We start from the raw sequence: 57,671 nt of genomic DNA, 5'->3' as shown, positions 1-57,671 counted from the left end.
CAGGGGTTTGGAAATGTCGGTTCAAACACAGCAAAGCTTCTATCCAAGGAAGGATGTAAAATAATTACAATTTCTGACATAAACGGAGCTTTTTACAATGAGAATGGATTGGATATAGAGGCTGTAGTGAAGTATGCAGTAGAGAAAGGTTCTTTAAAAGATCTGGAGAAATTTTTAAAGGTAAAAAAATTGAAAAATCCCATGGATCTTTTAGAGCTTAAAGTTGATATCCTCATTCCAGCGGCCCTGGAGAATCAGATAACAGAAAAAAATGCAGAAAGAATCAAAGCAAAAATTATTGCCGAAGGAGCCAATGGACCAACAACCGTAGAAGCAGATGATATTCTAAGCAGGAAAGGAATTTTTATCATACCAGATATATTATGCAACGCAGGCGGCGTGACGGTATCCTATCTTGAATGGGTTCAGAATAGAATGGGATATTACTGGTCAGAAGAAAAAGTTATTGAAGATTTAAAAAGAATAATGGATCAGGCGTTTAATAATGTCCTAAAAACATCTTTAGATTTAAAAGTCAGCATGAGAGTAGCCGCATACATAGTGGCAATAAAAAGAGTGATAAAGACATCGGAAATAAGAGGCTTATATGCCTAAAATTAAATTTTTATATACAAGGAGGATTTATTATGAATAAAAACAAAGAGTCTCTTAATCCATTTGCGGTGGCTCAAGCCCAATTGGATGAGGCTGCAAAAATCATTAAGTTGGATCCTGGGGTGCATGCGATGCTACGCGAACCTATGCGAGAACTTCATGTTTCCATCCCCATTAAGATGGATGATGGAACAGTAAAAGTTTTCAGAGGATTCCGAGTCCAATACAATGATGCCAAAGGACCAACTAAAGGTGGAATTCGATTCCATCCTGATGAAACCATCGATACAGTTAAGGCTTTGGCTGCATGGATGACCTGGAAAACAGCCATGGTAGACCTCCCTTATGGAGGAGGAAAAGGAGGGGTTATTTGTAATCCAAAAGAAATGTCAGAAGGCGAATTGGAAAGATTAAGTCGGGGTTATATTCGTGCCATTGGAACATTTATTGGTCCAGAAAAAGATATACCTGCACCTGATGTTTATACTAATCCTCAAATTATGGCTTGGATGATGGATGAATACAGCAAAATTGTTGGACATAGTGCTCCTGGAGTAATTACAGGAAAACCTGTTGCTTTAGGAGGATCAGCTGGAAGAGGCGATGCTACTGCAAGAGGAGGAATGTATACTGTTAGAGAGGCTGCCAAAGTTTTAGGTCTTGATTTAAAAAAAGCAACTGTTGCGATTCAAGGATATGGTAATGCTGGATATTATGCAGCAAAATTAGTAGAAGAAATGTTCGGTTCTAAAGTAGTCGCTGTAAGTGATTCAAAAGGGGGAATCTTCAATCCAGATGGTCTTGATCCCGAAGAAGTAAATAACTTTAAGAAAAAAACAGGCTCAGTTATCAATTTCCCAAAAACAAAACCAATATCAAATGAAGCGATTCTTGAATTAGATGTGGATATACTCTTCCCTGCAGCGCTTGAAAATCAAATAACAGGGGGAAATGCTCCTAATGTAAAAGCCAAAATTTCTGCTGAATTAGCAAATGGCCCTACAACTCCTGATGCTGATGAAATTCTATATAAAAAAGGTGTATTTGTAATTCCTGACTTTCTATGTAATGCTGGAGGAGTAACAGTTTCTTACTTTGAATGGGTTCAAAATTTATACGGATATTATTGGACTGAGGAAGAAGTTCACGAGAAATTAGACAAAAAAATGACAAAAGCCTTCCATGATACTCTCGAAACATCTAAAAAATATAAAGTGCACCATAGAATGGCAGCATATGTAGTGGCAATAGAAAGAGTTGCAGAGGCAATGAAGTTAAGAGGCTGGGTCTAAAAAATAGATTAATACAAACGCAAAAAGTTTTATTACATTCTCAGTATGATCCCTCACCCCCGTATCAAGTATGGGGCAAGCTTTAATCCTCTCCCCAACTTCATAAATTTCCGCTTAAGAGAATTCTTTTAGAAAAAGAGGAAACTTATAGAATTTTGTTGCCCCGAATAATATGGTTTAAATTTATTAAATTGACAATTTACTGAAATCAGCGAATAATTATAGTGTATAAATATTAAACAATAATTAATGAAATGAGAACAGAAAAGGATAGATATAGAGCTCTTGAAAAGTCTTTCATTATTCTATTTCTATTTCTATCTCTAACTCCATTACTTACGATTTCTTTAGTTTCCTACTACAGTTTTAGAAATTCTCTCCATAATATTATTTCCACTCATCTTTTTGAAATAGCTAAAAATAAAGGTATCGCAATACAGAAATGGCTGTTCGAACGCCATGCTGATGCTGAAGTCTTTGCCCGCTCATCTGAAGTAATAAAATTTTTTAATGATATAAAAAATCCATATCCCAACATAGATATTAACCAAAAAAACTATGTTAATCTAAAAGCACATCTTCAATTTGTAAAAAACAAATATGGTTGTTACAATGAAATTTTTATATTAAATAGAAAGGGGCAGATGCTTATCACTACTGGAAAAACTAAAGATATTATTGGAGAAATAAATTATTTTCATGAAGTCTTAAATGGAAAAACTTTCAATACAAATGTTTACTCATCCCCAAGCATTAATAAACCAACTATGATTGTTGCAACACCGATTAGAAATTTTAAAAATGAAATAATGGGTGTATTAGCTGAAAGAATCAAATTAGAGTCTATTCACAAATTAATGCAAGACATTGAAATAGGTAAAACTGGTGAGAGTTATTTGGTTAACAAAGATGGATTTTTTCTTACCGAATCAAAATTTGAACCAGGCTATATTTTAAAAAAGAAAATATCAACTAAAGGAACCCAAGAATGCAAAAAAGGTAGATCCGGTGTGGGTGAGTATGTTGATTATAGAAATAAAATTGTTTTAGGAGCTTACTACTGGATACCTAACATGGAATGGTGTCTGATGGTTGAGCAGGATAGATCAGAAGCATTCAAGACAATTTACCACTTAAGAAATATATTTTTACTAATTAATTTTATAACAATTGTGGCTATTATTAACTTTACCATATTTGTTTCAAAAAGAATTGTTAAGATGTTGAGGCGACATGATCAGGAGATCAAAAAGCAACAGGAAAAGCTTATAAGGTCAGAGAAATTAGCGGCAGTGGGACAATTGGCTGCAGGGGTAGCCCATGAAATAAATAATCCCCTCAGCGGAATCTCAAATTGTTTGAAATTGATTTCCACAAAGATTAACAAGTCTAACCCCAAACCAAAAGATTATATTGATTCGATTAAGTATTTGAAAGCTTCTGAGCAAGAATTAAATCGATGCATAAAAATTGTCCGTGATTTTCTCGCATTTTCAAGACCTCCCAAGATTAATCCTGCCCTAATGGATGTTAATACAGTTATACAAGAATTAATCGCTCTTATTGAACCTCAGGCTTCGATTCAGAATATCATTATATTTAAAGAATTAGAACATAATCTACCTCAAATATTTGCTGATGCTCATCAAATTCATCAAGCTTTAATGAATATAATTTTAAACTCTATGGAAGCTATGCCGAAAGGAGGAGAATTAAAGATTTTTTCTAAGTATAATCAAAAAAGAAATACCATTGAAATTGGAATTGTTGATACAGGATATGGAATCCCCCAAGAGAATTTACCCTACCTTTTTGACCCCTTTTTCAGTTCTAAGCCCCAAGGAAAAGGAACAGGTTTAGGATTATCGGTTGTCTACGGAATCATAGATGAGCACGATGGGAGTATTGAAGTCCAGAGTGAAGTAAATAAAGGAACAACCTTTATTATTAAACTACCTCTCAAGAGAGAAAATATAAATGAATAAAAAGGTTAATATATTAATTGCAGATGATGAAGCTATCATGCGAAACACCATGTCAGATTGGTTAAAAGAAAAGGGATACAATGTTATTGTTGCAGCAAATGGAAAAGATGCCATTGAAAAAATCAGATTAGAATCCTTCAATGTAGCCTTTATAGACCTTAAGATGCCTGGAAAAGATGGCCTTGAAGTTCTCCAGGCTATCAAAAAAATAAATCCAGGGGTGGCAGTAATAATTATGACAGCCTATGCCACAATAGAAACAGCCATAAAAGCTATGAGGGAAGGAGCATATAATTATTTAATTAAACCATTTTCCTTAGACGAAATTGAGTTGACAGTAAAAACAATAGTTAAATATCAACAATTAGAAGCTGAAAATATTCAGTTACGACAACAGTTAGAAGATAGGTATAGTCTAAAAAATATTGTTGGAAAAAGTCATCAGATGAAGAAAATTTTAGAGTTAGTTGAAAATATAGCTGATAGCAACGCTACTGTGCTGATTCAAGGAGCGAGTGGCACTGGGAAAGAGGTAATTGCAAGAGCAATTCACCAAAAAAGCCAGCGCTGGAATAAACCTTTTATCGCAGCCAATTGTGCAGCTATCCCAAGAGAACTCCTGGAAAGTGAATTGTTTGGCCATGAGAAAGGGGCTTTTACAGGGGCTATTTATACAAAAAAAGGACGTTTTGAGCTCGCCAATGGTGGAACATTATTTCTTGACGAAATAGGTGATATGAGTCTTGAGACACAAATACATCTGTTAAGGGTTCTACAAGAAAGAGAATTTAGAAGAGTTGGTGGCTCAGAATTAATAAAAATAGATATTCGCATTATTACCTCGAGTAATAAAAATTTAGAAGAAGCAGTAAAAAATGGCACTTTCAGAGAAGATTTATTTTATCGTTTAAATGTTATTCCCATATACCTCCCTGAATTGAAAGAAAGAAAAGAAGATATACCTCTTCTTGTCGATCATTTCTTGACTAAATATAGTCTTGAATCGGGTAGAGATAAAAAGTCGATATCTCCTGCTGCAATGAATTTACTAATGGAATATGAATGGCCAGGGAATATCCGAGAATTAGAAAATATGATTGAGAGATTGGTTATCTTATGCAAGGATAAAATTATTAAACCCGAAGATCTTCCTCCGACAATAATTGAAAAAACAAAAATGGAATCTAATATGCCCTCTTTAAAAAAATCATTAAACGAAATTGAAAAAGATTATATATCCAATATTTTAAATGAAAATAACTGGAATATCAGCAAAAGTGCGAGGATTTTAGGGGTAGAAAGATTAACTCTTTACAATAAAATTAAAAAATATAAATTAAAAAAATAAAATATGTATAATAATTATACAGTTATTATCAGAACAACTAATCTTTAAAGATCCACACCTTTACTCATTCCACTTCTACTAATTCAAACGCATTTAATTCTGATGCATTCCCGTCCCCTTAGAGCCTTAGTCAATTTGAAACAGACTCTTCTTTTTCCATAATTTGTACTCTTCTTTTTAGAAGAATAGATTTAATGTATAAATATTAAACATATTTAATACAAATCAACTTCTCTTAATAATTCTATAAATCCCTATCAAAAAATTTTATTAATTACAAATCCTTAAAATTCAATCAATTACAATATTTTAATTTAACTTATTTTGTCAAAATAATGATTGGCACTAAATTTGCTTTAAAAATAATGGATGGAAATAAAAATGAAGTGCCCTTTCTATGAAGAAACAGTGATGAGATATTGCAAGGTATTTGAGAAAAAAATAATTGTTCCCAGTCGATCAGAAAAAGAGAGATATTGCACCTGTAAAGATTATCTTAAATGTGAAGTTTATCAAGAACATATTCAAATAAAAAAAGAGGAATTGAGAAATAAAAAATGAATATATGCCCCCTTGATGCCAAAATTTCTCTGATAAGAAAAGGCGTCTTTCAATGGCTGTTTTCCAGGTCATCTAAGCAGCTAAAGATCCTTTTAATCAGGAAGGCACTGAGGGGGCTTTCTTTTTTAATAATACAAACACATTTAATTCTGATGCATTACTGGCCCCTTACCATCCCTCTCCCCTCTGGGAAGAGGATTGAGGTGAGAGCAAATCAAGTAAGATGTAACAAAGATTCATGCGTTAAATTATTTAAATGAGTATGACTATAAAAATGATGTTTGATAATGCCTTGAGTTTCTGTGTGGAAAAGACAAAGCAGGGCAGAAATCTGATTCTGACGTCACTTCACCAGGGAGATAAAAAAACTCATAGTTCATTCAGATATGCTTTAGCCAAACAAATAGTTTCCTATTTGAATAATACTGTTAACAGTTGTATTAAGGCTGCTTATATTTATGGCACTGTTTTAGAGGACAGAGCATCATTTACATCAGATATTGACATGATAATCCATATAAATAATGGAAAAGAAAAACTCCAGCAAGCCATAAAAAAATTGGATAAAAAAATGTTAGAGCACTATAAAAATTTCATGGGCGATAGATGCGAAGAAATGGGCCACTTTTTAGATATTCATATTGTTAATGACAGAGAGATTATAGAAAGGAAAGGCTATGGAGCAATGGTAACTTCTATAGAAACTCCTCCTATAAAAATTTGGACTCGGGAAGGATAATTAAATGCAAATCAAAATAAAAAAAGAGGAGAAAGACTATCTTTTTTATTTAATATTTCAGGATTAATAACTTTACAAATATTTTTAGGAGGCACTCATAATGGAAGTTAATTTAAAAGAATGTAAATCGATTCTAAAAAAATATAAAAATGAAAAAAGTCTTTTAATTGCGATATTGCAGGATGTTCAAGACCAATATAAATATCTCCCCCAAGAAGCTTTGATTGAGATTTCAAACCAACTCAAAATCCCACTCATAAATATATACCAAATTGCTACATTTTATCGCTGGTTCAGACTTCATCCGATTGGGAAATATCATGTTACAGTGTGTCTTGGCACAGCCTGTCACGTTCGAGGAGCCCTTGGAGTATTAGAGGAATTTGAAAGAAGACTGCAGATAAAATCAGGTGAAATAGCAAATGATATGATGTTCTCTCTTGAATCTGTTAACTGTGTTGGCGCATGTGCATTGGGTCCCATTGTTATTGTAAACAATGATTACCATGGACAGATGACCAAATCGAAGGTCAATCCTTTGATTAAAAAATTGAGGGGAGCTTGAAAATGAGGAAGATAAAAAATTTTGAAGATCTTGAGAAATTAAGAAAAAGAATAATGAATAAAAGAAATTCACTCAAACAGACTATTACTATATGCAATGGAACTGGCTGTCACGCTTATGGCTGTGAAAAAGTTACAGAAGCTTTTAAAGAGAGGGCAAAGGAGATGAATCTTGATGTTGACATAAGAGCCACTGGATGTCATGGATTTTGTGAAAGAGGTCCAATATTAGTAATTCAGCCAGATGGAGTATTCTACCAAAGAGTTAAAAGTGAAGATGTAGATGAAATACTCTCAAAAACAATTAAAAATAAAGAAATTGTAGAGCATTTATTGTATGAAGATCCTTTAACAAAAGAAAAAATAATCTATGATGACAAAGTTCCCTTCTATCAAAAACAGAAAAGAATCATTTTTGGAAACAACGGATTTATTGATCCAACTAAGATCGAAGACTACATCGCAATCAACGGTTATGAAGCATTTAAGAAAGCTTTGCAAATGATGAATCAGGATGAAATCATAGAAGAAATTAAGAAGTCAGGATTAAGAGGAAGGGGCGGAGCTGGGTTTTTAACAGGGAAAAAATGGGAGATTTGCAAAAAAAACAGCAATGGCAATACCAAATACCTGATCTGCAATTGTGATGAAGGAGACCCTGGGGCTTATATGGACCGAAGTCTTTTAGAAGGCAACCCTCATAGTGTAATTGAAGGAATGTTGATAGGAGCTTATGCAATCGGAGCAAAAGAAGGATTCATTTATGTAAGACATGAATATCCTTTAGCAGTAAAAAACGCCACTCTTGCAATTGCTCAGGCTAAAAAATATGGCTTTTTGGGCGAAAGTATTATGGGAACGGGTTTTAATTTCGACATAAAAATAGTAAGAGGAGCTGGCGCTTTTGTAAGTGGAGAAGAAACTGCTCTCATTTCCTCTATTGAAGGAAGAATAGGAGAGCCGAGACAAAGACCTCCGTATCCGGCAATAAAGGGATTATGGGGGAAACCTACAAATATAAACAATGTTGAAACCTGGGCAAATGTTCCGTTCATTATAATTAACGGCTCAAACTGGTATTCCAAAATAGGCACAGAAACCTCTAAGGGCACTAAAATATTTTCCTTAGTTGGGAAGATAAATAATACAGGGTTAGTGGAAGTTCCAATGGGAATCACATTACAAGAAATAATATATGACATTGGAGGAGGAATTCCAGGTGGGAAAAAATTTAAAGCAGTCCAAACAGGAGGACCTTCTGGAGGATGCATACCCAGTGAATTGCTCAATCTTCCAATTGACTTTGAAAAATTAACCGAAGCAGGTTCAATGATGGGTTCGGGTGGAATGATTGTAATGGATGAGAATACATGTATGGTTGATGTTGCTAAATATTTCATGAATTTTCTTCGAGATGAATCTTGCGGAAAATGTCTTTCCTGTAGAGAAGGAACTCAGAGAATGTGGGAAATTTTGGATAAAATAACGGAAGGGAAAGGAACCGAAGAGGATTTGGAATTATTGGAGGAATTGTCAGAGATAGTAAAAGATGCTTCCATGTGTGGGCTTGGTCAAACAGCTCCAAATCCTGTACTGAGTACACTTCGTTATTTCAGAGAAGAATACCAAGCTCATATTATAGATAAAAAATGTCCTGCGGGTGTTTGTAAACCTTTGATTCGTTATTACATAGATAAAGATATTTGTGTTTTGCAAGGTCATGGATGTGGAGTATGCCAAAGAAACTGCCCTGAAGAGGCAATCTCTGGAGAGAAAAAGGTTGCCCATGAGATTGACCGATTAAAGTGCATAAAATGTGGAATCTGTATGGAAGTATGTAAATTTGATGCCGTATACATTGAGTAAGAGGGAGAAATGCCATTAATTAGAATAGATGGAATTGATCAGGAAGTAGATAAAGGAGCAACAATTTTAGAGGCAGCAAATTTCTTAGGAATTGAAATTCCTACCTTATGTTATTATGAAGGACTCACGCCTTATGGTGGATGTAGACTATGTCTTGTTGAAATTCAAGAAAACAATAAATCAAAACTTGTTTCCTCATGCACTTACCCAGCTGAAGATGGATTGAACATAAGAACTAATTCAAAAAGAGTTATTAGAGCACGAAAAATGATGATTGAATTGTTACTTTCAATCTGTTCCACTTCAAAAACAATACAGGATTTAGCCTCTAAATTTGGAGTTACAAAAGTCAGATTTAAGATTCGCAATGATGATTGTACTCTCTGCGGACTGTGCGTAAGAATATGCGCTGAACAGATGGATGCAAAGGCAATCGGCTTTGTTCAGAGAGGGTATAATCGTAGAATAACAACTCCTTTTGACATGAAATCTGAAGTTTGCAGAAGATGTGGCGCCTGCATGTATATCTGTCCTGCATGTCAGATGAGATGCTTAGGAACCGAACTTGAAGAGGATGTCTGTGGTTCATGTTTAACTATATCCCCAACCTGCACTGACTATTATGAAGATTTGATGTGTTTCATGGGTCCTACTGGAGATTGCGGAACCTGTGTAAGGGAAACACCTGAAAAGTTAAGAAAATGAGTTTTTTAAAAGGACTTACATTCTATACATAGATTTTATTAAAAATTTAAAAATGAAAATTAATTAGGAGGAAAAATGTCATTATCAAGAATTAATGCTACAGCAGCAACATTAACAAAGAATAGAACAGAAGGTTCTATAGTATCTATAAGCGGAATGTGCGTTACCTGTGTCGATGGATGCATCGGAATGTGCGAAATTGGAAAATCAGCTTACAGAGGTCCTGAAGTAATATACCCTCAGCCATTCGGTATAATTACAACAGCATCAGAAAAAATTTATCCTGTTGATTACTCTCATTTTACAATTCTGGGGACTGTTATTGGTGCCCATGGAATCGAAGCTGACAGTGATAGAGCAATTTTTCCGAACGTAAACCTGGAAAGGAAAATTGGAAAAGATAAAAAAATAAAGGTTAAGCTTCCTGTAATTATTCCTGGCCTTGGCTCAACTGCAGTGGCCAAAAACAACTGGGAAGGACTTGCCATAGGAGCAGCATTAGCGGGAATTCCTCTTACTATTGGCGAAAACGTTACAGGAATGGATGATAATTCAAAGATTGAGAATGGAAAAGTAGTAGAAGCGCCAGAGCTTTCATGGAGAATTAAATTATATAAAGAGTGGCAGCAAAACGGATATGGAGCAATAATTGTTCAGGCAAATGTTGAGGATACTCGGCTTGGAGTTCATGAATATGTAATTCAGAAACTTGGGGTCGAGGCAGTGGAATTAAAATGGGGCCAGGGTGCGAAAGATATCGGAGGAGAAGTAAAGATAAAAAACCTTCAAAAAGCCCAGCTTCTTAAAAAAAGAGGATATGTTGTTCTCCCTGACCCTGAAGACCCAACAGTTATAGAAGCATTTAACAAGGGGGTTTTTAAAGAATTTGAAAGACATTCAAGGGTTGGTATGGTTACTGAAGAGGGATTTCTTTCAAGAGTAGAGGAATTGAGAAAAGCAGGAGCAAAATATGTATTTCTTAAGACAGGAGCATACCGCCCTTCTGATTTAGCAAGAGCTATAAAATTTGCATCAAAAGCAAAAGTTGACCTTCTAACCGTGGATGGAGCTGGTGGCGGGACAGGAATGAGCCCATGGAGGATGATGAACGAATGGGGAGTTCCAGTTGTTGAATTGCATTCATTACTCTATTCATATGCAGATAAGCTTGCTAAAAAAGGAGAGTATGTTCCTGATTTAGGGGTTGCTGGAGGATTTATTCTCGAAGACCAAATTTATAAAGGATTGGCTCTTGGAGCTCCTTATTTTAAATTAGTTGGTATGGCAAGAGGACCTTTGGCAGCAGCAATGGTTGGAAAGACAATAGGAAAGAGAATCATTGAGGGAGATATTCCAGTTTATGTAGAAAGATTTGGAGAAACTGCAGAAGAAATATTTGTAACTGCTCCTGAACTTAAAAAAGAACTGGGAAAGGATTTTGATAAGGTCCCGACTGGAGCATTAGGTCTCTACACTTATTTAAAAAGAATAGAACAGGGACTAAAACAGCTTATGGCAGGAAACAGAAAATTCTCTCTGAATTACATAACAAGAGATGACATAGCAGCTATAACAAAGGAAGCAGCAGAGATAAGTGGAATTTCTTATATAATGGATACAGACAAAGAAGAAGTAGAAAAAATCCTCAACAGTTGATGCTACCTCAATTTAAATTTAGTCATATTAAAAAAAGCAATATTTCTGAAAAATGAATTGACGAATTTGATGATTTGCTTTAATATTTGAGTTTCATAATGAATGCATATTTTATTTTCTTTTCAGGATGGCTTGTTCCAGGATTGGGGCATTTAATCCAGAAAAAATATGTAAGAGCAGTTATTTTCTTTTTATGTATAGTTTCTATGTTCTTACTCGGCCTCACAATGGAAGGTAAATTTTTTAAATCAAAAGTTGAGAATTTGTTAGGTCTTCTTGCTTTTTTTTCTGATTTAGGGAACGGAATTTTATACATAATCTTCAGCGCAATGGGAACCGGCGAAGGAAACCAAAGGGCTGTAACATTCGATTATGGAACTGCTTACATAGCTGGTTCAGGTCTTCTAAATTACCTTGTTGCATTGAATGCATATGATATAGCAAAAGGAAAGAAAAAATGATTCTTAAAAGTCATCTTTTTACAATGATTATATACGCTGCCCTAACCTCAATAGTTCTTTCTTTAATTAGAAAAGAAGGAAGAGAACGAATAAAATTCGGAATAATCCTTTTTCTCTCTTTAATTTTAGGAGGGATAATTTTTGCCTGGATAATGTATCCATTCCCTTTTTAATGTTCCAATCAAAATTAATATACATAAGACTTATAACTGCTCTTTATGCTTCTTTAATTATTTATTCTTCTACAAAAACAAAGGCTCCGCTTGATATAACAAGATACTTCCCTGATTATCTTCTTCATTTCATTGAATACGGGATTTTGGGAGTCCTTTTATTTCTTTCTATCTCAAGAAATCCTAAGGAAAGTCTGAAAAGAAACGCTGCTGTGACAATTTTTATTTCATTTTTATTTGGAATTCTTAATGAAATCATTCAAAGTTTTGTTCCAGGCCGTGAAGCCTCAATTAAAGATATAGTATTTAATCTATTCGGATCCATTATATTTTTAAGTGCTTTATCCTATTTTCACAAAAATAAATTGTAATTAAATTAAGAGGGCAACCATCTTCTGAGCGATATATCGACGATTATTTAATTAAAAAGTAAGCTACAATAATAAATACATAAGAGTGAGCAGGAAGGGTGGCGGAGAAACCGAAGGTTCCTGAAAACCGTCACGAATAAAATTATTCTCATTTGACAATTTTTTTGTTATATTAAACTCCTTAAGTTCATGTCTCAAAAAAATTATAAAAGGTATTTAACTTACCCAACATTAATCTTATTTTTTTTGTTGTCTACTTTTCCAGTTTATTCTTTAAAAGATATCGCAATCGTTCACAACATAAGATATTTTTCAAGTGAGGACTACACAAGAGTGGTCGTGGATGTGAATAAGCCAGTAAAATTCAATGAACAGAAACTCATTGAAAAAGGTAGAACAAGAATTTATTTTGATATCCTGAATTCCAGATTGGCAAATATACCAGATAGGTTCATAATAAACAAAGGTTATCTTAAGGAAATAAGAATAGCCCAATTTAGAAGAAACATAGTAAGAGTTGTATTAGAATTCAAAGAAATCCAGAAATATAATATCTTTTCTCTTCAAAATCCATTTCGAATCATTATCGACATATTTGGAGAAGAATTTACAAGGCCATCAATTCCTTCCATCCCTTCTCCTACAGAAAAAAAAGAGTATTCCATGGCAAGACAGCTTGGCTTAGGAGTTAAAAAAATAGTTATCGATCCAGGGCATGGTGGACACGACCCTGGTGCTATTGGCTTATTTGGATTGAAAGAAAAAGAGATTGTCCTTGATATAGCACTAAAAATCAAAAAATTAATCGAAAAAAATCTTGACATTGATGTAATAATCACAAGAAACAAAGATAATTTCATTCCGCTGGAGGAAAGAACTGCAAAAGCAAACTCAGAAAAGGCGGATTTATTTATTTCAATCCATGCTAATTCCTCAAGAAATAAAAATAGAAATGGGTTTGAAATTTACACATTAAATTTTACAACTGACCCTGATGCCATAGATGTGGCTGCGAGAGAAAATGCAGTTTCAACAAAATCCATAGGAGAACTGGAAAACATCCTGAAAAAAATCATCCTTAACAGTAAACTGAGCGAATCTCAGGGATTAGCAAAAATGATACATAAAAGTATGGAGAATAACGCATTTCCTGTTCCAAAAGGATTAAAACAGGCTCCATTCTATGTGTTGATTGGAGCTGAAATGCCTTCAATTCTCGTTGAAGTTGCTTATTTAAGTAATGCAAGAGATGCAGCCCTTCTAAGAAAGCCTTCTGAAAGAGAAAAAATAGCTTCAGGAATCTATAACGGCATATTAGAATATTTAAAATCCCTCGGAAAGGTTTAAAAAATGGAAAGGAGAAAATTTTTAAACTCTATTATTGCTGGTGGGGTTGTTCTAAAATTTTTCCCCGAAATTATTCATTCTCAAACTTTGCCTGACTTGGCAGTGGTACAATCAGAATCTCCTTATATAGGAACAAAAAAAGCAATAGAAAAGATAGGGGGGATGAAGAAATTTATATCTCGAGGAGATAAGGTAATAGTAAAACCAAACATCGGATGGGATAGAATTCCTGAACAGGGAGCAAACACAAATCCAGAGGTTGTAAAAGCATTGGTTGAAATGGCATATGAAGCAGGAGCAAGAAAAGTCATGGTTCTTGACAATCCGTGCGATAACGCAAAGAAAACATACATAAGGTCAGGGATTGAGAAAGCAGCAAAAGAAGCAGGAGCTGAGGTTCCTCTTCCAAATTTGAGAAGAATAAAAAGAGTCTCAATTAATGGAGAATATTTGAAAGAATGGGATGTTCTCGTAAATTTTGTTGAAGTAGATAAAATCATTAATGTCCCTGTAGCAAAACATCACAGCTTAGCTGTTCTCACGCTCGGAATGAAAAACTGGCTCGGAGCTATCGGTGGCGAGAGGAATAGACTCCATCAACAGATTGATGGAGTAGTTAATGACCTTGCAGATTTCTTTAAGCCCAGCCTTTCAGTTATCGATGCCTGGAGAATTATGGTAAGAAATGGTCCAACTGGTGGGAGCCTTTCTGATGTCCAGATAAAGAAGACAATCATAGCAGGCAGGGATTATGTTGCAGTTGATTCCTATGGAGCTACACTCTTCGGAAAAACTTATAGAGAACTTGGATTTTTAAGAATTGCCGAGAAAAGAAAGAATGGTGAGGTAGACCTTTCAAAATTAAAAATTGAAAAATCAAAGATCTGAAAAATATATAATAATTGAGCTTTTAAGAATAATAACCCAATTCATATTCTTCTTTATTTTTTTTTATCTTATTCTTATAACAAAATATCCAGAGAAAGATGTTCTTTCTGCACCGGTAAATATATTTTTTAAATTTGACCCTTTAATACCATTAGTAAATCTGGTATCTTCTCACATTTTATTAAAAGCTTTTTATTTCTCACTGATAACATTGATGATAACAATTCTATTCGGAAGGTTTTTCTGTGGATGGATATGTCCATTAGGTTCTTTGCTCCAGCTATTTTCATTTATTTTCAGAAAAGCAAAAATATTTATACAGTTAAAGGATAAAGAGAGCAGACTCCTGTGGAAATATTATTTACTTATAGCCTTTTTGATATTTTCAATTTTCTCAGTGAATCTTTTCGGTATCATAGACCCATTCTCTCTCCTTTACAGATCATTTACAAACTCTGTATTTCCTGTAGCAGGGAAGATACTCGATTCAGTTATATTTATTTTCTACTCAATAAACATGAATCTTTTCGTTGAACTCGGTGATAGAATCTCCCAGTTCATGGAATCTTACTATATGGATTTAAATTTCGATCAGGGATTGTTTATCGGGTTGATTTTTTTGGTGATTATATTTTTGAATTCTTTAAAAGATAGATTCTGGTGCAGAGCCCTATGCCCGCTCGGTGCACTGCTGGGAATATTCGGAAATTTTTCATTTTTGAAATTAAAATTAGACCGAAGTAAATGTAATGAATGCAAATTATGTAACATTAGATGTCCAACCGAGGCAACTCCTTTTCCAGAAAACAAATGGAAAGCCTCAGAATGTATATTCTGTTTTACGTGCGCAAAAGTTTGCCCTTATTCTGGCATTACATTCCCCCTTGAATCCAAGCCTGCTCTAAACAAAACAGTTAATTTTGAGAAAAGGAAATTAATATTTACAGGAATGGCAGGTGTTGTTTTAGCTCCATTTTTCAAAATTTCATCTGCGGTAAAAAACGCTGACCCTTCGCTAATCAGACCTCCCGGAGCAGTTAAGGAGGAAGAATTTGTAAAAAAATGCATAAAATGTAGTGAGTGCATAAAAGTTTGTCCTACGAATGGATTGCACCCTTCCTTATTCGAAGGAGGTTTTGAAACTCTATGGACTCCAAAACTTGTTCCCAAAATAGGATACTGTGAGTATAACTGTTATCTCTGCTCCCAGGTATGTCCCACAGATGCGATTGAAAAAATTACAATGGAAAAGAAAAAGAAAATTCATATCGGAACAGCTTTTGTGGATAAAGACAGATGCCTTCCTTTCTCATTTGGAATAAATTGTATTGTATGTGAGGAACACTGTCCTACCTCTCCCAAGGCAATAAAAATGGTCGAAGAAGAAGTAACCACAAAGGATGGAAAAAAAATCATGAAGGTTCCGGTTGTAATCCCTGAAGAATGTATTGGATGTGGAATATGTGAATATAAGTGTCCTGTTAGAGACCTTGCAGCAATTAGAATAACAAGTGTTGGAGAAACACGCTCAGAAAAAAATGTTATGCTTCTTTAATTTATTGAGATAAAAGTTTTTTCAACTCTTCTTTTAAAAGAGGTACTACTTCAAACAAATCTCCAACAATTCCATAATCTGCTACTTTAAAAATTGGTGCTTCAGGGTCTTTATTCACTGCCACAATCACTTTAGAAGAGGACATACCGGCAAGATGCTGAATAGACCCAGAAATTCCAAAGGCCATGTATAAATCAGGAGATACAACTTTTCCTGTCTGCCCAACCTGATGTTGATGGTCTATCCATCCTGCATCCACAGCTGCTCTTGAGGCACCAACAGCGCAATTCGGGATAATTGAAGCTAATTCTTTGAGAAGGGAAAAATTTTCAGGAGTTTTCATTCCCCTTCCTCCAGATACAATGGCCTGTGCTTCTGTTATATCAAGAGCTGTTCCTCCTCCTCTTAGAATTTCGATAACCTTACTGTTTATTTCTTTTTTTAATTCATACTTTTCTTCTATTATTTCAGCATTTTTATCTCCATTAAAATCGATGGAGAAAACATTGGGCCTTAAAGTAGCAATATAAGGTTTTTTTAAGAAATTAACTAAGGCAAAAGCTTTTCCTGCGTAAATCGGCCTCTTTATATAAAGAATATCGCTTTCCCATTTTATCTCTATGCAATCTGACGCAATCGATACATTCAAATTAGCTGCAACTCTTGGAGCTAAATCCTTTCCCAAAGATGTGGCTGAAAAGAAAATTGCTTCTGGGGTTAATCTCTTCGCTAAATCTACAATTATGTCAGAATATAAAGAAGAATATTTTTCAAAAAAAGGATCATCATAAACATAAATTTTTTCACAAAATTTTTTTAAATCATTGATGGAATCTTTCAAATTATTTCCAATAATTATTGAATTAACTTCTCCTCTTTTTAATCTGATTGACTTCGACAAAACTTCGATTGAGGATTTTTTTATCCTTCCTTCCCTTTGTTCTATAAATACTAATATCATTTTATCTCCCTATTTCATTAAATTACCTTTGCTTCATTTCTTAGAAGTTCAACAAGCTTTTTCACTGCTTCCTCGGGTGTTCCGTCAATTATCCTACCCTCTTTTCTTGGAGGAGGGTAATCAATTTTCGAAATCTCAATCGACGGGCTTAAATCTTCTTCTTTAAGTCCTAACCCTTCAAGAGTAAAAATCTTGATTTCCTTCTTCTTTGCAGCCATTATTCCCTTCAAAGTTTCATATCTTGGTTCATTCAATCCTTTTTGAGCAGAAATTATTGCAGGAAGCGAAAATTCAACAACCTCTGTCGCTCCTTCAATCTCTCTGTGGACTTTTCCTTTTCCATTCTCAACCGTTAATTTAGTAACAACCGTAATCGAGGGGATAGTCAGAAATTCTCCCACCATACTGGGAATAACTGCATTATCGCTTCCAATTGCCTGTTTTCCAAAAAACAAAAGACCATAAACAGGAAACTCTTTTCTTATAAATTCAGAAATTATCTTTGCAATTCTGAATCCATCGTAAGTTTCTCCAGCTTCATCCTTTATTAAAATCGCCTCATCCACTCCCATTGCCAAAGCTTTCTTCAATACTGTGGTAACTTTTTCTTTTCCCACAGAGACTGCTGTGACCTTTCCGCCTCTTGCTTCCCTAATCCTTAAGGCTTCTTCAATGGCAAATTCATCGTAAGGGTTCAGTATAAAAGCTAAATCTTCTTCTACGATGGATTTTTTATCTTCAGATATCCTGATCCTGGTTTCTGTATCTGGAACCTGTTTTATAAATACTAAAATTTCCAATCTAACCTCCTTCAAATTTTTTAAATAACAGTGAGGCATTCGTTCCACCAAAGCCAAACGAATTGGAGATCGCTGCGTATATTTTCATCTTTCTTGAAACATTTGGAACATAATCGAGGTCGCAATCAGGGTCATGATTGGTAAGATTTATCGTGGGAGGCAATATCTCCTCTTTTATTGCCATTGCTGTTATTCCAGCTTCCAGTGCTCCTGCTGCTCCTAAAAGATGACCTGACATTGACTTTGTGGAAGAAATTGCAATCTTATACGCCCTACCTCCAAAAACTTTTTTAATTGCAAGGGTCTCAAGCTTATCATTCAAAGGAGTAGAAGTTCCATGGGCATTTATATAATCTATCAAATCCGGTGAAATTCCTGCATCTTTTATAGTGTTAACCATAACTCTAATAGCTCCATCGGCATCAGAACAGGGTGCTGTAATATGAAATGCATCTCCAGACATTCCGTATCCGATAATTTCTGCATAGATATTAGCATTTCTTTTTAAAGCACTATTCAACTCCTCTAAAATTAATATCCCTGCTCCCTCTCCCATTACAAACCCATCTCTATATCTATCAAAAGGTCTTGATGCTCTCTCTGGTTCATCATTTCTTGTGGATAGAGCTCTCATTGAAGAAAAACCTCCAAGCCCTAATGGAGTGATAGGAGCTTCTGAGCCTCCTGCAATCATTATGTCAGCTTCTCCTCTCTGAATTATTTTAAAGGAATCACCTATTGAATGAGAACTCGTTGAACAGGCAGTTGAAGTTGCAGAGTTAGGTCCTTTTGCCCCATATTTTATTGAGATCTGGCCTGCAGCTAAATTGATAACAACAGAAGTTATAAAAAATGGAGATATCCTCTTAGGTCCTTTTTCAAGATACTCCCGATGTGTATCTTCAATTGACTTCAAACCTCCTATTCCTGAACCAGCATAAACACCTACTCTTTCAGGATTTTCAAAAGGCAATTTTATACCAGAATCTTCTATTGCGAGATGGGCTGCAGCCAATGCATATTGTATAAAGGGATCTATCCTACCAATCTCTTTTTCTTCAATGAATTTTAATGGATCAAATCCTTTTATTTCACCAGCAATCCGTGTTCTAAACTCGGAGGCATCAAACTTTGTAATTAACCCAATTCCACTTTTTCCTTCAAGGATGTTTTTCCAATTCTCCTCTTTTCCAATACCTAAGGGAGAAACTAAACCAATACCCGTAATTACAACTCTTCTTTTCTCCCCGAATTGGGAACTCATTAATTTTATATTTGTAGATTATTGTATGTGCTTATGTATGTAATCTACAGCTTTTCCAACTGTTGTGAGTTTTTCTGCTTCTTCATCAGGAATGCTCATTTTGAAGTGATCCTCAAGAGCCATGACAAGTTCCACTGTGTCGAGAGAATCTGCTCCCAGATCATCTATAAATGAAGCATCTTCTGTTACCTGTTCTTCTTTAACTTTCAATTTTTCAACGATCACTTCTTTTACTTTAGAAAAAATTTCATTCCTATCCATTTATTCCTCCTAAAAATGATTTGATCTATCCCATAAAAAGTCCACCATTCACATGAATAACCTCACCATTAATGTATATCGATTCATCGGAAAGAAGAAAAAGAACCACATTTGCGACTTCTTTAGGGGTTCCAAACCTTTTCATTGGAATCAAATTAAAAAATGTTTCTTTAATCGAATCAGGCAGGGATTTTGTCATCTCTGTCTCTATATACCCAGGTGCGACTACATTTACATTTATTCCTTTAGAGGAGACCTCTCTGGCTAAAGATCGGGAAAACCCTATTATTCCTGCTTTCGAAGCAGAATAATTTGCCTGACCGGCATTTCCTATTATCCCCACAACTGAAGATATGCTAACTATCTTTCCATATCTGTTTTTTAACATATATTTTAAAACACTTTTAGTAAACAGAAAGGTTCCTTTTAAATTCACATCCAGAACTTTATCCCATTCATCTTCGCTCATTCTCAGTAAAAGGTTATCCTTTGTAATTCCAGCATTATTTACAAGATGATCGATTTTATTAAATTTCTGCTCAATTTCATTCACAGTTTTTTCCACCTCTTCTTTTTTCGATACATCAGTAACAAATGCTTCCGCATCTCCATTCATTTTTTTGATTTCCTCAACGGTCTCAAAAAGTTTATGGCGATTCATATCAACAAGAGCCAATGATGCACCTTCTTGTGCCAGTGAAACAGCTATCTCTTTTCCAATTCCCTGAGCAGCGCCCGTAACTATACTTACCTTTTCTTTAAACCTCATCACTAAATCTTTCTAAAATCTTCTTTGAGTTTAAGTATTTCAAAACTGATTCTTTCCTGCACCTTTCTATAAATAAAATTCTTTGCCACTCTTATTGCATTTTTTATCGCTTCAGGACCGGATCTTCCATGACCAATAACAGCCACTCCATTTATACCTAGCAAAAGCCCCCCTCCGTATTCTGAATAATCTACTTTTTTCTTAAATTTCTTTAGGGCTCTGTTCATCAACAAAAACCCTAATTTTGCAATAAGGTTTCTGCTCACCTCTCCTTTTAACATCGAGAAAAGCACTTCTACAACTCCTTCAGTAACTTTGAGAGCAACATTTCCAGTGAACCCATCACTGATAATAACATCTGCAACTCCTTGATATATAGCTCTTCCTTCTATATTCCCGATAAAATTCAAATTCGAATTTCTCAGTTCTTTAAAAGTTTCTTTAATAAGCTCATTTCCTTTCCCCTCTTCCTCGCCAATGTTTACAAGGCCAATTTTAGGGTTTTCCTTTCCAAAAATCTGTTCCATGAAAATTTTTCCCATCAATGCAAACTGTTTTAAATGTCTTGGCTTACAATCCACATTTGCTCCTACATCCATCAGTATCGAGAACCCCTTTAAAGTTGGAACTATAATAGCAAGAGCAGGCCTCTCAACTCCTTCGACCGGTCCGAGGATAGCTTTTGAAAGAGCCATTACAGCTCCTGTATTTCCAGCGCTTACCACACCATTAGCATTTCCCTCTTTAACAAGTTGAACGGCTTTTTTAATCGAAGAACTTTTTTTAAGCCTTAATGCTTGAAACACACTTTCCTCCATTTTTATAACTTCAGGAGAATGAACTATTTCAATCTTTGAACTTCTATCATTAAGTCGCTTCAATTCCTCTTTAATAATATCTTCCACACCCACAAGAATTATATCTACGTTCAATTCACGGGAAGCTTTTACAGCACCTTCAATGATTGCAGAAGGTGCTCTATCTCCTCCCATTGCATCCAAAGCAATTTTCATTTTAAATTAAATTATTCCTCCTCACCTTCGATTGTCTGTCTTCCTTTATAAAATCCACAGGAAGGACAAACCCGATGAGGAAGTTTTGGGGTTCCACAATGGGGGCAGATAGAAAAGGATGGTATCTTTAAATGATCATGGCTTCTTCTTTTTCCTTTTCTTGAATGAGAATGACGTCTTTTAGGGTTTGCCATTATCTCCTCTCTATTTAATGTTTAATTTAATCTTATCAAAAAAATGATTTTTAGCTTTCAATTCACACCCACATGACTTGATGTTTAAGTTAACCCCACATATTTCGCATAATCCTTTACAATTTTCACTACATATTGGCTTTAGAGGAATTGAAAGGTTTATCTGTTCTAAAATGATGGAATCTATATTTAACTCATTATTTCTGTAATATAATGATTCTAGATCTTTTTCTCTCAATTCCTTTTCTTTCAGTTCTTCGCTCAAAAATTGTTCCATTGGGTAATAAACCAGATTAAATGAAGAATTTATTTCCATTGTATAATCAGAAAGACATCTACTACATATCAAAGATATTTGAGTAAAAATCTGTCCTTCTATTATAGCTTTTTCAGCTTTCTTTGTTATTTTTATTTTAACCTGGGCTGGTCCAAGAAAATAAGAATTTTTTTCAAGAAGCATGAAATCTTCAAATTTAAATTCTTGTACAATCTCCAACCCCTCATTGGGAATATCCAATATATTAACTCTCATTTAATGTTACCTTTAGATCTTAATAAATTTATATTAATTCGCATAAATTGTCAAGCAAAGTAGAATTGCTGAAGCACGTAAAGTTTTATGGTGGTAAATAATTTGGGCAGCAAGGGTGACCCGAAAACACGCTGTATTTTCCCCAGCGAGGAAAATTACAGCTCGGCACTCATGCTCCGCTCTTTCCCGAGCCTAAAGTCTCGGGAAAACCATGCCCGCTCCGCATTCGTGACGGTTTTCTTGGCCACCCTTCCTGCCCATAAAAGATAAACTAAATTCTTCTTCAATAAAACTTTACGTGCTTAACATAAAATTTATATAATTTTTTTAAAATTGATGGAAGAATTTATAATTCCTAAAAGCTATAAAGATGCTATAGAAGTCCAGGAAAAATTGGCTCCAAGGGTAAAGATTGTCAAATTTAAAAGAAAAATTGAGCATGTTGGGGGAGCTGATGTTAGCTACAGTAAACATAATAAATCTATAGGGATAATTGCTATTTTAAATTTAGACACTCTGAAAATGGTGGAATTCAAAACCTCCACTCAGCCTATTTCATTTCCTTACATTCCCGGCCTACTTTCCTTTAGAGAAATACCATGTTTACTTAATGCATTTAAAAAACTCCATATTTTACCGGATTTACTTATAGTAGATGGAAATGGAATTGCGCATCCGAGAAAAATTGGAATTGCATCCCATATGGGGATTCTTTTAAACATTCCTACGATTGGATGCGCAAAGAAACCTTTCTATCCCACAGAAATTCCAGAAAACTATATAGGGGCATTTAAATATATGAAAAATAAAAAAGAAGAAATAGTGGGTGTTTCCTTAAGAACACGAGAAAATGTAAAGCCTGTTTATATCTCACCTGGCCATTTGATAAACTTTGAGGAAAGCATCGAGATTATCCTGAAAGTTTCAAGATTCAGGATTCCAGAACCTTTAAGATTTGCCCATACTATAGGTAAAAATTTGAATCTTTAATGCCTTGACAACTATGTATCCCGTTAATATGCTCCATGTTTTTCCTTTTTCTTTTTTAACAAATTAACAGCCTCTCTGTATATATAAGGAGAGGATATTCCATAAAAATCAAGCAGTTCATGGGGTTTCCCGGAAATTCCAAAAGTGTCCGGGATTCCCATTATTTTTATAAAACATGGATAGTTTTGAGAGAGCACCTCAGCTACTGCAGACCCCAGTCCTCCAAATATCGAATGCTCTTCCACAGTTAAAACAGCTTTTGTTTTTTTAGCACTCTCCACTATCAATTCTTCATCAATTGGTTTTATCGAAGAAAGATTTGCCACTCTTGCATGAATTCCTTCTTTCGCAAGTTCTTCAGCAGCAATTAAAGAATGAAAAAGAGTTATTCCTATCGCAAAAATTGCGATGTCATCTCCCTCCATTAAAATAAAGCTTTTTCCAATTTCAAATGAATAATCATCATCAAGAATCACTGGAAACTTAGGCCTTGAAAGCCTGACATAGCAAGGCCCATAATCTTCTGCTATCGATATGATTATCTTTCTTGTCTCAACAGCATCACAGGGGCATATGACTTTCATGTTTGGAAGTATTCTCATTAAAGCCAAATCCTCATTTGACTGATGAGTAGCACCATCTTCTCCGACTGTTATCCCTCCATGGCTTGCAACGAGTTTCACATTTAGATTTGGATAGCATATACTCTGCCTTATCTGTTCCCATGCTCGCCCTGCTTCAAAGACTGCAAACGATGAAACAAAAGGGATCATTCCTCCCAATGCCAGACCTGCTGCAGTTCCAATCATATCCTGTTCGGCTACTCCCATGTTGAAAAATCTTTCAGGAAATTCCCTTGCAAATAAATTGGTCTTTGTTGAAGCAGAAAGGTCTGAATCTAAAACCACTATCTTTTTGTTTTCTCTTCCCAATTCTAAGAGGGTCTCTCCGTATACATCCCTCAAGCTCTCTTCTTTTATTTCTTTCAATTTAATTTTCATCCAGCTCTTTCAATGCTAATTCAAGCTCTTTTGGGGTAAGGGCAATTCCATGATATCTTGCTTTATTTTCCATGAATGAGACTCCCTTTCCTTTTATAGTATGGGCAATAATTACACTCGGTTTCCCTTTAATCAAATCAGCTTCATTCAAAGCATTAGAGATATCAAAAAAATTGTGTCCATCTATTTCAAAAACATGCCAGCCAAATGCTTGCCATTTATCCTTTAATGGCTCTAAAGACTTTATATCCTTGATCCATCCATCAATCTGTAAGCCGTTATAGTCAACAATTGCACAAATATTATCCAATTTTTTATGACTTGATGTCATTGCAGCTTCCCAGACCTGACCTTCCTGACTTTCTCCATCTCCAAGAAGAACATATATTTTTGAATTGATGTTTTGAAGTTTTAATGCTAAAGCAAGACCATTTGCCACAGACAACCCTTGACCCAGTGAGCCAGTTGATATTTCAACTCCAGGAGTTGTATTCATATCAGGATGGCCCTGAAGGGGATATTGAAATCTTCTCAAATTCCACAGCCAATCTACAGGAAAAAAGCCTATCTCTGCCAGAGCTGCGTATAATATTGGAGCACTATGACCCTTGGAAAGAATAAACCTGTCCCTTTCATTCCATTTCGGATTTGATGGATCAATTCTCATCTTCTTAAAAAACAAGAAAGTTACTATGTCAGCAGAAGAAAGAGAACCTCCTGGGTGGCCAGAGCCGGCCATCGTTGTCATCTTTAAAACATTAATTCTTAACTTCTTTGCTATTCGCTTAAGCCCTAATTCTTCCTCCTCATTCAGTATGTTTTTCATTCAATACCTTTTCCAATAATCTTTTTATCTGATTCGGATTTCCCTTTCTCTCCATCTTTTTTAAAACCTGTCCGATCAAAAAGCTTATAACCTGGGTCTTGCCCTCTTTTAATTGTTTTAAAGCTAACGGATTCTCTTTAAAAACTTCCTCTATTATTTCTCTTATCCTCTCATCATCAGTAATCAATTCAATCTTCTTCTCCTGAAGAATCTCATCGACCCTTTTTTTCTCTCTTGCCATCAAGGGGAATATTTCTTTCGCCACACTTATCGGAATCTCTCCATTTTCAACTCTAATTATCAGTTCAGCTAAATACTCAGGCGGCAATTTGAATTCATTGAAATCAATGTTTTCATCATTTAAATATCTTAGAACTTCTCCCATGATCCAGTTACTTGCATTTTTAGGCATTTTACAATATTTAACTGTTTCCTCAAAATAATCAGCAATCAATCTTGAACTTGTTAAAATTTCACAGTCATAAGAAGGAATTCCATACTTTTCTCTAAATCTTTTTCTCTTACTGTCAGGAAGCTCTGGAATATTTGACTTTATCAACTGAATTCTATCTTTACTTATTCTAAGAGGCAATAAATCTGGTTCAGGAAAGTATCTGTAATCATGGGCTTCTTCCTTTGACCTCATCGGAAATGTTTTTCCTGAGGAAGAATCATACAATCTTGTTTCATGGAATATTTTTTCTCCTCTATTCAAAAGTTCTTCCTGTCTTTTTATTTCATATTCCAGAGCTTTATGTAAAAACTTGAATGAATTCAAATTTTTTATTTCTGTTTTAGTACCGAGTTCCTCTTTCCCAATCTTTTTCTGGGATACATTGGCATCACACCTTAGACTTCCTTCTTCCATATTTCCATCGCATATTTCAAGGTATTGCAAAATTAACCTCAATTTCATCACAAATTGAACTGCTTCCTCAGGTGAGTAAATTTCAGGTTTAGTTACTATCTCAATTAAAGGTATTCCTGATCTGTTAAAATCAAGGTAGGTTTTTTTATTGGAGTCGGGCATCCCATCATGAATTGATTTTCCAGCATCCTCTTCAAGATTTATCCTTTCAATTACAACCTTTCTATCTCCATCAAGCTCAAGATACCCACCAACAGCAAGAGGAAGATCATACTGAGTTATCTGATAGCCTTTTGGAAGATCCGGATAAAAATAATTTTTTCTGCTGAATCTCGATATTAAATTTATTTTCATATTCAAAGCAAGGGCTAATTTAATCGAAAAATTCACCACTTCCTCATTCAAAACAGGAAGGGCGCCCGGCAAACCAAGGCATACAGGACAAACATTCTTATTGGGAGGCTCGCCAAAATTTGTCGAACAGCTACAGAAGAGCTTTGTTTTGGTCAATAACTGAGCATGAATTTCAAGACCTATTACTGATTGATACATTTGGAAATGAATTATACCATATATAATGTAAATTTAAAATTTTGGAAGATTCATGTATAATAATAATTTCTTAAGATAACATGAATATGAATCCTAATATTTTCAGAGAATATGATATAAGGGGTGTAGTCGAAGAGGACCTTACTCCTGAGGTAGTTGAAATTCTTGGAAAATCCATAGGAACTTATTTGAGAAATCAGGGCAAAAAAAACATAGTTGTTGGAAGGGACGGGAGAAATAGCTCCAGTGCATTTAAAGAAGCAATAATTTCAGGTCTTCTTTCTACGGGTTGCAATGTTACTGATTTAGGAGTAGTCCCAACGCCAGTTTTTTATTTTGCAAATCATTTTCTTAAAAAAGATGGTGGAGTGATGATAACTGGTTCTCATAATCCTCCTGAATATAATGGTTTTAAAATAATGTCTGGGCTGGAGACACTATGGGGAGACCAAATTCTTGAATTATATAAGATAATCGAGAAGGGAAGGTTTATAGAAGAAAAGGGTGCAAATCTGTTTATCTACCAAATCATCCCTGAGTATCAAAAATTCCTAATAAATAATGTACATCTAAAAAAGAAACCCATTGTAGTGGTTGATGCTGGAAATGGAACAGGAGGGGTGGTGGCTGTGCCCATTTATAAGCAATTGGGATGCAATGTCCATGAGTTATATTGTGAAGTGGATGGAAACTTTCCAAACCATCATCCTGACCCTACAATTCCTGAATTTTTGAAGGACATTGTAGAAAATGTTAAAAAAAATAAAGCAGATATTGGAATTGCATTTGATGGAGATGCTGACAGAATTGGAATAATAGATGATAAAGGAAATATCCTCTGGGGAGACCAGATAATGATAATTCTCTCCAGAAGTATTTTAAAAGATAACCCTGGTGCCACTATTATAGCTGAGGTTAAATCCTCAAAACTGCTGTTTGAAGAAATTAAAAAACTTGGTGGTCATCCAATCATGTGGAAAACAGGGCATTCACTGATGAAAAAAAAGATTAGGGATGAAAGAGCACTCTTAGCAGGAGAAATGAGCGGACATATATTTTTTGCTGATAGGTATTTTGGTTTCGACGATGCTATTTATACAGGAGCAAGAATTCTTGAGATCCTATCAAATACCTCTAACCCTCTTTCATCATTGTTAAAAGATCTTCCGAGAACTTATTTTAGCCCTGAAATCCGCATCCCCAGTTCTGATGACTTGAAATTTAAAGTTGTTGAGGAAATGAAGAAAGAATTCAAAGATTACCCATATATTAATGTTGATGGCGTAAGAATAAATTTTGAAAAAGGATGGGCATTGGTGAGGGCTTCAAACACTCAGCCAGTTTTAGTTATGAGGTTTGAGGCAGACACGGAAAAGGACTTAGAAAAAATCCAAAGTCTGATTGAGAAAAAAGTGCATGAAATTAAAATTAAATTAAAAGATACACTGGCATAACTATAACTGTGAGGGGCAAAAATTGAGTAGCGTAAATTTTTTCGAGGTAATATTTCTATCCATTGTCCAAGGAACAACTGAATTCTTCCCTATATCCAGCTCAGGCCATTTAGTATTATTTCAATTCTTATTTGGAATAAGAGAGCCTCAGATTATGTTTGATATTGTTCTCCATGGAGGAACCCTTCTGGCGATTATTTTATATTTAAGAAAAGATATAATAGAAATTCTGTTTTCAATTATAAAAAGTAAAAATGAGTCAAACCCTTTTTTAATTATCAGAGGCCATATTTTTTTGTTGTATATGTTAATCGCCCTTATACCAACAGCGTTGATTGGGATTCTTTTTGATAAAGAATTTGAAAAATTGTTCGGTACTTTAAAATACATCGGATATTCCTTTCTTATCACTGGAATCATATTGTTTATTACTAAATACGCAAAAGAAAGGAGAAATGTTCATGTAATTCATCCATTTCTAATCGGAATATTCCAGGGTTTAGCAATAGCTCCAGGAATTTCAAGGTCAGGAATGACAATAGGAATAGCTTTGTTACTGGGTTGGAAAAAAGAAATCGCCACAAAATTTTCATTTTTATTATCTATTCCTGCAATTCTTGGAGCTCTTTTTTATGAATCTCTAAAGGTAAAGCAATTGCAAAATGAAGATTTAACGATAATGATATCTGGCGTTTTCTTTTCTTTTTTAGTTGGTCTTATCTCCCTTAAGTATCTTTTTTCAATAATAAAAAAAGGTAAATTCTTCATTTTTTCTTTCTATTGTTTTTTTGTTGGAATTCTTATGATTTTTTATAACTTATTCTGGAGATAAAAATGCAAAGATGGGCTGTAATCTTGGCAGGGGGCATGGGAACAAGATTCTGGCCATGGTCAAGGCAAAATAACCCAAAGCAATTCCTTCCTGTAATAAGTAAAAGTCCTATGATTGAAGAAACAGTTAAAAGAATAAAACCGATGATTCCGGAAAAAAATATAATTATCGTTACCCATGAATCTTTCTATAAAAAAATAAAAAAAATATTTCCGAAATTTAATAAAGAAAACATCCTTCTTGAACCAGAATCAAAAAACACAGCTCCTGCAGTTATCTATGTCGCTTCTTTCATTTCAAAGAAAGATAGAAATAGCTCAATACTAATCTTACCAGCAGATCATTTTATAAGAAAAGATGAACTTTTTCACGGACTTATAAAATCTGCCTTTGAAATCGCTGAAGAGAATGACTATTTAATAACTTTTGGGATAAATCCCAAGGCTCCAGAAACAGGATATGGATACATTGAAATCAACAGAAATAAACAGATTCAAAAAAACGGTAACTACTTTTTTGAAGTAAAACAGTTCAAGGAGAAGCCCTCTAAAGAAAAGGCAATTGAATTTATTTCTTCTAAAAATTTCTTCTGGAATAGCGGGATTTTTCTATGGAGCATTGAAGCTTTTGAAAATAAATTAGAAAAATTTGCTCCAGAATTTTTTGTTTATTATAAAAAATTTGAAAATGCCCTGGCTAAAAAAGATTTCTCCCTTTTAAAAAATATTTATAAAAAAATTCAATCAATTTCAATCGATTATGCGTTAATGGAGAAATCTGACGATGTTTTTGTGGGCAAGGCTAACTTTATCTGGTCTGATGTTGGCTCATGGTCTTCTCTTTATGAATTGTGGGGGAAGGACAAAAATAACAATGCAATAAGAGCAAATCTGACAACGATCGATTCCTCAGGATGTGTTGTTTTCAGCGAAAAAAAACTCATTTCCCTAATCGATGTAAAGGATATGGTAATAATAGATACAGATGATGCCCTTTTAATCTGTCCGAAGGAAAAATCACAAAGAGTTAAAGAAATAATTGAAATGTTGAAAAAAGAAAAAAAATTGAATTATTTATAATCGTATGAATATGAATACAGAAAAATTAACCTTAAAATCTCAAGAAGCCCTCGAGGAAGCCCAGAAAATAGCCAAAGAATACAATCACCAGGAGATAACTCCAGAGCATCTTTTATACGGGTTGTTGACCCAGAAAGATTCGATCTTAATGCCCATATTTAATAAAATCGGAGCAGATTCGAATTTGATAATCAGCTCTCTAAAAGACCATTTTAAAACGCTCCCCTCAGTTGAAGGTGGAGATATATTTATATCAAGAAGAATGATCAATGTCGTAAATCAAGCAGAAAAAATTGCTGATAAATTTAAAGATGATTACATCTCATCTGAGCATTTATTGCTAAGCCTTTTGAATGAGGGTAAAACAGCTTCAAAACTATTAAAAAATAATGGAATGACTGAAGAAAATTTTCTTTACGCCTTACGAGCCATAAGGGGCTCCCAGAGAGTGTCAGACCAAATGCCAGAGGAAAAATATCAGGTCTTACAGAGATTCGGAAAAGATCTAACTGATTTAGCAAAAAAAGGAAAACTTGATCCGGTTATTGGAAGAGATGATGAAATAAGAAGAGTAATTCAAGTTCTAAGTAGAAGAACGAAAAATAACCCTGTTCTTATTGGAGAGCCAGGTGTTGGAAAGACTGCCATTGTCGAGGGTCTTGCCCAGAGAATAATTTCTGGAGACTGTCCAGAAAGTTTAAAGAATAAAAAAATTATAGCTCTTGACATTGGTTCAATCATTGCAGGAACTAAATACAGGGGCGAATTTGAAGATAGATTAAAAGCAATTATCAAAGAAGTGGTCGAATCAAATGGAGAAATTATGCTTTTCATGGATGAGCTCCACACAATCGTGGGAGCAGGAGCAGCAGAAGGAGCTGTAGATGCTTCAAACATCCTGAAACCTCCTTTATCCCGTGGTGAACTTCGCGCAATCGGAGCTACAACCCTTAGTGAATATAAAAAACACATCGAAAAAGATGCTGCTCTTGAAAGAAGATTTCAACCAGTTTATGTGGATGAACCAACTGTAGAAGAGGCAATCTCAATACTTAGAGGATTAAAGGAAAAATATGAACTACATCATGGAATAAAAATAAAGGATTCTGCTCTTGTGGCTGCTGCAACTCTATCAAACAGGTTCATATCTGATAGATATCTTCCAGATAAAGCAATTGATTTAATAGATGAGGCTTCCGCGAGACTTAGAATTGAAATCGACAGTCTTCCCACTGAAATTGATGAAATCGAAAGAAAAATCATTCAGCTTGAAATTGAAAAGGAAGCTTTAAAAAGGGAAAAGGATTCGGCTGACAAGATAGAAGCTTTAAACAAAATGATCACTCAACATAGCGAGGAAAAAAACAAATTAAAATCCCAATGGATTTTAGAAAAAGACACAATTCTTAAAATAAGGAATATTAAAGAATCCATAGAAAAATTAAAAATTGAAGAACAGAATTTAGAGAGAAAAGGAGAGTATGATAAAGTAGCAGAACTGAGATATGGAAAATTGCTTGAACTTCAAAATCAACTGAAAAAACAGAATGAGAAGCTTGTTGAGATTCAAAAAAGAGGAAAGATGTTAAAAGAAGAAGTCGATGAGGAAGATATAGCAGAGGTTATATCAAAATGGACGGGCATTCCATTATCAAAATTATTAGAAAGCGAAAAAGAAAAATTAATTCACATGGAAGAGAGATTAAGAGAAAGAGTTATCGGACAGAATGAAGCTGTCAAAGCTGTCTCCAATGCTATAAGACGAGGAAGGTCAGGACTTCAAGACCCAAGAAGACCGATTGGTTCTTTTATCTTTTTAGGCCCAACTGGGGTTGGAAAAACAGAACTTGCAAAAGCAATTGCTGAATTTCTTTTTGATGATGAAAAGGCCATGGTCAGGTTAGATATGTCAGAATTTATGGAAAAGCATTCAGTCTCAAAGCTAATAGGAGCGCCACCGGGCTATGTGGGTTATGAAGAAGGGGGCCAACTTACAGAGACTATTAGAAGAAGACCTTACTCTATCATTCTTCTGGATGAAATAGAAAAAGCCCATCCTGATGTCTTCAATATTCTTCTCCAGATCCTTGACGACGGAAGGCTTACCGATAGTAAAGGAAGGTCAGTGGATTTTAAAAATACTTTGATAATAATGACTTCCAATCTGGGGAGTTCAATAATTCAGGATATGATAAAAGATGAATTCCAGATGAAGAATAAAATCATGGAAATGCTGAGAGAATTTTTTAAACCAGAATTCCTCAATAGAATAGATGACATAATTATTTTTAAGCCTCTTTCAGAGAGTTCTATTGAAAAAATAATAGATTTGAGAATCAATGATTTAGAAAAAATTCTAAAAGACAAAAATATTAATTTGAAAATCTCAAAAAAAATGAGAGAAATTATAAAAGAAAAAGGATTTGATCCTGTATTTGGTGCTCGCCCTCTAAAAAGGGCGATTCAAAACCTTATTCAGAATCCATTGGCAATGGAAATACTGTCTGGAAAAATAGAGAACGGAACCTCTATCAAGGTGGATTGGGATAGATTTAAAGAAGAAACTACCTTTATTACAGAATAAATTCAGAGGAGGGTTGCCGATGAAAAAATACGTATATTTTTTCTCTGATGGCAAAGCTGAGGGTAATAAAGAGATGAAAGATATACTGGGAGGTAAGGGGTCTGGGTTAGCTGAAATGACCAATGCAGGTATCTCTGTTCCGCCTGGATTTACTATCTCTACTGAGGCATGTACAATTTTTAACAAAAATGGAGAAAAAATTCCTGATTCAATAAAAAATGAAATATACAAAAATTTAAAAAAATTGGAAAAAGTTACAAAAAAAGGATTTGGTGACGAAAAAAACCCTCTTCTTGTCTCTGTAAGGTCAGGAGCAAAATATTCAATGCCTGGAATGATGGATACAATCCTCAATCTTGGTTTAAACGATAAGACAATGAAAGGTCTCGCTCAAAAAACAAACAACCTTAAATTTGCCCTTGATTGTTACAGAAGATTTATTCACATGTTCTCCAATGTAGTCCTTGGTATTGATAAAAGAAAATTTGAAGATATTCTCAACGAGATCAAAAATATTGAAGGAATTAAATATGAATTCGAACTATCAGAAAAAAAATTTGAAGAATTAATTGAAAAATACAAGATTCTTGTAAAAAAAGAAAAAAATATCGAATTTCCTCAGGATGTTTACCAGCAGCTTGAGATGGCAATTAATGCTGTGTTTAAATCATGGAACAACCCTCGAGCAATAACCTATCGCAAGATATACAATATTTCTTCTGATCTTGGAACAGCAGTTAATATCCAAGCAATGGTCTTTGGAAATTTTGGAAAAAGATCAGGAACTGGGGTTGGCTTTACCCGAAATCCTTCAACGGGTGAGAAAGAATTTTATGGAGAGTTTCTTGAAAATGCTCAGGGAGAAGATGTTGTAGCAGGAATAAGAACACCAAGACATATATCAGAGCTAAAAAATTTAATGCCAGATGTTTTTAAAGAGCTTGAAAAAATCACAAAAACTCTCGAAATCCACTATAGGGATATGCAGGACTATGAGTTTACAATCCAGGAAAATAAATTGTATCTGCTCCAGACTCGAAGTGGAAAAAGAACAGGACTTGCATCTGTCAAAATTGCAGTTGATATAGTAGAGGAAGGACTAATTCAAAAAGATGAAGCAATTGCGATGGTTGACCCTCCTTCTCTGAATCAACTTCTTCATCCTATTTTTGACCCTGAAGAAAAGAAAAAATATCCTTCTGCGGCGAAAGGACTCGCTGCTTCTCCTGGCGCTGCAACTGGAAGGACGGTTTTTAATGCTGATGATGCTGTTACATGGAATCAAAAAAATGAAAAAGTTATCCTTGTTAGACTGGAAACATCCCCTGATGATATCCATGGTATGAGTGTATCCCAGGGATTTTTAACAGCAAGAGGAGGAATGACTTCCCATGCCGCAGTCGTAGGAAGGCAAATGGGGAAGCCTGCTGTTGTTGGATGCGGAGAATTAAAAATAAATGAAGATGAAAAATACTTTGATTTAAACGGAAATAGGATAAAAGAAGGAGACTGGATTTCAATAGATGGAAATACAGGAGAGATTTTTCTTAGTAAAATAGCCACCAAGGAATCTGAAATTCTCCAGGTTTTAAAGGGAAAATTAAGTAAACATGAATCTAAAATTTATCAATATTTTGAAAAACTATTGAGCTGGGCAGATGAGATAAGAAGACTTAGAGTAAGGGCAAATGCTGATACTCCAGATGATGCAAGGATGGCGATCTTATTCGGTGCTGAAGGAATCGGACTTTGCAGGACAGAGCATATGTTTTTCGGTGAGGATAGGCTTCCATACATGCAAAAGATGATAATGGCAAGAACTGAAAAAGAAAGAAAAGAGATACTTGAAAAATTACTTCCATTCCAGAGAGAAGATTTCATTAGACTTTTTAAAGAAATGAAAGGACTTCCGGTGACTATAAGAACATTAGATCCTCCGCTCCATGAATTTTTGCCAAAAAGAGAAGAATTAATGGTCAAAATCGCAACTCTAAAAACTAAAAATCCAGGAGTAAATACCCAAGAGTTAAAAGAATTAGAGGAAATTCTCGAAAGAGTTGAGGAACTTCATGAATTCAATCCAATGTTAGGACACAGGGGGTGCAGACTTGGAATTACCTTTCCAGAAATAACTGAAATGCAGGCAAGAGCTATCTTCGAAGCAGCCGCAGAACTAATTAAAGAGGGAGAAAAAATATCCCCAGAAATTATGATACCCCTTGTGAGTTCGGTAAAAGAAATAAAGGATCAAAAGGAAATAATCAAAAGAGTGGCAGATGAAGTAATGAAGAAAAATAAAATAAAAATAGAATTTATGGTGGGAACTATGATTGAGGTACCCAGATCAGCTATCACTGCAGATGAAATTGCAGAAGAAGCCGAATTTTTCTCATTTGGAACAAATGACTTAACTCAGACTGTTTTCGGAATTTCAAGAGATGACTCAGTAAAATTTGCAAGGTATTATTTGAGGGAGGGCATCTGGGATAAAGACCCTTTTGAATCCCTGGATAGAAATGGAGTTGGGGAGTTAATGGAAATTGCTGTAAAAAAAGGAAAAAAAGTAAGGGAGAATTTGAAAATAGGAATCTGTGGAGAACATGGAGGAGAACCTGATTCGATTGAAATCTGTCATTCTATTGGTCTGGATTATGTAAGTGCCTCTCCTTTCAGAATACCCATAGCTCGATTAGCTTCTGCAAGAGCAGTTTTAAAAGAAAAAGGAGAAATAAGGGAAAATTAGTGTCATGTCACTTAAATACCTTTTGTTATATTATTGTGACATGACACTTTCCCTATGGGAGAAAGATCTCCTTAGACGCTTCGCTGAGCACCCCCCAGACATGGGGAAGATACCTTCCCCATACCCCTTCAGTGTGCTGTCAAAAAAATAAAATTACTCAATGAACAAAATTTAATAGACAGCACACTATTCTATTTTTTATAAATGATTAATCAAGGAAGCGAAATAACCAGCTCCAAAGCCATTGTTAATATTTACCACTGCTATTCCGCCAGAACAATTGTTCAGCATTGTCAATAAAGGAGATATACCTCCAAAATTTGCTCCATACCCTTGACTTGTAGGTACTGCGATTACAGGAGAGTGAACAAACCCTGCAACCACTGATGGTAAAGCACCTTCCATGCCCGCGACTACAATAATCACCCTGGCTTCTCTCATCCTCTCAATCTGATCAAAAAGTCTATGTATTCCAGCTACTCCCACATCGTATACTTTTTCTACATCGTTTCCCATCAATTTACAGGTAACATAGGCTTCTTCAGCAACAGGAATATCTGAAGTGCCAGCTGAGAGAATTAAAATTTTTCCCTTCCCTTTTTCAACCTGATTCTTATCATAATACGCAATTGACGCCAATTTATTATATTTCAAATAAGGAATTTTCTTTTTTATTTTTTTATACATTTTTTCATCCAATTTAGTAATTATCAAATTGCCTCCATTCTTCATTATCTTTTTTGCTATTTTATAAATCTGATCATCAGTTTTGCCGATTCCTAAGATAACCTCAGGGACTCCTCTTCTTATCTCTCTATGAAAATCTATTTTTGCAAATTCAATATCTTCATAAGGAAGAAATTGCAAAGCTTCATAGGCATCCTCAATATCAATCCTTCCTTCCTTTAACTCTTCTAATAATTTTTTTACCTTATTTTTAAACATGATAATATTATAATAATTCAGCTTATTTATAGCAATTTTATCATTTTTTTATAGAGGTCAACCATCTTCTCAATTATTAATGTGGAAAAAATTCCACAATGATTGTGTTAATCTGGAAAATCGAAATGAATGTAAAATTTCATATGTATATATATATCAATAACTTAGATATTTGGCATACATTTTGCTTATAAAATATATATGTTTCCATATTCAGGTACTTTAAAAGAAAGCATAGAATTGAGTGGCATTGGAGTTCATACTGGAGAAAAAGTTAATCTTAAAATTCAGCCATCTAAGCTCCATAGAGGAATCACTTTTAAACGAAAAGATCATAATGGAATTGAATTCAAATTGGACCCGAGAAAAGCTATATCCAATCATAGCACTATTATTGTTTATAATGGGTTCAAAATTTATACGATAGAACATCTTTTAGCTTCCCTAAAATTTCTTGGAATTGACAATGCTACAATCGAGCTAGATGGAAATGAAATCCCTATTATGGATGGAAGTTCCTATATTTTTGTAAAAGAAATTGAAAGGGTTGGAATCAAATTCTTCCCTGAAAAAAGACAATACTTAAGAATCAAATCCCCTTTCAAAATCGAGGAAAATGGAAGAAAGATTGAAGTCTTTCCCTCTGATTATTTAAAAATATACTACTTTATTTCTTACTCTCATCCATTAATTGAAAATCAAGAAAAATCTATTATAGTTACAAAAGATTCCTTTGCCACAGAAATTGCACCAGCTCGAACTTACGGTTTTTTAGATCACGTAGACATTCTTGAAGAGAAAGGGATAATAAAAGGTGCTTCATTAGAAAATTCAATAGTTCTCACAAAGGATGGGATTCTAAATGGTCCTCTAAGGTTTAAGGATGAATTTGTAAGACATAAGATTCTTGATTTTCTTGGTGATTTAAGCATCTTAGAATTCAGTATTCTTGGATGCATAAATATATACAAAGGAGGTCATTCCCTTCATTTAAAATTTATAAATTATATCTTAGACAATCCTGACCTATCTGAATTAATAGAACTTTCAGATGGGAAAAATTCCCTCTATAATATAACTCGAAATATTTGATTGATTCTTCTTAAAAAATTATATTAAAATTAAAACCTATTTGGAGGATATATGAAAAAGAAGCCATTTCCTAAAAAAGGAGAGGAAGTGCTCCATCTCTGGGAAAAAGCCATTAAAGCTTTTTATCAAAAAGAATATGAAAAGGCGAAAATGCTTTTTAAAGAATTTAATGAGAAATTTTTCTCAGAAAAAGAGATGGTAGCAAGGTCCAATTCTTACATTTCCATATGCGATAATTTTTTAGGAAAAAAAGAAAATACTTTAAAAAAATACGAAGACATTTTTTTGTATGGAGTATACAAATTAAACAAAGGAGAAACAAAGGAAGCGATAAAATTATTCAACCGCGCGCTCGAGAAAATGCCAAAAGATCCAACTTGCTACTACATAATGAGTCTATGTTATGCTAAAAATTCTGATTATAAAAATTCTATAGAATTCCTTAAAAAAGCTACCATAAGAGATGATTACTTTAAAGCTCTTGCAATTAACGAACCAGACTTTGAACCTCTGCACAATTTAAAGGAATTTCAAGAAATTACACAACTATGAAAAGCATTCCATATTTTTTAGTTCTTTCAGCAGGAAAAGGAACAAGATTTAAATCATCCATTCCCAAAGTGCTGCATCCCATACTGGGAAAGCCAATGTTAGAGGTATTGATAGAGAAAATATTAAAACTGCAACCAAAAAAGGTTTATATAATTGTTGGTTATAAAAAAGAAATGATAATCGAGAGGTTCTCAGATCCACAAATAAAATATATCATTCAGGATGAGCAACTGGGAACCGCTCATGCTATAATGTGTTGTGAAGACGAGATTGAATTTAAAGATGAAGATGGAATAATCATAAATGGGGATATCCCATTAATTAAAATTAGTTCTCTATTAGAATTTTATAAATATCATTTAAAAAATAAAAATTCACTCACCTTGATGAGTGCCATATTAGAATCCCCAAATGAATATGGAAGGATTGTAAGGGGTAGCTCCGGAGAGATAAAAAAAATAGTGGAAGCAAAAGATTTAACCGAAGAGGAAAACAAAATAAAAGAGATTAATGCTGGAATCTATTGTTTTTCCTACAATAAAATCTTCCCTTACTTAAAAAAAATATCCAATGTAAACAAAAAGAAAGAATACTATCTAACTGATATAATCGATATTTTAATAAAAAAGGGTGAAAAAGTTGGAGTGTGGATGAACAAAAATTCAGATGAAATACTGGGAATAAACGATCGTGAAGAACTTTCAAGAGCTACTGATATTCTGAGATTAGAAAAAATTAGAGAGCTACAAAAAAATGGAACCACAATAATCGACCCCAATACTTCATGGATAGAATGGGATGTCTCAATCGGAAAAGATTCAATCGTATACCCATATACATTTATTGAAGGGAATACTAAAATCGGCAGAAATTCCAAAATATATTCATTCACTCACATCAGCAATTCAATCATAGGTGATAGTGTAACAGTTTTAACTTCATCTTATATACAAAATTCTAATTTAAAAAATGGTTCTACAGTTGGTCCTTTCTGCAGGATAAGAATGAATTCTCAGATAGAAAAAGGGGCAAGGGTTGGAAATTTTGTAGAAGTAAAAAACACTAAATTCGGAGAAGGTTCCAAGGCAATGCATTTAACATATCTTGGGGATTCAGAAATCGGTAAAAATGTCAATATAGGAGCTGGTACAATAACTTGCAATTTTGACGGCAAGAAAAAAAATAAAACTATTATAGAATCAGACGTTTTCATCGGCTCAGGCACTGAATTGGTTGCTCCTGTAAAGATAGGGAAAAAATCCTATGTAGGAGCCGGATCTACCATTACAAAAAATGTTCCTCCTTTTGCTCTTGCAATAGCAAGAGAGAAACAGAAAAATAAACTCAACTGGGTCAAGAAAAAAATAATGAAATGTGCGGAATAATTGGATACATAGGAAAAAAGAAAATCGTGCCCCTTCTTCTGGAAGGACTTAAAAGATTAGAATACAGAGGATATGATTCTGCAGGAATAGCTGTTATAGATGGAAAAAATCTTCATATAAAAAGAGTCCAGGGGAAAATAAAGGATTTAGAGGAGAATCTTCTTATCTCTCCATTAGATGGCAGCTATGGTGTTGGCCATACCAGATGGGCTACTCATGGAAGGCCAACTGAAGAAAATGCTCATCCTCATCGGGACTGCACAGGAACTATAGTTGTCGTTCACAACGGAATTATTGAAAATTATTTAAAATTAAAAAATCAACTCATAAACGAAGGTCATAAATTTATCACTGAAACTGACACAGAGGTTATTGCTCATCTAATAGAAAAATATTTCAAAGGAAAACTCGAAGAAGCCTTAATAGAGGCTTCAAATCATTTAGAAGGGGTTTATGCTTTGGGAATAATAAGCCCAAAGGACCCTAAAAAATTGATAGCAGCAAAATATGGACCGCCAATGATAATAGGAATAGGAGAAGATGAATATTTTCTTTCATCTGATCTCGCAGCGATCCTGAATCATACCCGAGATGTTATCTTTTTAGAAGATAAAGAAATTGCTATTATACAATCAGAAGGGGTAAAATTCTTAAATTTTGATGGGAAATTTGTACAAAAAAATTCTCAGAAAATAAATTGGGATCCTGTGATGACTGAGAAAGGTGGATTCAGACATTTTATGCTGAAAGAAATATACGAGCAACCAAGAGCATTACGGGAAACAATTTTTGGAAGAATTTCTCTTGACACTGGAAAAACCTATATTGATGAATTAAATTTGAATGATGAATTTCTGAAAAATGTATCAAAAATTGTAATAATTGCATGTGGGACATCTTGGCATGCAGGATTGATAGGAAAATACTTAATCGAAAGCATATCTAAAATACCAGCCGAAGTGGATTATGCCTCTGAATATCGATATAAAGACCTCATATGGAATAAAAATTTCCTCGGAGTTGCAATAACCCAATCTGGAGAAACAGCTGATACTATTGCTGCTATGAGAGAAATAAAGAAGCTTGGGGGAAAAATTATCACAATATGTAATGTCCATGGAAGCATGGCTACAAGAGAAGCAGATGGAATTATATATACGCATGCAGGGCCAGAAATAGGAGTTGCTTCTACAAAAGCTTTTACATCTCAATTAGTGGTGTTGGCTCTTTTAGCAATTCATCTGGCCTGGGCTAAGAAAAATATCAATAAAGATTATTCGATAAGCCTATTAAATGAACTCCAGAGAATTCCTCATAAAATAGAAATGATATTAAACAAAGATAAAAAAATAGAACAGATAAGTCAGAAATATGTTTTCTATAACAATTTTCTCTACCTTGGTAGATGGATTAACTACCCTGTGGCTCTTGAAGGTGCTTTAAAATTAAAAGAAATATCTTACATCCATGCAGAAGGCTATCCAGCTGGTGAAATGAAACATGGTCCTATAGCTCTTATAGATACAAAGATGCCAACAGTTGCAATTGCAACAAAGGACAGGGTAAAAGATAAAGTAATGAATAACATCTCAGAGGTAAAAACAAGGGGTGGAGAGGTAATAGCTATCGCTACCGAAGGAGATGAAGAAATGAAAGGAAAAGTCGATGAAATTATCCATGTTCCAGAAACTTCAGAAATTTTTACTCCCTTCCTCAATATAATCCCATTACAGCTTTTTGCTTATAACATAGCTTTCAAAAAAGGCTATGATGTAGATCAACCAAGAAATTTAGCTAAAAGCGTAACAGTGGAATAAAAATATTTTTAATTTATCAATCCTTCTTTTTGAGATTTCTTAAAAAGTAATTTTATGTTAATAAAAAAAATTTTTGAGAATCGATAATTTTTCCTTCTGTAGAAAAGAAGAGACCTCTTAAAAAGCTCCAGATGCAAGGCGCAGTGAAGCTTTGAGCGGAGGCGTACTTTCTGTACGTTGGAGCGATAAAGCTGAGACTGCAACGCAGCAGATGGACTTTTTAAGAGGTCTCTTTTAAAATAAGAAAGTGAAAACAATTTATCTTGTAGACGCAAATTCTCTTATATACAGGTCCTATTACGCCATAAGGGGGCTCAGTAATTCAAATGGATTTCCCACCAATGCAATTTTTGGTTTTTTAAATACAATTAAAAAAATTTTGAAAGAAAAGAAGCCAGAACTCATAGGAGTAGTATTTGATAGCAGTGAAAAGACCCTCAGGCGCATATCTTTTGAACAATATAAGGCACAAAGACCACCGATGCCAAAAGATCTCTCTGTTCAGATTCCAAAAATAAAAGAAATTTTAAATGCGTACAACATTACCTTTTTTGAAATACCCCAGTATGAAGCAGATGATGTGATAGGCACTATAGCTGAAAAAGCATTAAAATCAAATTACCAGGTTATTATAATCTCAACCGATAAAGATGTTTTTCAGCTCGTAAAAAATGGGATTAAAGTTTACAATCCTTCAAAAGAAATAATTCTCGATGAAAAGGAAGTCAAGGAATTTTTTGGAGTGTACCCCTCTCAGGTAGTTGATGTTCTTTCATTATGGGGTGATTCTACTGACAATGTTCCAGGAGTTCCTGGTATTGGTGAAAAAGGTGCAAAAGACCTGATAAATGAATTCTCTAACTTAGAAAACCTTCTTAAAAACATAGATAAAATTAAAAATGAAAAATACAAGCAATCCTTAAAGAACAATATGTATTTGTTAAAACTGAGCTCTGAGTTGGTAAAAATCCAAAAAGACCTGGAAATCGAGTTAAATTTTGAAAAACTATTGCCTAAAGAACCTGATACTCCAAGATTAATTCAATTATTCAGGGAACTTGAATTCAAAAGCTTTTTAGATGAAATATATACAGAAACCAGTCGGACTTCAAAAGAGTACAAAACAATATTCGATGAGAAGGAATTACTTGAATTGATAAACGAGATAAAAAAGAGAAAATATCTGTCATTGGACGTGGAAACAGATAGTCAGTTTCCCGTAGCTGCTAACTTAGTAGGAATATCCATCACTCTTGACCCTGATAAAGCTTTCTACATCCCTATAGGACATATGTATTCCGACTGTCCAGCTCAACTTGAAAAACAAAAGGTAGTGAATTTATTAAAACCCATTTTTGAGAAAGAGGATATTAAAAAGATTGGGCAGAATATTAAATATGATTACATTGTGCTTAAAAACAATGGAATAGACATGAAGGGAATTGATCTCGATACTATGATTCTATCATACCTGTTGAACCCCAATAAAAGAAATCATAATCTGGATGAGCTTTCGATGAACTATCTCAACTATAAACCAATCTCTTTTAATGAAATTGCAGGCACAGGGGAAAAAGAAAAGACTCTGGACAAAATAGAAATTGAAAAAGTAAGTTTCTATTCATGTGAAGATGCGGACATAGCGTTGCAGCTTTCGAAAATTTTATTTGAAAAAATTAGAGAAAAAAGTTTGGAAGCTCTTTATTATGAAATTGAACTTCCTCTTATGGAAGTTCTTGCTCATATGGAACTGGCAGGGGTGAAAATAGACCTGGAAATTCTTAAAAAATTATCAAAAGAATTGGAGGCTGAAATTGAAAAGATACAAGAAGAAATCTTTTCAAAATCAGGAACCGAATTTAACATAAATTCTCCAAAACAGATGGCTGAAGTTTTATTTGATAAATTAAACCTTCCTGTACAGAAAAGAACAAAAAAAATAAGAAATTTTTCTACAGATGTGGAGGTTCTTAAAGAATTAAGCTTGTTACATCCAGTTCCAGCTTTAATTTTAGAATACAGAACTTTATCCAAGATTAAATCTTCCTATGTTGATGCTATTCCAAAGTTGCTAAATAGAAAAACCGGAAAAATCCATGCTTCATACAATCAGACTGTAACTGCAACTGGTAGATTGTCATCGTCTGATCCGAACCTCCAGAACATACCAATTAGGACAGACTTGGGAAAACGATTAAGAGCATCTTTCATACCAGAACCTGGATCAAAGTTTGTTTCAGCTGATTACTCTCAAATTGAATTGAGAGTTTTAGCGCATCTTTCAAGAGACCAGGCCCTTATAGAGTCATTTATAAAAGGGGAAGATATCCATGAAAGAACTGCCAGAGAAGTGTTCGGAGAAAATTCTCCTTTAAGCAAGCAGGAACAGAGAAGAAAAGCAAAAATAATTAATTTTTCAATTATTTATGGAACCTCTGCATTCTCTTTAGCGAAGGAACTTGAGGTATCAACCAAAGATGCCCAAAATTTTATAGAAAAATATTTTGAAAAATATAAAAAAGTAAATGAATATATAGAAAAGATGGTAAAAGAAGCATATGAAAGAGGTTACACCACAACAATGTTAGGGAGAATAAGAGAAGTTCCAGAATTAAAAAATCCAAATAAAATTATCCAGCAAGCTGGGGAAAGAATTGCAATAAATACCCCCATCCAAGGCTCAGCAGCTGATCTGATGAAAAAAGCCATGGTTGATGTGTTTCGAGAAATTGAAAAGAATAATCTAAAATCCAAGATTATCATTCAAATTCACGATGAACTCATCCTTGAAGCTCCAGAAAACGAAATTGATGAAATAAAGTCAATCTTAAAAGAGAAGATGGAAAAAGTTTATCCCCTTGAAGTTCCATTGATTGTCGATTTAAAAGTTGGAAAAAACTGGGCTGAAGTATAATGAAAATAGGAATTATATCTGATACCCATGATCACAGAGAATACGCAAAAAAAACTGTAGATATTTTTAACAATGAAAATTGTTCGCTTATTATTCACTCAGGAGATTTTGTTGCCCCATTTATCATAAACGACCTGATGAATTTAAAATGCCCGATGATTGGAGTTTTTGGTAACAATGACGGAGAAAGGAAAGGTCTTAAAAGCTCAATTTCATTAATTGGAGAAGTCTGGGAAGCACCCCTGAGATTCAGTATAAACGAGATTAATTTTTTGATACTTCATGAACCCGTTGAAATTGATAAACTAATTGAAGAAGGAAAAAACAGGATAATAATATACGGACATACTCATCGCAAGGATTTGAGGAAAGAAAAAAATGTATTAATAATTAATCCAGGCGAAGCTGGAGGCTGGCTCTATGGATCCAGCTCTATTGCTATTTTAAATCTTGAACACATGTCAGTAGATTTTATAGACATAAAGTAAGCATATAAAGTTTGGTAAAGTTATATAATTTGGACAGCAAAGGTTACCAAGACAGAAATAAAGAGGCCAACCATTCCCTTCGCTCAGAAGATGGTTGGCCTCTCATTTACATAAAATAATCGTTGAAAAAAAAATGTAATTCATTTAATATATTTTTTTAAGATGGAGAATCTAAATTGAAGAGAACTTTTCAACCAAACATAAGAAGAAGGAAAAAAACCCATGGATTTCTGGTAAGAATGTCTACAAAGGGAGGAAGGAAAGTTCTTAAAAGAAGAAGAGCAAAAAAAAGAAAAAATCTTGCTCCTCAATGAATCAAAAAATTCTGAAAAAAGAAAGAATAAGAAAAAAAGAAGAGATTAAATCAATATTGAACAAAAAAAGAACACGAGAAGGAATTAATTTTAGATTATATTTTAGTCCAAATGACTTAGGATTTTCAAGAATGGCAATTCTAACAGGAAAAAAAATAGGAAAAGCCACGAAAAGAAATAGAGTCAAAAGATTATTTAGAGAGGCATTCCGAAAAAATAAATACTTATTTAAAGATGGATTGGATATTCTTATAATACCAAAAAATTCAGTGTCAGAAAAAAAATATCAGGAAATCGAAAAAGATTTTATTGAGGTAATAAAGCCATTGATAAGAAATTCGAACAATAGCCTCCTAAATCATCCTTATTGTTAAGATGAAAAAGACCATTTTGTTTCTGATTAAATTATACAAACAATTCTTATCTCCTTTTCTGGGAGATAACTGTAGATTCTATCCTTCCTGTTCATCTTATACCTATGAGGCGATTGAAAAATATGGAGTCTTAAAAGGAGTGTTTTTAGGAACGAAAAGAATTCTAAAATGTCATCCCTTTCATCCAGGAGGCATAGATTTATTAAAATAAAAAATGGAAAAGAGGCTACTTCTTGCTATAGTAATATCTTTTTTAATCATTTTTCTTTACCAGCGTTTTTTTCTGAAGCCCCCTGAGCCTGAGAAGCTAAAAGAGAGCAAATTAATTGAAAAAATTAAAGAGAAAAAACAACCTGAAATTCAAAAAATTAAAACAGAAAAAGAAACTGGTGAATTCATCGAAAAAAATGTAGTAGAAGAAAAAAATATAAAGGAGATAAAGGTAGAAACATCTCTTTTTTCTGCCACATTCTTAAATAAAGGTGGAGTATTAAAAAGCCTTAAAATGAAAAAATACAAGGATGAAAAAGGTTCAAATCTTGAATTAATCTCCCAGAAAAATAATGATAACCTACTTCCTTTGTCTTTAAAAACTGGAAGTTCTGAAATAGATAAGATTTTAAACACTTCCCTTTACAGTCCCTCAGAAGAAAATATCACTTTAAAGAATGGCCAGAGAAAAGATTTGATCTTTTATTTCTCGGATGGGAAGAGTATATCTGGTAAAAAGAAATACAGCTTTACCGGCGGAATTTACACTATGGACATAGAAAATGAAATATATATAAATAATGAGAAAAAGAATTATTCAATCATTCTTACTCCAAGAATAGGAAATCCCCCAGAGGAAGACCTAAAGTCTCACAGGGAATACATAGTTTTCCTCAATTTGAACAACTTAAAGAGAATTGATACAAAGAAACTCAAAGATGGAAAACTATATGATGGCTATCTTACATGGGCTGCATATGATTCAACTTATTTTACTGAAATCGCAATTGTAAACGAGCAATCTTCAATCTCCATAATAACACCAAACTCAAATAAATCTAATGAAAAATATCTTAAGATATTTAAACCAAATTCAATTTATTTTGGACCCAAAGATTATGACCTCCTTCGCTCGATGGGAAATCAGATGGAAAAAGTAATAGATTTTGGCTTTTTTGGAATAATCGCAAAAATTCTATTAAAGGCTCTAAAGTCTATCCACTCTTTCATACCTAATTATGGTTTTTCCATAATTCTGTTAACTCTTATACTTAAAGTAATTCTGTTCCCATTGACATGGTCTTCGAGTATATCAATGGCAAAGATGCAAAAGATTCAGCCTAAAATGAAAGCGATAAGAGAAAAATATAGAAAATATAAAACAGATCCAGAACAACGAAAAAAGATGAATGAGGAAATAATGAAACTCTACAAATCAGAAGGAATAAACCCTGCAGGCGGCTGTCTTCCCCTTATTCTTCAAATTCCAATTCTATGGGGATTTTTTAATCTCCTTTCAAAATCAATTGAAATGAGACATCAACCCTTTATATTCTGGATCAAAGATTTGTCAAAAAAAGACCCTTATTTCGTAACCCCAATACTTATGGGAGCGACTCAATTCATCCTTCAGAAAATGACGCCAACTGGAGGAGACCCTGCTCAAAGAAAATTGATGATGTTCATGCCTGTATTTATGACAATTTTCTTCCTAAATTTTCAAAGTGGGCTTGTTCTCTACTGGCTTACCCAAAATATTCTTCAAATAGGACAGCAATATTTGATTAATAAATTTATTTATAAAAAGGAACATGGAGAAAAAAGAATTCAGAGGAAGAAGTCTTGAAGATGCATTGAACGAAGCTTCAAGATATTTCAGAGAGGATAAATCAAGAATAGAATTTCAAGTTATAGCAGAAAAAACCAAATTTATGGAGTTTAAAAAAAGAGAGATAGTTATATTAGCTGGAATAAAATATTCAAAAGATGAAGAAGAAGTATCAAAATTTCTATCTGAACTCTTGAGGCAGACTCTATTGGATCTTGATTTTAAAATTAAATCAAGAGAAGAAATAATAGAGATTATTCTATTCGGGAATGATAAAAATTTCTTATTAGAACACAAAGGAGAATTACTAAATTCTCTTCAATACTTGTTGAATAAATCATTTTCTAACTATCAAAAGAGAATAGTACTCGATTGTCAGGGTTTTAGAAAAAAAAGGGAAAATAAGTTGATTGAGATTGCTAAACAAACTGCTGAAAATGTAATAAAATCCAAAAAGGACGAGTCAATCGGCCCTTTAAACCCATGGGAAAGAAAGATTGTACATACTACAATCAATAATATCCATGGAGTTATTAGTTCAAGTACTGGCAAGGGATTCCTTAAAAAGGTTGTAATAAGCCCTGTTCAATATGAAAAATAATGATACAATCATCGCCATATCTACTCCATATGGAAGAGGCGGCATAGGGATAGTTAGAGTAAGCGGCAACTCATCTTTAAGCATAATAAAAAAAATATTTATCCCTGTAAAAGGGTGGGATGATTTAAAGCCAAGAGAAATTTTTACCGGCTTTATAATTGATCCTGAAAAACACATTAAAATCCATAAAGCCCTTGTCACCTATTTCAAAGCTCCCAGATCTTATACTGGTGAAGATGTGGTAGAAATCAGCTGTTTTAGCAGTCCTCCTATTCTAAATTATGTGTTACTGTTAGGTATAAAATCAGGCGCGAGGCTGGCAGAACCAGGAGAATTCACTCAGAGAGCTTTTCTAAACGGTAAAATAGACTTGCTCCAGGCAGAGGCTATAAATGATTTGATAATGTCAAACACTCTAAAACAGGCTCTTGTTTCATTCACTCAATCTGAAGGGTTTCTTTCTAAAAAAATTGAAGCCATCAAAAAAAAATTAATAGATATAATTTCTTCTGTAGAAGCGAGCATTGAATTTCCGGACGAGAACTTAGAAATAAATTGGGATCTTTATGGTCTCTGGATAAAACAGCTAATAGAAGATATAAGTAAAATGTTAGAAACATTTGAGTATGGTAAGCTTTTAAAAGAGGGATTTTCTCTCTCTATAACCGGAAAACCAAATGTTGGAAAATCCACCCTTTTTAATTCTCTTCTAAAAGAAGAAAGGGCAATAGTAACCCAATTCCCTGGAACCACTCGAGATTATATAAGAGAAACAATTCTTATAAATGACATCCCATGTTCTTTAATCGACACTGCAGGAATTGAAAAATCAAACAACGCTATTGATATTGAAAGCATAAAAAAAGGAGAAGAAATTATTAAAAAATCTGATGGTATCCTCCTTATTTTTGACCTCTCAAAAAGGGTTTCTAAAAAAGATTATGAAATTATCGATAAAGTGAAAAATAAAAACATGATTATTGTGTTTAATAAAATGGATCTTCCCAGAAAACTTGAAACAGAAAAAATTATAAAAATTTTAGACGGAAGACCTTCTGTAGAAATCTCAGCAAAATTAAGGGCAAACCTTAATCAACTTGAAAATTTAATTAATAACTTCTTTGTTTCAGAAATAAAAGAAAGCGAATTTATTCTCAATCTAAGACAGAAGCAGGTTTTGGAAGAGGTGTTAAAGTTTCTTGAAAAAGGGTTCGATTTTTTTGAAAATGGATATAGAGAAGAAATAATCATTGAGGAATTAAAAGGAGCGATGAATTCTCTTGGAAAGCTCACAGGAGAAATTAAAGTTGAGGAAATTATTAACAATATCTTTCAAAACTTCTGTGTTGGAAAATGATGGGTTTTAGAGATTTTGATGTAATCGTTGTTGGTGCTGGACATAGTGGCTGCGAATCAGTTCATATCTCATCAAAAATGGGAATGAGAACAATTCTTATAACTCTTAACCTTGACACCATTGCACAAATGTCCTGTAATCCAGCAATTGGAGGCTTGGCAAAGGGCCATTTAGTTCGGGAAATCGATGCCCTTGGAGGGATCATGGGTACATTAGCTGATGAAACCGGGATACAATTTAGACTTTTAAACCAAAGCAGAGGATATGCAGTTCAAGCTCCTCGAGCCCAATGCGATAAGGTAAAATATAGGATATCGATGAAAAACTTTCTGGAAAAAGTCGAAAATTTAAAGATTTATCAGGGAGAAGTTGTTGATGTCCTCATCCACAGAAAAAAAGCTGTTGGAGTTAGATTAAGAGAAGGAATTGAAATCACTGGAAATTGTGTGATAATTTCTCCGGGAACCTTTTTAAATGGACTGATCCACATCGGGTTAAATTCTTATCCTGCAGGAAGGGCGAACGAACCCCCTTCAATTCAGCTTTCAAGATCCCTTGAAAACTTGGGTTTTAAACTTGGGAGGCTAAAAACAGGGACTCCTATGAGATTGAATAAAAGGACCATTAACTGGGATGTATTTGAACCTCAAGAGGGAGATGAAAACCCAACTCCATTTTCTTTTAGAACAGAAAAAAAGTTACGCAACGAAATTAAATGTTACATAGGGTATACAAACAAAAAAGTTCATGAAATCATCAGAAAAAATCTGGATAAATCTCCTTTATACAGTGGAAAAATCATCGGAATTGGGCCGAGATATTGTCCCTCAATTGAGGATAAAGTGGTTAAATTTCCCCATAAAGAAAGACACCAATTTTTTTTGGAGCCAGAAGGATTGGACACGAATGAAATTTATGTAAATGGAATCTCTTCCAGTTTACCTGTAGAAGTTCAGACCGAAATTTTAAAGAACATTGAAGGCCTTGAGAATGCAGAAATAGTAAGACCAGCCTATGGAATTGAATATGATTTTGTAAACCCCCAGCAGATAAAACATAGTCTCGAAACAATAGAAATAGAAAATCTCTTCTTTGCAGGGCAAATAAATGGAACTTCTGGCTATGAGGAAGCAGCAGCGCAGGGTATTATGGCAGGAATAAACACATCCCTTAAAATAATGAAAAAAGAACCTTTTATTTTAAGAAGAGATGAGGCATATATGGGAGTCCTTCTCGATGATTTAATCAGAAGAGGAGTTGATGAACCATACAGACTTTTCACTTCAAGAGCAGAACATAGATTGATGTTAAGGATTGATAACGCTGACGAAAGGTTAATGAAATATTCATTAAAATATGGACTTATCGAAAAAGATGTTATTGAAAAGTTTCTGGAGAGGAAAAAAAAACTGAAAAAAATCATCGATATGTTAAAAAAAGAAAAGATTTATCTTGAAGAAAAAAAAGAAAAAATTTCATTGGAACAATACTTAAAAAACCCTTCAATAAATTTCAAATGTATATTAAAATATATTCCTGATAAAAATGAGATAATGAATCTTAAAGAGGAAGAAATTAAGTATATCGAAGCGGAAATAAAATACAGTGGGTATATTGAAAAAGAGAAAAAAGAAATAAAAAAATTATTAAAAGAATATTCTAAAAAAATTCCCGATGGTTTAAATTTTGATAACGTTTCTGGATTATCTAAAGAGATTGTTGAGAAATTGAAAAAATTTAAGCCATTAACTCTTGGAGAAGCTTCAAATATTCCAGGGATGACGCCAGCTGCATTAAAAATATTAGCTATCTATATACATCTAATACAACAAAAAGCAAATGAAGCAAATAATTAAAAACTCCTTTGCATATCTTAATCCAGCCCAGGTAGATCAATTCGATTTTTTTTTCCATTTTTTAAAAGAATGGAATGAAAAAATGAATTTAGTTTCGAGAAAAAATTTTGATATTAATTTTTTAAATTTATTATCTATAAGTCTGTTCATGGGAGAAAAAATATCCCCTTACAATTCTCTTGTAGATGTCGGAGCAGGTGCTGGATTTCCAAGTATTCCCTTAAAAATCCTTAATAACAGAGCTGAAATAATCCAAATTGAACCCGATAAAAAAAAAGTTTATTTTTAAAAAAATTAAAAGAGGCATTTTCATTTTTGGATATTGAAGTTTTAGGGTTGGATTTCAATTCTTCATTAAAAATTTTTAAAATGAAAAAACAAAAATTTGATTATTTAGTCTCAATGGGAATAAAATATAAAGAAAAATTTGTTAGGCATGATTTAGAAATGATTAAAATTGGATATGCATTTGTAACAGGCGAAAATGAAATTAAAAGACTCAAAAATATAAAAAAAATGAAAAGTTTTGAATGGGAATTATATCAAATACCTAAAAAAGCCAGGCTATTTCTATTGATTTTAAAAAATGTTTCACGTGGAACATTATGAAGAAAAAAATTTTGGCTGTAGCAAATCAAAAAGGAGGGGTAGGTAAAACCACTACTGTTATAAACCTTGGTGCTTCCTTATCTGCTGCAGAGATAAGAGTTTTGATCGTTGACATGGATCCCCAGGGTAATGCAACAAGCGGACTCGGGTTCAAAAGAGATGAAATTAATCCTGGCATTTTTGAAACAATAACCCAAGAAGCCTTAATCCATGATTCGATTATCAAAACAAAATTAAAATATTTAGATTTATGCCCCTCAACAAAATCCCTTGCATCAGCAGAAATTGAGTTTTTGCATTGGGAAGATAGAGAAAAAAAGCTTCGTTTATCACTCTCATCATTGGAAAATAAATATCAATATATACTAATCGATTGCCCGCCATCTCTGGGTTATCTTACACTTAATTCTTTAGTTGCCGCAACTTCTGTTCTGATACCCCTTCAATGCGAATATTATGCCCTTGAAGGCCTTTCTGACCTCCTTGATACATTTGAAGAGGTTAGAAAGTACTTAAATCCAATGCTTGAGCTGGAGGGAATACTTCTTACAATGCATGATGAACGAACGAATCTATCCAATCAGATTGAGAAGGAAGTAAGAGAACTATTTAGACAAAAGGTTTTCAGCACTGTAATCCCAAGAAATGTAAAATTAGGAGAGGCTCCAAGCTTTGGCCTTCCTATAATACTCTATGATATAAAATCTAAAGGAGCCATTTCCTACATGAATTTGGCAAAGGAGATATTAAAAAATGAGTAGAAAGGTTCTTGGAAGAGGGATAAGAGATCTTATTTCTGAGGATATTTCTCTGTTAAGAGGTGAAAGATATTCTGAAATTGACATTGATTTAATTAAACCGAATGAGTTGCAGCCGAGAGTTAAATTCTCAGACGATTCTTTAGATGAATTAGCTAACTCGATGAAGGAAACAGGCGTATTACAGCCAATAATCGTTGTGTCAGACGAAAGCTATTTCAGAATAGTTACAGGAGAAAGAAGATGGAGAGCAGCACAAAAAATAGGAATAAAAAGAATTCCAGCAATCATCAAAAAAATTCCACCTGAAAAACAGCTGGAACTCTCTCTTATTGAAAATATCCAGAGAGAGGATTTAAACCCTCTGGAAATTGCTACTGCATATCATCATCTTGTGGAAGGAATGGGTTTAACCCAGGAAGAAGTAGCTGAAAAAATAGGAAAAGACAGAAGCTCTATCGCAAATTATTTAAGGCTCCTCAAACTTCCTAAGGAAATTAAAGATGCCTTGGCAGAGAACAAAATTTCAATGGGCCATGCAAGAGCACTCCTTTCAATTGAAAATGAAGAAGATCAAAAAATATTGTGTGCTATCACAATAAAAAAAGATTTATCTGTAAGAGAACTTGAGAAAATAATAAAAAGGATGAAAAAGAAAAAAGAATCAAGGATAGGTATACAAATTGACCCTGATATTCTCAATATCGAGGAAGAATTAAGAAAATTTTTTGGAACTCAAGTAAAGATAAAAAAGACAAAAAAAGGAGGGTATATTTCAATAAAATTTTTCTCCGACAATGAATTAAACAGAATTTTAAAATTAATGAGGGAAAGGATGTAAAATGTCCAAAAAAAAGAGTGAATTGAGCAACTTAGTAGGTTTTATTGATAAGGGAACTGAATTTAATGGAGAATTAAATTTTACTGGTTCTTTCAGAATTGATGGAATTTTTAAGGGAAAAATTTCCTCAGATTCATCGTTATTAATAGGAGAAAACGGAGAGGTTGAAGCAGATATATCCATAGGAAGTGTGTACATAAATGGACTCGTAAAGGGAAAAATTATTGCAAAAGATAGGGTTGAAGTTCACAACAAAGGAAGAATATTTGGTACAATAGAAACCTCTATACTTGTAATAGAAGAAGGTGCCTATTTCGAAGGAAATTGTATCATGAATACAAAAAAATGAAAAAAGCCCTTGGAATCATCCCTGCTCGATATGCATCTTCCAGGTTTATGGGGAAACCTTTAGCTATGATAAAAGACAAACCTATGATTATATGGGTGTACGAAAGAGCAAAAAAGGCTAAGCTTCTAAGAGATGTTATTGTGGCAACTGATAGTTATGAAGTACAAAGAAAAGTAGAGAAATATGGAGGAAATGCTTTGATAACCTTTTCATCTCATAGCACTGGCACGGAAAGAATAGCAGAGGTTTCAGAAAAATATGATGATGAACTAATAGTCAACATACAGGGAGATGAACCATTAATATCTCCTTTAATCATCGACAAAATGGTGGAAGAACTTCAGGATATCACCATTGATATTGTAACAGTAAAAGAAAAAATTCTCGATGATTCATACTTGAGCCCTAATATGGTAAAAGTAATAACAGATTTAAAAGGCTTTGCAATTTACTTTTCAAGGTCTCCAATTCCATACTGCAGGCAAGACAACAGAATTTATTTCAAACACATTGGAGTTTATGGATTCAAAAAACAAATTCTGTTAAATCTCGTTAAGCTGAGCCCTTCTCCTCTGGAAAGAATCGAAAACCTGGAGCAACTAAGGGCAATTGAATATGGATATAAGATAAAAGTTATAGAATCTCCGTACCATACAATTGGAGTTGATACACCTGAAGATATAGAAAAAATAGAAATGGAGCTTAAAAATGCCATCTAAATATATATTTATAACAGGCGGGGTTGTTTCATCTCTGGGAAAAGGAGTGGCAGCTGCTTCAATTGGAATGCTACTGGAAAATAGAGGCTATCGAGTTGCCCTTCAGAAATTTGATCCTTATTTAAACGTTGACCCGGGCACTTTAAGTCCCTACCAGCATGGAGAAGTATTTGTTACTGATGATGGAGCTGAAACCGATTTGGATCTGGGCCATTATGAAAGATTTACTTCCTTAATAACATCCAAAGAAAACAACTGGACCGCAGGAAGAATTTATAATGCGATAATCAATAAAGAAAGAAAGGGAGATTTTTTGGGGAAAACAATTCAAGTAATTCCCCATGTAACTGACGAAATTAAGAATGCGATTTACTCAATTTCAGATAGTTTTGATATAGTTATTGTAGAAATAGGAGGAACTGTAGGAGATATTGAAAGCCTTCCATTCTTAGAAGCAATAAGACAAATACGACAGGAGTTAGGAAAAGAAAATACTCTTTTTATACATCTTACTCTTGTTCCTTTCATCCCGGCCGCAGGAGAACTAAAAACAAAGCCAACCCAGCATAGTGTGAAAGAATTAAGAGAAATTGGTATTCAGCCAGATATTATATTATGCAGAACAGATAGATTTCTTTCTAAAGAAATTAAGAGTAAAATCGCCCTTTTTACAAATGTCCCAGAAGAAGCAGTTATTACTGCAAAAGATGTAAATACCGTTTATGAGATTCCCCTTGTATTTTCCCAGGAAGGCATCGATAGCATAATTTTAAAACTGTTAAATTTAGATGATAAAGGTAATGATTTGAATAAATGGGTTGAAATGGTGGAAAAGATTAAAAACCCTGTTGACGAAGTAGATATTTATTTGATCGGAAAGTATACAGGATTAACAGATTCTTATAAAAGTTTGAACGAGGCATTAATCCATGGAGGAATTCCATTTAGATTAAAGGTAAATATTATATGGACATCCTCTGAGGGAGGAATGGAAACAGAAGAAACAGAAGAGATCTTGAAAGATGCTGATGGAATATTAATCCCAGGAGGATTTGGGAAAAGAGGAATAGAAGGGATGATAAATGCAATAAGATTTGCAAGGGAAACAAAAACACCTTTTTTTGGAATCTGCCTTGGAATGCAATGCGCCTCTATTGAATTTGCTCGAAATGTATGCAATCTGAAGAATGCAAACAGTGAGGAATTTGACCCTGATACAGAATATAAAATTTTTCTTAAGTTAAGAGAATTAAAAGGAATTGAAGATATGGGCGGAACGATGAGGCTCGGAAAATACAGATGTGTTCTCGAAAAAAATTCTTTAGCTTATAAAATTTATCAAAAGGATGAGATATGGGAAAGGCACAGGCATAGATATGAATTTAATCCTGAAATGGAAAAAATTATGGCATCTAATGGATTGAAAATTACTGGAAGATATCCTGAGAAGAACCTGGTTGAAATAATTGAATTATCAAATCATCCATGGTTTATCGGGTGTCAGTTTCATCCTGAGTTTAAATCAAAGCCTTTAGATCCCCACCCTCTATTTAAAAGTTTTATAAAGGCCTGTTATGATCACAGGATAAATAAGAAAAAATGACAGAAATTTTTATAGGAGAAAAAATCAAGATCCCATCAGAATGCTTTTTTTTAATAGCTGGACCATGTGTAATTGAGAACGAAAAACATACCTATTTTATGGCAAAAAATTTAAAAAGAATCACTGATGAATTAAACATTCCATTCATATTTAAATCTTCCTACGACAAAGCAAATAGGCTCTCCATAGATTCCTATAGAGGACCTGGCATTAAAGAAGGATTGAAGATTCTATCAAACATAAAAAAAGAACTTGAGATCCCTGTTCTCTCAGATGTCCATGAAACAAATCAAATTGAATTAGCAGCTGAGGTTCTTGATGTGATCCAAATTCCAGCGCTTCTCTCAAGACAGACAGACCTCGTTGTTGAGGCAGCGAAGACAAATAAGCCAATAAACCTTAAGAAAGGGCAATTTCTCTCTCCTTGGAATGTAAAAAATATCGTAGAAAAAGCCCTTGCCCAGGGAAATCATTCTATTTTAATAACAGAAAGGGGAACTACATTCGGATATAACAACTTAGTGGTTGACTTTAAATCTATACCCATTATGAAAGAATTTGGATTTCCTGTTATTATCGATGCAACTCATGCCGTTCAACTACCTGGAGCTGCTGGTACTTCCTCAGGAGGGAATTCAAAATTTACACCCCACATGGCAAAAGCAGGAATCGCAGTTGGAGCTGATGGAGTCTTCTTGGAAGTTCATGAAAATCCAGAGAAAGCTCTTTCCGATGGACCAAATTCTCTAAGATTGGATGAGTTATATTCTTTATTAAGAGAACTAAAGAAATTATATAAATTAATAAATAAAAGGGGATAAAAATGGTTGAAACAGGTAAAAGAGTTATAGAAATTGAAGCACTCGCAATCCAGAAACTTAAAGAAAATCTTGACAGCAATTTTACAAAAGCTGTTGAGCTTCTTTTTTCATCTAAAGGAAGAATAATAGTCACTGGAATGGGTAAATCTGGAATCATAGCAAGAAAAATTTCGGCAACAATGACATCAACAGGCTCGCCTTCCATATTCATGCATCCTGCTGATGCAGTTCATGGAGACTTAGGAATAATTCTTTCTGATGACATAATAATAGCAATATCTTACAGTGGCGAAACTATAGAAATATTGAATTTGATAAATTTCATAAAAAGAATGGGAACTAAATTGATAGCAATAACTGGTAATACAAATTCCACCCTTGCAAAAAATAGTGATGTTATTTTAAACATTAGTGTCGAAAAAGAAGCCTGTCCAATAGGACTAGTTCCTACAACTTCTACTACAGCTGCTCTTGTTATGGGAGATGCCCTTGCAGTAGCCTTAATGGAGAAGAAGGGATTCTCCGAGGAAGAATTTCTTTTCTATCATCCTCGAGGTCAGATAGGAAAGAACCTTTTAAAAGTAAAACATCTTATGCATGTAGGAGATGAGGTCCCTGTCGTGAAAGTAACAGATCCAATGGAAAAAGTTTTAAAAATAATGACTGAAAAAAAATTAGGTGTTACATCAGTTATAGATCTGAACAATAAACTTGTTGGAATTATTACAGATGGGGATTTAAGAAGGCTTTTAATAAAATACGGAAATATTCTTGATAAGACAGCTCAAGAATGTATGCATGAGAATCCTCTAATAATTGATGAAGAAGAAATGGCGACCAAAGCTTTAAATTTAATGGAAGAAAAAAAGATCACCTCCCTTTTAATAAAGAATTCAGATGGTGGAATTAAGGGAATTGTTCACCTCCATGATCTATGGAAAACAGAGATGTTTTAATGGATTTTAAAAAAAGAATCTCAAAAATCAGACTTTTAATAATCGATGTGGATGGAACACTTACAGATGGAACTCTTTTTGTGCTCCCAAATGGCGAAGAAGTTAAAGGCTTCAATGTAAAAGATGGCACAGGGATGGTCATGGCAAGATTAGCTGGAATAGAAATTGCTGTAATAACAGGAAAACATTCAGAGTCCATCAGAAAAAGAATTGAAACAATCGGGATAAAAGAATATTATCAGGGAATATCAAATAAGTTATTGATTTTCAATAAATTATTGAAGAAATATAGTTTAAAAAAAGAAAATTGCTGTTATATAGGAGATGATATCGGTGATATTCCACCCATGAAACAATCTGGATTTGCAGCCTCTCCTTCTGATTCCCATGAAAAAGTAAAAGAGATATCTCACTTTATTACAGAATCTCCAGGAGGAAAAGGAGCAGTAAGGGAAGTTATAGATTTAATCCTTAACACCCAGGATAAGATGGATTATGCAGTTAAAAAATTCAATCAAATTAAATTAGTGTATATTCCGATCCAAAGTGGCCATCGATTCCGATTCAAACCGGCCACTGATTCTGATTGAAAGTGGCCACCCATTCCGATTTATTCCGGCCACTTTTTCGATGAAATCAGAATTTGAAAAAG

The 57,671-nt window shown here is 33.9% G+C and carries 57 protein-coding genes (1 of these 57 running past the window's edge); 45 read left to right on the top strand and 12 right to left on the bottom strand.

Annotation, left to right across the window (positions count from 1 at the left end):
* From AB1410_07685 to AB1410_07610, 16 genes are all read left to right on the top strand, one after another.
* On the top strand, nt 1-615 hold the final stretch of the coding sequence (locus AB1410_07685) for a Glu/Leu/Phe/Val dehydrogenase (GenBank protein MEW6456574.1). The gene continues 708 nt to the left of window position 1, outside the view; 615 of the gene's 1,323 nt are visible here — the last part of the coding sequence; its start codon lies beyond the left edge, outside the window; the stop codon is at nt 613-615.
* Between the two features lie 32 nt (nt 616-647).
* On the top strand, nt 648-1,907 hold the full coding sequence (locus tag AB1410_07680; GenBank protein MEW6456573.1) for a Glu/Leu/Phe/Val dehydrogenase: 1,260 nt from the start codon (nt 648-650) through the stop codon (nt 1,905-1,907).
* A gap of 254 nt (nt 1,908-2,161) precedes the next feature.
* Nucleotides 2,162-3,892, top strand: coding sequence for an ATP-binding protein (locus tag AB1410_07675; protein ID MEW6456572.1), 1,731 nt, complete (start codon nt 2,162-2,164; stop codon nt 3,890-3,892).
* Nucleotides 3,885-5,240, top strand: a complete 1,356-nt coding sequence (locus AB1410_07670) for a sigma-54 dependent transcriptional regulator (GenBank protein ID MEW6456571.1) — start codon at nt 3,885-3,887, stop codon at nt 5,238-5,240. Before AB1410_07675 ends, AB1410_07670 begins: the two co-directional genes overlap by 8 nt.
* A 381-nt stretch (nt 5,241-5,621) precedes the next feature.
* Entirely contained in the window at nt 5,622-5,801 is a 180-nt protein-coding gene (locus AB1410_07665) for a hypothetical protein (GenBank protein MEW6456570.1), read from the top strand.
* A 262-nt stretch (nt 5,802-6,063) separates the two neighbouring features.
* Nucleotides 6,064-6,540: a hypothetical protein gene (locus AB1410_07660; protein ID MEW6456569.1), complete on the top strand. Its 477-nt coding sequence runs from the start codon at nt 6,064-6,066 to the stop codon at nt 6,538-6,540.
* 100 nt (nt 6,541-6,640) lie between these two features.
* On the top strand, nt 6,641-7,105 hold the full coding sequence (locus AB1410_07655; GenBank protein MEW6456568.1) for an NAD(P)H-dependent oxidoreductase subunit E: 465 nt from the start codon (nt 6,641-6,643) through the stop codon (nt 7,103-7,105).
* A 2-nt stretch (nt 7,106-7,107) separates the two neighbouring features.
* Nucleotides 7,108-8,970 (top strand): NADH-quinone oxidoreductase subunit NuoF, encoded by a 1,863-nt coding sequence (nuoF, locus tag AB1410_07650; GenBank protein ID MEW6456567.1) that lies wholly within the window; start codon nt 7,108-7,110, stop codon nt 8,968-8,970.
* Between the two features lie 9 nt (nt 8,971-8,979).
* Entirely contained in the window at nt 8,980-9,675 is a 696-nt protein-coding gene (locus AB1410_07645) for a 2Fe-2S iron-sulfur cluster-binding protein (protein ID MEW6456566.1), read from the top strand.
* 75 nt (nt 9,676-9,750) lie between these two features.
* On the top strand, nt 9,751-11,331 hold the full coding sequence (locus AB1410_07640) for an FMN-binding glutamate synthase family protein (protein ID MEW6456565.1): 1,581 nt from the start codon (nt 9,751-9,753) through the stop codon (nt 11,329-11,331).
* 98 nt (nt 11,332-11,429) lie between these two features.
* A complete protein-coding gene (locus AB1410_07635; GenBank protein MEW6456564.1) occupies nt 11,430-11,792 on the top strand; it encodes a DUF6677 family protein in 363 nt (120 codons plus the stop codon).
* On the top strand, nt 11,789-11,965 hold the full coding sequence (locus tag AB1410_07630) for a hypothetical protein (protein MEW6456563.1): 177 nt from the start codon (nt 11,789-11,791) through the stop codon (nt 11,963-11,965). The genes AB1410_07635 and AB1410_07630 overlap by 4 nt, the downstream gene beginning before the upstream one ends.
* Entirely contained in the window at nt 11,965-12,336 is a 372-nt protein-coding gene (locus AB1410_07625) for a VanZ family protein (protein MEW6456562.1), read from the top strand. Before AB1410_07630 ends, AB1410_07625 begins: the two co-directional genes overlap by 1 nt.
* A gap of 189 nt (nt 12,337-12,525) precedes the next feature.
* Nucleotides 12,526-13,683 carry an N-acetylmuramoyl-L-alanine amidase gene (locus tag AB1410_07620; GenBank protein ID MEW6456561.1) on the top strand — a complete coding sequence of 386 codons (1,158 nt, stop codon included), beginning with the start codon at nt 12,526-12,528 and terminating at the stop codon, nt 13,681-13,683.
* A gap of 3 nt (nt 13,684-13,686) precedes the next feature.
* Nucleotides 13,687-14,571 (top strand): DUF362 domain-containing protein, encoded by an 885-nt coding sequence (locus tag AB1410_07615; protein MEW6456560.1) that lies wholly within the window; start codon nt 13,687-13,689, stop codon nt 14,569-14,571.
* On the top strand, nt 14,552-16,126 hold the full coding sequence (locus AB1410_07610; GenBank protein ID MEW6456559.1) for a 4Fe-4S dicluster domain-containing protein: 1,575 nt from the start codon (nt 14,552-14,554) through the stop codon (nt 16,124-16,126). The genes AB1410_07615 and AB1410_07610 overlap by 20 nt, the downstream gene beginning before the upstream one ends.
* 1 nt (nt 16,127) lies before the next feature.
* On the opposite strand, the gene AB1410_07605 is transcribed toward AB1410_07610, so the two are convergent.
* From AB1410_07605 to AB1410_07570, 8 genes are read right to left on the bottom strand one after another with little or no spacing between them, the layout of a single operon-like run.
* Nucleotides 16,128-17,087: an electron transfer flavoprotein subunit alpha/FixB family protein gene (locus AB1410_07605; protein MEW6456558.1), complete on the bottom strand. Its 960-nt coding sequence runs from the start codon at nt 17,085-17,087 to the stop codon at nt 16,128-16,130.
* Between the two features lie 17 nt (nt 17,088-17,104).
* Nucleotides 17,105-17,887: an electron transfer flavoprotein subunit beta/FixA family protein gene (locus AB1410_07600; protein ID MEW6456557.1), complete on the bottom strand. Its 783-nt coding sequence runs from the start codon at nt 17,885-17,887 to the stop codon at nt 17,105-17,107.
* A 1-nt stretch (nt 17,888) separates the two neighbouring features.
* Entirely contained in the window at nt 17,889-19,151 is a 1,263-nt protein-coding gene (gene fabF / locus AB1410_07595; protein ID MEW6456556.1) for a beta-ketoacyl-ACP synthase II, read from the bottom strand.
* Between the two features lie 18 nt (nt 19,152-19,169).
* Nucleotides 19,170-19,412, bottom strand: a complete 243-nt coding sequence (acpP, locus tag AB1410_07590; GenBank protein MEW6456555.1) for an acyl carrier protein — start codon at nt 19,410-19,412, stop codon at nt 19,170-19,172.
* A 25-nt stretch (nt 19,413-19,437) separates the two neighbouring features.
* Nucleotides 19,438-20,181, bottom strand: coding sequence for a 3-oxoacyl-[acyl-carrier-protein] reductase (gene fabG / locus AB1410_07585; protein ID MEW6456554.1), 744 nt, complete (start codon nt 20,179-20,181; stop codon nt 19,438-19,440).
* Nucleotides 20,182-20,183: 2 nt separating this feature from the next.
* A complete protein-coding gene (gene plsX / locus AB1410_07580; GenBank protein ID MEW6456553.1) occupies nt 20,184-21,194 on the bottom strand; it encodes a phosphate acyltransferase PlsX in 1,011 nt (336 codons plus the stop codon).
* 11 nt (nt 21,195-21,205) lie between these two features.
* The gene (gene rpmF / locus AB1410_07575) at nt 21,206-21,388 is read right to left on the bottom strand and encodes a 50S ribosomal protein L32 (protein MEW6456552.1); all 183 of its coding nucleotides are present in this window, start codon (nt 21,386-21,388) and stop codon (nt 21,206-21,208) included.
* Between the two features lie 10 nt (nt 21,389-21,398).
* Nucleotides 21,399-21,920 (bottom strand): DUF177 domain-containing protein, encoded by a 522-nt coding sequence (locus tag AB1410_07570; protein MEW6456551.1) that lies wholly within the window; start codon nt 21,918-21,920, stop codon nt 21,399-21,401.
* A 336-nt stretch (nt 21,921-22,256) separates the two neighbouring features.
* Between AB1410_07570 and AB1410_07565 the strand changes: the two genes are divergently transcribed.
* Complete coding sequence (locus AB1410_07565) at nt 22,257-22,910, top strand: endonuclease V (GenBank protein ID MEW6456550.1); 654 nt, start codon at nt 22,257-22,259, stop codon at nt 22,908-22,910.
* Nucleotides 22,911-22,933: 23 nt separating this feature from the next.
* Here AB1410_07565 and AB1410_07560 read toward each other — a convergent pair whose 3' ends face one another.
* The 3 genes from AB1410_07560 to gatB are packed head-to-tail and all read right to left on the bottom strand — an operon-like array spanning nt 22,934 to nt 26,157.
* On the bottom strand, nt 22,934-23,911 hold the full coding sequence (locus tag AB1410_07560; protein ID MEW6456549.1) for a transketolase family protein: 978 nt from the start codon (nt 23,909-23,911) through the stop codon (nt 22,934-22,936).
* Nucleotides 23,901-24,737, bottom strand: coding sequence for a transketolase (locus AB1410_07555; GenBank protein MEW6456548.1), 837 nt, complete (start codon nt 24,735-24,737; stop codon nt 23,901-23,903). Before AB1410_07555 ends, AB1410_07560 begins: the two co-directional genes overlap by 11 nt.
* Nucleotides 24,718-26,157 (bottom strand): Asp-tRNA(Asn)/Glu-tRNA(Gln) amidotransferase subunit GatB, encoded by a 1,440-nt coding sequence (gene gatB / locus AB1410_07550; protein MEW6456547.1) that lies wholly within the window; start codon nt 26,155-26,157, stop codon nt 24,718-24,720. The genes AB1410_07555 and gatB overlap by 20 nt, the downstream gene beginning before the upstream one ends.
* 86 nt (nt 26,158-26,243) lie before the next feature.
* Between gatB and AB1410_07545 the strand changes: the two genes are divergently transcribed.
* Genes AB1410_07545 through ppdK form a run of 5 tightly spaced genes read left to right on the top strand, consistent with a single transcriptional unit; the run spans nt 26,244 to nt 34,849 of the window.
* The gene (locus AB1410_07545; protein MEW6456546.1) at nt 26,244-27,611 is read left to right on the top strand and encodes a phosphomannomutase/phosphoglucomutase; all 1,368 of its coding nucleotides are present in this window, start codon (nt 26,244-26,246) and stop codon (nt 27,609-27,611) included.
* Between the two features lie 22 nt (nt 27,612-27,633).
* Complete coding sequence (locus AB1410_07540) at nt 27,634-28,443, top strand: undecaprenyl-diphosphate phosphatase (GenBank protein MEW6456545.1); 810 nt, start codon at nt 27,634-27,636, stop codon at nt 28,441-28,443.
* Between the two features lie 2 nt (nt 28,444-28,445).
* Nucleotides 28,446-29,522, top strand: coding sequence for a sugar phosphate nucleotidyltransferase (locus tag AB1410_07535; GenBank protein ID MEW6456544.1), 1,077 nt, complete (start codon nt 28,446-28,448; stop codon nt 29,520-29,522).
* Nucleotides 29,523-29,532: 10 nt separating this feature from the next.
* A complete protein-coding gene (clpB, locus tag AB1410_07530; protein ID MEW6456543.1) occupies nt 29,533-32,106 on the top strand; it encodes an ATP-dependent chaperone ClpB in 2,574 nt (857 codons plus the stop codon).
* 19 nt (nt 32,107-32,125) lie between these two features.
* On the top strand, nt 32,126-34,849 hold the full coding sequence (gene ppdK, locus AB1410_07525; protein ID MEW6456542.1) for a pyruvate, phosphate dikinase: 2,724 nt from the start codon (nt 32,126-32,128) through the stop codon (nt 34,847-34,849).
* Nucleotides 34,850-35,047: 198 nt separating this feature from the next.
* Here the strand turns inward: ppdK and larB are convergent, their stop codons facing one another.
* Nucleotides 35,048-35,794, bottom strand: coding sequence for a nickel pincer cofactor biosynthesis protein LarB (gene larB, locus AB1410_07520; GenBank protein ID MEW6456541.1), 747 nt, complete (start codon nt 35,792-35,794; stop codon nt 35,048-35,050).
* Between the two features lie 201 nt (nt 35,795-35,995).
* Here larB and lpxC point away from each other — a divergent pair, with 201 nt between their 5' ends.
* From lpxC to AB1410_07405, 23 genes are all read left to right on the top strand, one after another.
* Entirely contained in the window at nt 35,996-36,886 is an 891-nt protein-coding gene (lpxC, locus tag AB1410_07515) for a UDP-3-O-acyl-N-acetylglucosamine deacetylase (protein ID MEW6456540.1), read from the top strand.
* 51 nt (nt 36,887-36,937) lie between these two features.
* A complete protein-coding gene (locus tag AB1410_07510; GenBank protein ID MEW6456539.1) occupies nt 36,938-37,438 on the top strand; it encodes a CDC27 family protein in 501 nt (166 codons plus the stop codon).
* Nucleotides 37,435-38,823 (top strand): bifunctional UDP-N-acetylglucosamine diphosphorylase/glucosamine-1-phosphate N-acetyltransferase GlmU, encoded by a 1,389-nt coding sequence (gene glmU / locus AB1410_07505; GenBank protein ID MEW6456538.1) that lies wholly within the window; start codon nt 37,435-37,437, stop codon nt 38,821-38,823. Before AB1410_07510 ends, glmU begins: the two co-directional genes overlap by 4 nt.
* Nucleotides 38,811-40,640 carry a glutamine--fructose-6-phosphate transaminase (isomerizing) gene (glmS, locus tag AB1410_07500; GenBank protein MEW6456537.1) on the top strand — a complete coding sequence of 610 codons (1,830 nt, stop codon included), beginning with the start codon at nt 38,811-38,813 and terminating at the stop codon, nt 40,638-40,640. The genes glmU and glmS overlap by 13 nt, the downstream gene beginning before the upstream one ends.
* 247 nt (nt 40,641-40,887) lie before the next feature.
* Entirely contained in the window at nt 40,888-43,554 is a 2,667-nt protein-coding gene (polA, locus tag AB1410_07495; GenBank protein MEW6456536.1) for a DNA polymerase I, read from the top strand.
* Nucleotides 43,554-44,042 (top strand): metallophosphoesterase, encoded by a 489-nt coding sequence (locus AB1410_07490; GenBank protein MEW6456535.1) that lies wholly within the window; start codon nt 43,554-43,556, stop codon nt 44,040-44,042. The genes polA and AB1410_07490 overlap by 1 nt, the downstream gene beginning before the upstream one ends.
* Before the next feature lie 176 nt (nt 44,043-44,218).
* The gene (gene rpmH / locus AB1410_07485; GenBank protein ID MEW6456534.1) at nt 44,219-44,356 is read left to right on the top strand and encodes a 50S ribosomal protein L34; all 138 of its coding nucleotides are present in this window, start codon (nt 44,219-44,221) and stop codon (nt 44,354-44,356) included.
* Entirely contained in the window at nt 44,353-44,730 is a 378-nt protein-coding gene (gene rnpA / locus AB1410_07480; protein MEW6456533.1) for a ribonuclease P protein component, read from the top strand. The genes rpmH and rnpA overlap by 4 nt, the downstream gene beginning before the upstream one ends.
* 1 nt (nt 44,731) lies before the next feature.
* Nucleotides 44,732-44,941, top strand: a complete 210-nt coding sequence (gene yidD / locus AB1410_07475; protein ID MEW6456532.1) for a membrane protein insertion efficiency factor YidD — start codon at nt 44,732-44,734, stop codon at nt 44,939-44,941.
* 3 nt (nt 44,942-44,944) lie between these two features.
* Nucleotides 44,945-46,567: a membrane protein insertase YidC gene (gene yidC, locus AB1410_07470; GenBank protein ID MEW6456531.1), complete on the top strand. Its 1,623-nt coding sequence runs from the start codon at nt 44,945-44,947 to the stop codon at nt 46,565-46,567.
* Nucleotides 46,533-47,150 (top strand): R3H domain-containing nucleic acid-binding protein, encoded by a 618-nt coding sequence (locus AB1410_07465; protein ID MEW6456530.1) that lies wholly within the window; start codon nt 46,533-46,535, stop codon nt 47,148-47,150. Before yidC ends, AB1410_07465 begins: the two co-directional genes overlap by 35 nt.
* The gene (mnmE, locus tag AB1410_07460; protein ID MEW6456529.1) at nt 47,140-48,507 is read left to right on the top strand and encodes a tRNA uridine-5-carboxymethylaminomethyl(34) synthesis GTPase MnmE; all 1,368 of its coding nucleotides are present in this window, start codon (nt 47,140-47,142) and stop codon (nt 48,505-48,507) included. Before AB1410_07465 ends, mnmE begins: the two co-directional genes overlap by 11 nt.
* Nucleotides 48,504-50,363 carry a tRNA uridine-5-carboxymethylaminomethyl(34) synthesis enzyme MnmG gene (gene mnmG / locus AB1410_07455; GenBank protein ID MEW6456528.1) on the top strand — a complete coding sequence of 620 codons (1,860 nt, stop codon included), beginning with the start codon at nt 48,504-48,506 and terminating at the stop codon, nt 50,361-50,363. Before mnmE ends, mnmG begins: the two co-directional genes overlap by 4 nt.
* Nucleotides 50,347-50,652, top strand: a complete 306-nt coding sequence (locus AB1410_07450; GenBank protein MEW6456527.1) for an RsmG family class I SAM-dependent methyltransferase — start codon at nt 50,347-50,349, stop codon at nt 50,650-50,652. Before mnmG ends, AB1410_07450 begins: the two co-directional genes overlap by 17 nt.
* 26 nt (nt 50,653-50,678) lie before the next feature.
* Entirely contained in the window at nt 50,679-50,972 is a 294-nt protein-coding gene (locus AB1410_07445; protein MEW6456526.1) for a hypothetical protein, read from the top strand.
* Nucleotides 50,969-51,733, top strand: a complete 765-nt coding sequence (locus tag AB1410_07440) for a ParA family protein (GenBank protein ID MEW6456525.1) — start codon at nt 50,969-50,971, stop codon at nt 51,731-51,733. Before AB1410_07445 ends, AB1410_07440 begins: the two co-directional genes overlap by 4 nt.
* Nucleotides 51,726-52,571: a ParB/RepB/Spo0J family partition protein gene (locus AB1410_07435; protein MEW6456524.1), complete on the top strand. Its 846-nt coding sequence runs from the start codon at nt 51,726-51,728 to the stop codon at nt 52,569-52,571. Before AB1410_07440 ends, AB1410_07435 begins: the two co-directional genes overlap by 8 nt.
* A 1-nt stretch (nt 52,572) precedes the next feature.
* Nucleotides 52,573-52,920: a polymer-forming cytoskeletal protein gene (locus AB1410_07430; GenBank protein MEW6456523.1), complete on the top strand. Its 348-nt coding sequence runs from the start codon at nt 52,573-52,575 to the stop codon at nt 52,918-52,920.
* On the top strand, nt 52,917-53,639 hold the full coding sequence (gene kdsB, locus AB1410_07425; protein MEW6456522.1) for a 3-deoxy-manno-octulosonate cytidylyltransferase: 723 nt from the start codon (nt 52,917-52,919) through the stop codon (nt 53,637-53,639). Before AB1410_07430 ends, kdsB begins: the two co-directional genes overlap by 4 nt.
* On the top strand, nt 53,629-55,242 hold the full coding sequence (locus tag AB1410_07420; GenBank protein MEW6456521.1) for a CTP synthase: 1,614 nt from the start codon (nt 53,629-53,631) through the stop codon (nt 55,240-55,242). The genes kdsB and AB1410_07420 overlap by 11 nt, the downstream gene beginning before the upstream one ends.
* Nucleotides 55,239-56,063 (top strand): 3-deoxy-8-phosphooctulonate synthase, encoded by an 825-nt coding sequence (gene kdsA / locus AB1410_07415; protein ID MEW6456520.1) that lies wholly within the window; start codon nt 55,239-55,241, stop codon nt 56,061-56,063. The genes AB1410_07420 and kdsA overlap by 4 nt, the downstream gene beginning before the upstream one ends.
* Nucleotides 56,064-56,065: 2 nt before the next feature.
* Nucleotides 56,066-57,019, top strand: coding sequence for a KpsF/GutQ family sugar-phosphate isomerase (locus AB1410_07410; protein MEW6456519.1), 954 nt, complete (start codon nt 56,066-56,068; stop codon nt 57,017-57,019).
* On the top strand, nt 57,019-57,609 hold the full coding sequence (locus tag AB1410_07405; protein MEW6456518.1) for an HAD family hydrolase: 591 nt from the start codon (nt 57,019-57,021) through the stop codon (nt 57,607-57,609). Before AB1410_07410 ends, AB1410_07405 begins: the two co-directional genes overlap by 1 nt.
* Nucleotides 57,610-57,671 lie beyond the last annotated feature (62 nt).

It is taken from the genome of Acidobacteriota bacterium (assembly GCA_040756905.1).
Classification (GTDB): Bacteria; Acidobacteriota; Aminicenantia; order JBFLYD01; family JBFLYD01; genus JBFLYD01.
Note: the sequence above shows the minus strand (reverse complement) of the source record. Positions and strands in the feature narration are given on the sequence as shown.

Coding starts and splice junctions, on each gene's coding strand:
- AB1410_07410 (MEW6456519.1), top strand. CDS start 56,066: ATGGTTGAAACAGGTAAAAGAGTTATAGAAATTGAAGCACTCGCAATC.
- AB1410_07615 (MEW6456560.1), top strand. CDS start 13,687: ATGGAAAGGAGAAAATTTTTAAACTCTATTATTGCTGGTGGGGTTGTT.
- AB1410_07405 (MEW6456518.1), top strand. CDS start 57,019: ATGGATTTTAAAAAAAGAATCTCAAAAATCAGACTTTTAATAATCGAT.
- AB1410_07490 (MEW6456535.1), top strand. CDS start 43,554: ATGAAAATAGGAATTATATCTGATACCCATGATCACAGAGAATACGCA.
- AB1410_07535 (MEW6456544.1), top strand. CDS start 28,446: ATGCAAAGATGGGCTGTAATCTTGGCAGGGGGCATGGGAACAAGATTC.
- AB1410_07640 (MEW6456565.1), top strand. CDS start 9,751: ATGTCATTATCAAGAATTAATGCTACAGCAGCAACATTAACAAAGAAT.
- AB1410_07570 (MEW6456551.1), bottom strand. CDS start 21,920: ATGAGAGTTAATATATTGGATATTCCCAATGAGGGGTTGGAGATTGTA.
- yidC (MEW6456531.1), top strand. CDS start 44,945: ATGGAAAAGAGGCTACTTCTTGCTATAGTAATATCTTTTTTAATCATT.
- AB1410_07420 (MEW6456521.1), top strand. CDS start 53,629: ATGCCATCTAAATATATATTTATAACAGGCGGGGTTGTTTCATCTCTG.
- AB1410_07665 (MEW6456570.1), top strand. CDS start 5,622: ATGAAGTGCCCTTTCTATGAAGAAACAGTGATGAGATATTGCAAGGTA.
- kdsA (MEW6456520.1), top strand. CDS start 55,239: ATGACAGAAATTTTTATAGGAGAAAAAATCAAGATCCCATCAGAATGC.
- mnmG (MEW6456528.1), top strand. CDS start 48,504: ATGATGGGTTTTAGAGATTTTGATGTAATCGTTGTTGGTGCTGGACAT.
- AB1410_07605 (MEW6456558.1), bottom strand. CDS start 17,087: ATGATATTAGTATTTATAGAACAAAGGGAAGGAAGGATAAAAAAATCC.
- clpB (MEW6456543.1), top strand. CDS start 29,533: ATGAATACAGAAAAATTAACCTTAAAATCTCAAGAAGCCCTCGAGGAA.
- rpmF (MEW6456552.1), bottom strand. CDS start 21,388: ATGGCAAACCCTAAAAGACGTCATTCTCATTCAAGAAAAGGAAAAAGA.
- lpxC (MEW6456540.1), top strand. CDS start 35,996: ATGTTTCCATATTCAGGTACTTTAAAAGAAAGCATAGAATTGAGTGGC.
- nuoF (MEW6456567.1), top strand. CDS start 7,108: ATGAGGAAGATAAAAAATTTTGAAGATCTTGAGAAATTAAGAAAAAGA.
- AB1410_07660 (MEW6456569.1), top strand. CDS start 6,064: ATGACTATAAAAATGATGTTTGATAATGCCTTGAGTTTCTGTGTGGAA.
- yidD (MEW6456532.1), top strand. CDS start 44,732: ATGAAAAAGACCATTTTGTTTCTGATTAAATTATACAAACAATTCTTA.
- AB1410_07625 (MEW6456562.1), top strand. CDS start 11,965: ATGTTCCAATCAAAATTAATATACATAAGACTTATAACTGCTCTTTAT.
- AB1410_07680 (MEW6456573.1), top strand. CDS start 648: ATGAATAAAAACAAAGAGTCTCTTAATCCATTTGCGGTGGCTCAAGCC.
- glmU (MEW6456538.1), top strand. CDS start 37,435: ATGAAAAGCATTCCATATTTTTTAGTTCTTTCAGCAGGAAAAGGAACA.
- AB1410_07465 (MEW6456530.1), top strand. CDS start 46,533: ATGGAGAAAAAAGAATTCAGAGGAAGAAGTCTTGAAGATGCATTGAAC.
- AB1410_07635 (MEW6456564.1), top strand. CDS start 11,430: ATGAATGCATATTTTATTTTCTTTTCAGGATGGCTTGTTCCAGGATTG.
- AB1410_07560 (MEW6456549.1), bottom strand. CDS start 23,911: ATGAAAATTAAATTGAAAGAAATAAAAGAAGAGAGCTTGAGGGATGTA.
- AB1410_07630 (MEW6456563.1), top strand. CDS start 11,789: ATGATTCTTAAAAGTCATCTTTTTACAATGATTATATACGCTGCCCTA.
- ppdK (MEW6456542.1), top strand. CDS start 32,126: ATGAAAAAATACGTATATTTTTTCTCTGATGGCAAAGCTGAGGGTAAT.
- AB1410_07430 (MEW6456523.1), top strand. CDS start 52,573: ATGTCCAAAAAAAAGAGTGAATTGAGCAACTTAGTAGGTTTTATTGAT.
- plsX (MEW6456553.1), bottom strand. CDS start 21,194: ATGAAAATTGCTTTGGATGCAATGGGAGGAGATAGAGCACCTTCTGCA.
- AB1410_07510 (MEW6456539.1), top strand. CDS start 36,938: ATGAAAAAGAAGCCATTTCCTAAAAAAGGAGAGGAAGTGCTCCATCTC.
- mnmE (MEW6456529.1), top strand. CDS start 47,140: ATGAAAAATAATGATACAATCATCGCCATATCTACTCCATATGGAAGA.
- AB1410_07670 (MEW6456571.1), top strand. CDS start 3,885: ATGAATAAAAAGGTTAATATATTAATTGCAGATGATGAAGCTATCATG.
- AB1410_07555 (MEW6456548.1), bottom strand. CDS start 24,737: ATGAAAAACATACTGAATGAGGAGGAAGAATTAGGGCTTAAGCGAATA.
- rnpA (MEW6456533.1), top strand. CDS start 44,353: ATGAATCAAAAAATTCTGAAAAAAGAAAGAATAAGAAAAAAAGAAGAG.
- fabF (MEW6456556.1), bottom strand. CDS start 19,151: ATGAGTTCCCAATTCGGGGAGAAAAGAAGAGTTGTAATTACGGGTATT.
- AB1410_07565 (MEW6456550.1), top strand. CDS start 22,257: ATGGAAGAATTTATAATTCCTAAAAGCTATAAAGATGCTATAGAAGTC.
- larB (MEW6456541.1), bottom strand. CDS start 35,794: ATGTTTAAAAATAAGGTAAAAAAATTATTAGAAGAGTTAAAGGAAGGA.
- fabG (MEW6456554.1), bottom strand. CDS start 20,181: ATGAGGTTTAAAGAAAAGGTAAGTATAGTTACGGGCGCTGCTCAGGGA.
- AB1410_07440 (MEW6456525.1), top strand. CDS start 50,969: ATGAAGAAAAAAATTTTGGCTGTAGCAAATCAAAAAGGAGGGGTAGGT.
- AB1410_07675 (MEW6456572.1), top strand. CDS start 2,162: ATGAGAACAGAAAAGGATAGATATAGAGCTCTTGAAAAGTCTTTCATT.
- AB1410_07435 (MEW6456524.1), top strand. CDS start 51,726: ATGAGTAGAAAGGTTCTTGGAAGAGGGATAAGAGATCTTATTTCTGAG.
- AB1410_07545 (MEW6456546.1), top strand. CDS start 26,244: ATGAATCCTAATATTTTCAGAGAATATGATATAAGGGGTGTAGTCGAA.
- AB1410_07655 (MEW6456568.1), top strand. CDS start 6,641: ATGGAAGTTAATTTAAAAGAATGTAAATCGATTCTAAAAAAATATAAA.
- glmS (MEW6456537.1), top strand. CDS start 38,811: ATGTGCGGAATAATTGGATACATAGGAAAAAAGAAAATCGTGCCCCTT.
- AB1410_07450 (MEW6456527.1), top strand. CDS start 50,347: ATGAAGCAAATAATTAAAAACTCCTTTGCATATCTTAATCCAGCCCAG.
- acpP (MEW6456555.1), bottom strand. CDS start 19,412: ATGGATAGGAATGAAATTTTTTCTAAAGTAAAAGAAGTGATCGTTGAA.
- kdsB (MEW6456522.1), top strand. CDS start 52,917: ATGAAAAAAGCCCTTGGAATCATCCCTGCTCGATATGCATCTTCCAGG.
- gatB (MEW6456547.1), bottom strand. CDS start 26,157: ATGTATCAATCAGTAATAGGTCTTGAAATTCATGCTCAGTTATTGACC.
- AB1410_07645 (MEW6456566.1), top strand. CDS start 8,980: ATGCCATTAATTAGAATAGATGGAATTGATCAGGAAGTAGATAAAGGA.
- AB1410_07620 (MEW6456561.1), top strand. CDS start 12,526: ATGTCTCAAAAAAATTATAAAAGGTATTTAACTTACCCAACATTAATC.